This window comes from Streptococcus atopicus, from assembly GCF_049166725.1.
Lineage (GTDB): Bacteria > Bacillota > Bacilli > Lactobacillales > Streptococcaceae > Streptococcus > Streptococcus hominis.
In genome coordinates, this window is record NZ_JBMHFC010000013.1 from 1 (window position 1) to 57671 (window position 57671).

Sequence of the window (57671 nt, forward strand, 5' to 3'; positions counted from 1 at the left end):
TTGTAAATGATGGGATTTAGCGGTATACTGTAAGTGGCTCATTGGGACAACCTCCTGTTTGTTTCGTCACTTACAGTATAGTCCAAATGGGCTTTTTATGGTGTTTTGAGTTTAACTAGCACCACGGATTTATATACTTATTTTTTACACAACTACAAAATATAATTATCAAATTTAGGAAACTCTTGTTTAAAAATACTATATATTGTAGTTAGTATAAACTGCTATATAATTCCTTAGTGTTATAGAGATGATAGGAGGAAAACTTATGCAAGATAATCATCTTCATACTTACTTTTCTTATGATTCAGATGCTGATTTCAGAGATTATTTGGAACATTACGATGGTGAAATCGTGACGACTGAACATCTGGATTTATCTAATCCCTATCCGTATGATGCAGGCTCTCCTCACGATGATATTCCTGATTATGAGTCTTATTCTAGAAAAATAGCTGCTCTCAATCGGAAATATGGAAATCGAATCAAAAAAGGAATTGAGATTGGCTATTACAGACCACGAAAGAAAGATATTTTAGCTTTTTTGGAGAATAAAGATTATGATTTGAAACTTTTATCTGTTCATCATAATGGGAAATTCGATTATTTAGAAAAGCCTGTTTTGCAATTTGATAAAATGAAGTTTATTCCAACGTATCTAAAAGAAATGGAAGAAGCTATTGAGAGTATTTCAGCTCATGTTTTGGCTCATTTTGACTATGGTTTTCGCAAGTTTAATGTGACAGTTGAAGAACTAAAAAACTTTGAAGCTCAACTTCGTGCCCTCTTTCAAAAAATGATAGATTACAGCTTAGCTTTTGAACTGAATTGCAAGTCAATGTATCTCTATGACCATGAAGATATTTATATTTATGCCCTGTCTTTGGTGAAAGAATTGGGCGGAACAAAGTATTCTGTTGGCTCTGATGCCCATACGTTAGAACATTTTCGCTTGAATTTTGACCGCATTAAGCAAATCCTAACAGAATTTGACATAGACGAAGGGATGTTGCTATAAAAAAGGGGTTAGAACAAAAAGTTCTTAACCTCCGATTATATTTGTTTTAGATTACAAGGTGTAGTAGTTCTCAGACATGGAAATATCATAACAAATATTCATATTCTCTGATAATTAAACCATTTTCGAACTCAAAAATATCACAGGATAGTTGACCAAAATCATTTTGGAGAATGGTGACAATCCGATTTTCGTTAGTTGAAAAAGTATGCAAGCAGGAAAATTGAACGTTGCTATGATGATAGGCTTGCTGAATCTTCAGAAGATAATCGTCTATTCCATGAATGGTTGAAACTTCTTGCCCATGCAATTCCCAGGTAATATCAGAATGTAAAAAACTTTGGTACGTTTCCCAGTCTCTTTGATTTTCTGCTTGAAAGAATAAGGTTAGTTTTTCTAAATTTGGCATCAATCGCCCCTTTAATGAAACAACTTTTCCCAAAAAGAAGGCCTCTTTTCTACTTTTTGAGATGAATCTGCTTGGAAAAATTCAGAAAATTGGTTAGCAATTTCTTTTTCATCTATTTCTACTGGATGATCACTATGAATGACTAAACCAAATGGAGAATTCTTCCAGTTACTAGACACGATTGTTGCTTTGCAACCCAAATCTTTTGCTATTTTTAAGTAAAAAATTTGATATTGACTATTAACCTCAGGTGATATTTTCACAATTACAGGCTGATAGTCCAAGATAATCTTTTGTAAAATTTCTTTAAAGTGGTCGTGGATGGGAGCGCTGTTAGCTTCATCAATACTACATTCTGCAATGACCCGTTCTTCAAATGTTTCTAAAAATTTTCTTTGCTCATCGGGATTTAATTTTAATCCCCCTTGAGATTTTTCCATTATTGCTTTATTTATATCTGTCATAAAGTTAGTATAACATACTTTTTTTGAAATTTATCCAAGAAATATTCGGAAATATAAAACGCTTACACAGAAAATTATCGTAAATTTCATAGAAAGACACGATTTTTCCTTGAAAAAAACCGATTTTTAAGGTATGATAGGAATGTAAATAAAATAACTCAAAGGAGAGTAAAAAATGTCAATTATTACTGATGTTTACGCTCGCGAAGTCCTAGACTCACGCGGTAACCCAACACTTGAAGTAGAAGTTTATACTGAATCAGGTGCTTTCGGACGTGGTATGGTTCCATCTGGAGCTTCTACTGGTGAACACGAAGCAGTTGAACTTCGTGATGGTGACAAATCTCGTTACGGCGGTCTTGGTACACAAAAAGCTGTTGACAACGTAAACAATATCATTGCTGAAGCAGTTATTGGTTATGACGTTCGCGATCAACAAGCTATTGACCGTGCAATGATTGCACTTGACGGTACTCCAAATAAAGGTAAATTGGGTGCAAACGCAATTCTTGGTGTATCTATTGCTGTAGCACGTGCTGCTGCTGATTACCTTGAAATCCCACTTTACAGCTACCTTGGTGGATTCAATACTAAAGTTCTTCCAACTCCAATGATGAACATCGTCAACGGTGGTTCTCACTCAGATGCTCCAATCGCTTTCCAAGAATTTATGATTGTTCCTGCTGGTGCACCTACATTCAAAGAAGCTCTTCGTTGGGGCGCTGAAATTTTCCATGCTCTTAAGAAAATCCTTAAATCTCGTGGTCTTGAAACAGCTGTTGGTGACGAAGGTGGATTTGCTCCTCGTTTTGACGGAACTGAAGATGGTGTAGAAACTATCCTTGCTGCTATCGAAGCTGCTGGTTATGTTCCTGGTAAAGATGTATTCCTTGGATTTGACTGTGCATCATCAGAATTCTACGACAAAGAACGTAAAGTTTATGATTACACTAAATTCGAAGGTGAAGGAGCTGCAGTTCGTACAGCTGACGAACAAATCGAATACCTTGAACAATTAGTTGATAAATACCCAATCATCACTATCGAAGATGGTATGGATGAAAATGACTGGGAAGGTTGGAAGAAACTTACTGAACGCCTTGGTAAGAAAGTACAACTTGTTGGTGATGACTTCTTCGTAACAAACACTTCTTATCTTGAAAGAGGTATTAACGAAGGATGTGCTAACTCAATCCTTATTAAAGTTAACCAAATCGGTACTCTTACTGAAACATTTGATGCTATCGAAATGGCAAAAGAAGCTGGTTACACTGCCGTTGTATCACACCGTTCAGGTGAAACTGAAGATTCAACAATTGCTGACATCGCAGTTGCAACTAACGCTGGACAAATTAAGACTGGTTCATTGTCACGTACTGACCGTATTGCTAAATACAACCAATTACTTCGTATCGAAGACCAACTTAGTGAAGTTGCTGAATACCGTGGTTTGAAATCTTTCTATAACTTGTCAAAATAATTCAGTTATAATATGAATCGGCTAGTTCTGCTAGCCGATTTTTTCTTTAATAATATTGGTAACTTTTAGGAGGGCGATATGGACAAGATTGAAGAACTGGCTCAGATCATTCAAAGTAGCCAAAATATTGTATTTTTTGGTGGTGCGGGTGTTTCAACTGAATCTGGTATTCCGGATTTTCGAAGTTCTAATGGGATTTACAATATTGAGTTAAACCAGCATTTTACAGCAGAGCAATTAGTTTCACATACGATGTTTGAACGTTATCCAGAACAGTTTTTTGAGTTTTACAAGAAATATCTTATTTATCCTAATGCTAAGCCAAATGTAGCCCATAAATATTTAGTTTATCTAGAAAAGCTAGGGAAATTAAAAGCAATTGTTACACAGAATATTGATAGTTTACACGAGAGGGCAGGAAGCAAGAACGTATTAAAAATTCATGGTAGTGTGGACCGAAATTTTTGTACCAATTGTCATCGTTTTTATGACTTAGAGGATTTTTTGAAATTGCCTGGAATCATTCCTTATTGCGAGACTTGTGGTTGTGTAGTTAAGCCAGATGTGACTCTTTATGAGGAACCGTTAAATATGGAAGTTTTTTCTCAAGCTATTCAGGCTATCAGTCAAGCTGACCTACTTATCATTGGCGGAACATCGCTAGTTGTTTATCCAGCTGCTAATTTGGTTCATTATTTTCAAGGACGGCACTTAGTTGTAATCAATAAAAACAATATAATACAAGATAGTCAAGCTGACTTAGTTATCAAGGGCAAGATTGGAGAAGTGCTGGGTAAGGTATGGAAAGTAAAAGGATAGTCATTATCAGATCAAATGATGGTTTCAATCATGTGCTTAGTTGTATTTTTTAGAGATGGTAGATTAGAAAATGTCCTTCGTGACGGAAATTTTGGAAAATGTCCTTTATAATGGAAATTTTTAAAAATTTCCATTATAATAGACAAAAAGAGGTGAAAAGATGATGTACATTGCTCTTATTGGAGACATTATTAAATCAAAAAAAATACAAGATCGAGCGCAGGCACAACAGCAATTGTTGCAATTGATGAAAGAGTTGAATCAGCAATATCAGAAATATTTAATTTCTCCCTTTACGGTCACAACTGGCGATGAATTTCAAGCTTTGTTTTTACCAAATTCGGATATGTTTCAAATCATGGATCAGCTTTCTATGGCATTTGCTCCTTATGAAATTCGATTTGGGATTGGTGCTGGAGACATGATTACAGAAATTAACAAAGAACAAAGCATTGGTTCTGACGGTCCGGCGTATTGGCTGGCAAGAGAAGCGATTAACTATGTTCATGACAAAAATGACTATGGCATCAATCACATTTCAGTTTCTTTGGCAGATGAGAAAGCCACCCAGACAATCAATGCTATTTTAGCTGCGTGCTCTTTTATTCAGTCCAAGTGGACAGATATCCAATATGAAGTCCTCAAACAATTACTAGCTGAAAATATATACGATGAAACATTTTCGCATAAAGAAATGGCAAAACTACTTGGTATCACTCCGAGTGCTTTCAACAAACGTATCAAGGCGAGTGGGTTAAAAATTTATCTCAGAAATAAACGAGTTGCGATGAACTTGATGTTAAATGCGATAGCGAAGGAGGCGAAACATGTCTAATTTGTGGGGATTTTCGGACTATTTTGTCCAACATCCAATCTTGTTGTTAGTCTTATTGGCGCATGTTTTAGCTGATTTCCAATGGCAAAGTCAAAAAATGGCAGATTTAAAATGTCGAAAGTTGCCTTATTTATTGTTGCATTTAGCCATTGTTTTTCTTCCGTTGCTGATTTTGAGTATCTTTTTCCCGAAAAATATTATTTACTTTATTGCTGTTTGGCTTAGTCATGTAGTTATTGATTTCCTGAAATACAGGCTCAACACGTTTATAGAAATAAAGAAACTCACAAAGCAAGTTTTCATCATTGACCAACTCCTTCATTTGATTTGTATTTTTCTATTTTATGCTTTATTGGCCAGCAAAATCAATCCACAATGGCTGAAAAATGGAGCGTCAGTTGCTCAAACCCTTCTTTTCTTAGCAATCGTTGGCAAGCCTGTTAATATTTTATTTAAGCTTTTCTTCAGTAGGTATCAGTCAAAGGGAGATAACCAAGACACTATAGCAGGTGCAGGGGCGATGATTGGGATTTTAGAGCGTTTTATTATGGCTTTGTCTCTTATATTTGGGCAGTTTGCTTCCGTTGGCTTAGTCTTTACTGCTAAGTCAATCGCACGGTATAACAAAATTTCTGAAAGTCAGTCCTTTGCAGAATACTATCTCATTGGCTCACTTTTTAGCATGATTAGTGTGTTAATTGTTTTTGGTTTGCTTTATTTGTAATATAAAAACTGTAGTTTAGTGATTGACTACAGTTTCGTTATATTATTGAATTTCATAGCCCATGAGGAGACCATTTTCTTCAGCATAAAAGCTACAAAGTCCAGAAGTCGGGATGACTTCAATAACAGCTTGTGGGAATCTTTCACGAACCATTTCGGAAAATTGCTGGCAAAACTTGGGATTATTTCGATGAGCAATAATGATTTGTCCACCGGCATAGCCTGCTTTGATGAGTTCATCAAAAGCTGCTATTAGTGATTTTTTAGCACCACGCGCCTTTTGAAGCAACTCCAACTTGCCGTCTTGACTGGCTTCGCCGACCATACGAATATTCAATAATCCTACAACAGCTCCAAGCAATTTGCTTAGTCGTCCATTTTTAACTAGGTTATCAACCTTGGAGAGAACGAAAAGTAACTTCGTCTTTGCTTGATAGGCTGTAATTTCTGTTACAACCTCTTCATAACTTAGCCCTTGACCGATGAGAAGATTAAGCTTTTTGATAATCAAATCATTTTCGCCGCCAGCAGAAAGAGTATCAATAATATGGATATTCACGTTAGGATGTTCTTCAAGATAGAGTTTTTTAGCCACTTGTGCGCTATTATGGCTTCCTGATAAGGTTCCTGTAATAGTGACCACAAAAATGTTTGAAGCTCCATCAAAAGCTTTCATATAATCATCTGGACTAGGACAGGCAGACTTTGAAGCCGAAGAAGTGGCATACATTTTTTCCATCATATCATCAATATTGAGCTGAGCATTATCTATAAAGATTTCATCACCTACTTGAATGGTCAAAGGAACACTTTCAAACAAGGTGTCAACAGCAAGGTTTTCGATAGTTCTATAATCACAGCCTGAATCAGCTACAATTTTCCAAGTCATTGCATTCTCCTTTAGTTGAGTAGTAAACTAGTTAGACATTGACAAAAGTTTTGTCTTTTTTTACAATTATATCATGAAACTTCTGCTTTAGAAAGCCATTACAGTCGGTTGTTACACGTAGAAAGAAAATGTTATGTCGGAACGTAAAATATCGAAAAAATCTTTAGAAAATCTAAAAATATCAAATCAGGAATCCAATCGCATTACAAAAGAATCCTTAGAAATTTCGCTATTGCAATTATTGGAAAAGAAAGAGTTGACCAAAATTACTATTTCTGAATTAGTAGAGAGGGCAGGCGTTTCACGTGCAGCTTTTTATCGAAATTATGATTCAAAAGAAGAAATTTTACAAGAGATTTTCCAACGAACAGTACAAAAGATTACCGATAAATTGGAACAATTCAATATGAGAACTGAGCTTTATCAAGTGTGGCTGTTCTTGTTTAAAGAAGTCAAAAAAGAGGCACGAATCCTTAGTTTAGCAGTGGATTATAATTTAGAAAAACTGTTGACAAGTGCTGTGTTTGATTTCTTGGAAAAACAAAATAGCTCTAGAAAAGAGGCTTCGACTTACATGAATTCCTTTTGGAGTTCGGCGGTGGTTTCTGTCTTAATCAAATGGACAAAAGACGGCATGAGGGTTCCGGCAGAAAAGATCGCATCGCTCGGACTTCCGCTTTTTCCACATCGAAAAAATGATAAAATGAGTGATAAATAAAAAAGAAGGTGACAACATGGTTACAAAAAGATTGGCTTGGGACGAATATTTTGCAGCACAAGCGCTCTTGATTGCAAATCGCTCAACCTGCAAACGAGCAAGCGTTGGTGCGGTTATTGTAAAGGATAATAAAGTTATTTCAACAGGATATAATGGATCCGTTTCAGGAACGGAGCACTGCATCGATCACGAATGCCTGATAGTCGATGGGCATTGTGTGAGGACTTTACATGCAGAAGTAAATGCGATTTTGCAAGGTGCAGAGCGCGGGATCCCGAAAGGATTTACTGTTTATGTCACGCATTTTCCTTGTCTCAATTGTACGAAACAGCTTTTACAAGTTGGTTGCAAGCGAGTGGTTTATATCAATCAATATCGTATAGATGATTATGCGCGTTATTTATATAGCGAAAAGAAAGTTGAGCTAGTACATCTGCCAATCGAAAAAGTGAAAGAGGCAATCTCGGAGACTGATTTAATATAACTTTTAAAGTGTGACTTTTGTTTTCTATGAATAAAAGGAAAGAAATTATGATAGAAGAACAACTTCAAAAAGCCTGGCAAGCATTGTTTGACGGGCAATATCAGCTTGCCAAGCAATTTGTTTATCAAATAGACCAAGATAGTTATAGTACGCTGAATTTAAAAGCTTATATTGCTTTAGAAGAAAAGGATTTTCAGTTGGCTCGTCAGTTTTTAAAAGACTACTATGCTCAGGCTATGTCTGAAAAGAATCTAGAAGAACAACATATAGGCTTGCATCAATTAGCTATGGTCGAACGAGAAGAAGAACATTTTCAAAAAGCTTATGACTTGATAATGACAGAAGTTGCAATTATTGCAAAGCATTTCCCCAATGATGTCCTAAAGAAATCAGTCAATTTGTACGAACAGGGGTATTTACAATTCAAACTAGGAAATATTCACCTTGCAGAAGAACTTTTGCAAGAAACATTAAATTTAGCATTGCAGACAGATGATTTAGTCAATCATGCTTGTGCTTATCGTGGCTTGGCTGAGGTAAGATTAGCTAAGGGAGATATAAAAATGGCTAAATCTGATGCTCAAAAAGCACTGGTGTGTTTTGAAAAAGCAGGTGATACCGTTGGAGCAGCAGGACTGAAGGACTTAATGACACAGATAAACTCACAAGATAGAAGGTTGTAGATAATGTTTGTGAAATAAGATATTCTAATGTAAAAGTTAGAATATTTTTCTTTTTATGATAATTTTAGCGAACGATGAGATAAAGCTTGCTAAATAAGGTTTTATTTTACCAGACAATCTTGTATAATAGAATCAAAAAATAATAAAAGATGATTGATTATGAAGAAGAACAAATTCATTATCCCAATTTTGTCAACATTGCTAATTGCTCCAGCAATTTTAGCACATCAGGTTTCTGCTGATGCTGTAGATCCAGCTACTTCAACAGCACCTGTAGAGCAAGTAGAAGCTCCTAAAGAAAATCAGTCGGTTGCACCTACGACCGCTCAAGGAGATTCAGCAGTTTCGTCTGCTACTGAAGTTTCCACAGAGAAAGTAACAGAAAAGAGCGAGAACAAACAAGTTGAAACTTCTGTAACTCCAGCAGATTCTACAACTCCGGCAAATCAAGCTGTTGTTTCGCCCACAGCTCAATCCGAAAAGGATACAGTTATTCTTCATACAAATGATGTACACGGTCGTATTGTAGAGGAAAAAGGTGTCATTGGCGATGCTAAATTAGCAGCTGTCATTGAGCAAGAACGTGCAAAGATCAATCAAACAACACTTGTTGTGGATGCAGGCGACGCTTTTCAAGGGCTTCCGATTTCCAATAGCTCAAAAGGAGAAGAGCGCGCGAATATTTTAAATAAGATTGGCTATGACGCAATGGCGGTCGGAAATCATGAATTTGACTTTGGTTTGGATGAGGTGAAAAAATACAAAGAAATTTTGAAATTTCCTCTTCTTAGTGCCAATACTTATGTCAATGGAGCACGTCTCTTTGAGGCTTCTACGATTGTTGATAAAGACAAGAATGTTGTGGGAGATGAATTTGTGGTTATTGGGGTGACAACGCCAGAAACTGCAACAAAAACACACCCACGCAATGTTCAGGGGGTTACGTTTACAGATCCAATTTCAGAAGTCAATAAAGTCATTGAAGAAGTGGAATCTCGTGCGAAAGCGGAAGGTAAAACTTACAAACATTATGTTGTTTTGGCACATTTGGGTGTGGATACGACGACACCAGTTGAATGGCGTGGTTCTACCTTGGCAGAAGCATTATCAAAAAATCCTTTGCTAAAAGGAAAACGTGTGACAGTGATTGACGGGCATTCACATACTGTAGAATCAGTAACCTATGGCGACAATGTTACTTATAATCAAACAGGTAGTTACTTGCATAATATCGGAAAAGTAACGTATAAATCTGGTCAAATTCTAGGAAATCCTCAACAAATCTCAGCTGATTCAGTAAAAGGCGTTACTCCAGATCCAGCTATTCAGCAATTAGTAAACAAAATCAAAGAGAAATACGACCGAGAAAACGCAAAAGTGGTCGTTGCTAATAGCCCAGTTGAGTTAAATGGTAATCGAGAAAATGTCCGTGTGCGGGAAACCAATCTTGGAAATGTCGTAGCAGATGCGCTCTATGAGTACGGGCAAACAGGATTCAGTCATAAGACAGACCTTGCTGTAACTAACGGCAGCGGACTTCGTGAAACAATTGCGAAAGGAAAACCAATCACCAAAGGAGATATTATTGCTGTTTTACCATTTGGTAATACCATTACTCAAATAAAAGTAACTGGGCAAAACATCGCAGATATGTTTGCTAAGTCTTTAGGTTCTATTTTACAAGAAAAAGACGGCAAACCAGTCCTAGATGAAAATGGCCAACCGTTACTTGAACCAAGCAGCGGTTTCCTGCAAGTTTCTGGAGCAAAAGTTTATTATGACACAACCTTGCCAGGTGATAAGCGTATTCTTGGCATTGAAATCAAAAATCCTGAAACAGGAAAATATGAAAAATTAAACCTTAAGAAAATCTACTATCTGACAACCAATGATTTCTTGGCTGCAGGTGGTGATGGTTATAGTATGTTGGGCGGAGCTCGCGAAGAAGGTCCTTCAATGGACGTTGCTTTTGCAGACTATTTGGCAAAAACAGACTTAACAGCTTATGCGGTTGTCAATCCTAATTTACGGACTATTTCAATCTCGACTGCACAATACAAGAAACTTCAAAATCAAGCTGCTAATCAAGTGAAGCCAAATGAAACTGGACAAAAAGAACTTGTGCCAGCGGTTCAAACAAATACACATCAAAGAACGGCAACGATTCCAGTCAATGTACACAAACAATTTGTACCTTCAGGTCAAAAGAGCTTGCCAGAAACAGGTACAACAGATACTACCTTTATCAGTTTACTTGGCTTTGTCGTTGGACTTTTAGGATTATCTAGATTTAAAAAAGCTCACAAAGAATAAAATAAAAGGAAGCTAAGATTTTTTATCCTAGCTTCTTTTATTTCTGTTTAGGTTGTTGTTTTGTGATATTCAATCCGAAGGGAATGAGATTTTCTTGCTTCGTCCGAATCCGCTGAATATTATCTTTGTGTCGAACGATAATGATGAGCGCTAATGCCAGCACAATCACGGTAAAAAGCACATCGTAACGTGGCAAAAGAAAACTAAATAACGGGAAAATTAAGACTCCCAGAATAGCAGAGGCAGCAGCTGTCACACTTGAAAAAGAAATCATACTAGTCAAATACAAGCAGCTGAAAAAGATGACAGCTAAATAAGTGAAGAAAGTCGGTGAAAAGCCCAGAATGACACCTGCACTGGTTGCCACGGCTTTACCGCCCTTAAATTCTGCGAAAATGGGGAAGGTATGCCCGAGTACGGCTAAAAGTCCAAAAACGAGAGGAGAAATACCGTTGATATGAAGGAAAAATGGCAATAGTGTCGCAAACGTTCCTTTAAAAAAGTCGAAAATAAAGGTGATGATGCCTGCTTTTTTCCCAAGGACACGAAAGGTATTGGTCGTCCCTGTATTTCCGCTGCCGTATTCGCGGAGATTTTTCTTGTAAAATACTTGTCCAATCCAAAGCCCGGCAGGGATTGAACCAATCAAATAAGCTACTATCAATGTAAAAACTATCTTTATCATGTTTTTATTATACCATGAATTTTGATTTTGATAGTTGAACGACCAGAAATATTTTACAAAATTTGTCTAGGCTGAAAAAATGGTGGTGAGAAGCAGAAAGAATACACTATTTTCTAAAAATCTTTGCAAAATTTACTAAAAACTTGTAAGATAGAAAGGATGAATGATTCAGGAGGCTCCTTGTGGCAAAAAAGGAAATCAATATTAACAATTACAATGATGATGCCATTCAAGTATTAGAAGGGTTGGACGCGGTTCGGAAGCGTCCTGGTATGTATATCGGATCAACCGATGCAACTGGGCTTCACCATTTGGTCTGGGAAATTGTTGACAATGCAGTCGATGAGGCTCTGTCTGGCTTTGGCGACAAGATTGATGTGACGATTAACAAGGATGGGAGTTTGACAGTAGCAGACCACGGTCGGGGAATGCCTGTCGGTATGCACGCTATGGGAATCCCGACAGTGGAAGTCATCTTTACGGTGCTTCATGCTGGAGGTAAGTTCGGTCAGGGCGGTTACAAGACCTCTGGGGGTCTCCACGGTGTTGGTTCTTCTGTGGTCAATGCGCTGTCTAGCTGGCTGGAAGTTGAAATCACACGTGACGGAACGATTTATCGGCAACGATTTGAGCAAGGTGGGAAACCTGTTACCAGTCTGGAAAAGATTGGCAAAGCTCCCAAATCAAAAACGGGCACAAAAGTGACCTTTATGCCTGACGACACGATTTTCTCAACGACAGATTTCAAATACAATACCATTTCGGAGCGGCTCAATGAATCAGCCTTTCTCTTGAAAAATGTTCACCTTTCTCTGACAGATGAGCGAACGGGTGAGTTTGTTGATTTTCACTATGAAAATGGGGTGCAGGACTTTGTCAGCTACTTGAACGAAGACAAGGAAACCTTGACGCCGGTCCTTTATTTTGAAGGAGAAGAGGGCGGTTTTCAAGTGGAAGTGGCTCTCCAGTACAATGATGGTTACTCAGACAATATTCTTTCTTTTGTCAATAACGTCCGCACCAAGGACGGCGGAACGCACGAGACGGGGCTTAAGTCTGCTATTACCAAGGTCATGAATGACTATGCGAGAAAGACTGGATTGCTGAAAGAAAAGGATAAAAATCTGGAAGGTTCTGACTACCGTGAGGGCTTAGCGGCTGTTCTTTCTATCTTAGTGCCAGAAGAGCATTTGCAGTTTGAAGGACAGACCAAGGACAAGCTGGGCAGCCCTTTGGCTCGTCCGGCCGTGGACTCCATCGTCTCTGACAAGCTGACTTTCTTCCTTTTGGAAAATGGGGAATTGGCATCTAATCTCATCCGCAAGGCAATTAAGGCGAGAGATGCGCGCGAGGCAGCCCGCAAGGCGAGAGATGAAAGCCGAAGTGGCAAGAAGAACAAGAAAGACAAGGGGCTTTTATCTGGAAAGCTAACGCCAGCTCAATCCAAAAACCCAGCTAAAAACGAACTCTATCTGGTCGAGGGAGATTCTGCCGGTGGCTCTGCCAAGCAAGGGCGTGACCGCAAGTTCCAAGCTATCCTGCCCCTGCGCGGTAAGGTTATCAATACTGCCAAGGCTAAGATGGCCGACATTCTCAAGAACGAAGAAATCAACACCATGATCTACACGATTGGTGCTGGTGTTGGGACAGACTTTACCCTTGAGGACGCCAACTATGACAAGATCATCATCATGACCGATGCGGACACCGACGGTGCCCATATCCAGACCTTGCTGCTGACCTTTTTCTATCGCTATATGCGCCCGTTGGTCGAGGCTGGCCGCGTCTATATCGCCCTGCCGCCTCTCTACAAGATATCCAAGGGCAAAGGCAAAAGCGAAGTCGTCGAGTATGCCTGGACCGATGGCGAGCTGGATGACCTGCGCCGCAAGTTTGGCAAGGGAGCCATGCTTCAGCGCTACAAGGGGCTCGGTGAAATGAACGCTGACCAACTCTGGGAAACAACTATGAACCCAGAAACCCGCACCCTCATCCGTGTCACCATCGAAGACTTGGCCCGCGCCGAACGCCGTGTCAATGTCCTCATGGGCGACAAGGTCGAACCACGCCGCAAGTGGATCGAGGATAATGTGAAGTTTACACTGGAAGAGAGTGGGGTGTTTTAGGAGGAGAAGTTATGTTTGAATATGTAAGTGAAAAATTTTTAGACAATATTCTAGAAAAAGTAAAAGATAAATACGAAGTTCGTGAAGTAAAAAAAGATATTTCGCAATTCGAAGAAAGTATTATTAAACAACACAAAGAAAATCCTGATTTTGAACCAGTTTCAGATTTCCTGAAAAGTCGAAGAGTTTTTGAAACAATTTTAGAAAACTTACTGTTAAATAGTGAAGAAAACTATAATGATGTTCTAAAAGAGTTCGAAAAAGATTTTATTCAAGAAAATAGCGACAAATCAATAAATCTAGATTTGTATATTAGAATAGTTGAGCAATTCGACCACTATATCGGACAAGAATTAAATTCTCATTCATCATTAAGTAAAGTTGACTTAGCTAGAGAAAAAAAGAATAAGGATGATATTATAAGTAATAACTCGAGAGAAATTGAAAACATGAAAAAAACGCTCGAGGAACTAGTTGATCTAGTTAAGGAGATGAAACAAAATAAGTTTATACTTTATAAAAAAGAGAGTATAGTTAAAAACTTTCGATTTACCTTTCCAGTGTTCAATGAGTTAGAATATGTTGTATCAAGTAATTATCAGTATAGTTTCCATCTATTTAATAGCTTTGAATTTGAAGGTGATTTTGGTGAAAATCCTACAGTATATTTGATATACTCTAATGACGATAATCCGATTAAATTTAAAACTCAGGAACATGGACTACAAGCAGAAAATTTATCGATTATGAAACTAGATAATATTTCTGATAATGGAGATAGCTATAAATACATTATTTCCATGCAATCTCATTATTTTTCAAATAATAATTCTGAATTTGATATCAGACCATTTGTTGTTGTTATTCTGGGGGAAAATAATATAGGATTTATTACATTGACAATAGTTAATAAGACATTTGGCGGCACTACGGGAAATGGAGCTGTGGTGGCAAGGCTTTTTGGGCAAGCTGAATTTTCACCTCAAGCGCGTATACTGCTTTGGCCTAAAAAGAACGATCTTCTAAAAAATATTAAAGAACCACAAACAGGAAAAGTTTTTTATCTAGAGAAAAAAGACATTGAAGGAATACTAGAACTTGAACAATATTTTCGAGAGTAATCGAAAATATTGTTATTAAAAATTTAGCTGAATGGACAGTTTAATAAATCCCCCGACCAAAAACCTACCAGCGGTTTATTTTCAAAAAACAGACTGGCAGAAAAAGTCAGCTTGCCTGTCTCATGTAAACAACGAAGACTAATTATCCCTCGCCCCCTAATCGAGAAATCCGACAAGTTAGTTTAAGTGGCAGGGAGCTCGTCGGAATTTCCGACGAGCTCCCTGTGGATTGAGAGGTCTTGTCGGAAATTCCGATGAGCCGCCTGGCTGACAGGGAGAACAGCGGAAAATCCGACATCCATTCTGCCAAGTAAGAGACTTCCACCGAAATAAAAATAAACAATTTAATGAAATTTTAGGAGAAAAAAATGAAATATAAGATTATAAATCTAGATATAACTCGATTGGAAGGACAAAGTTTCTTTCAACTGCTGAGCGATAGCCTTGAGGCTGTCAATGCTTTTACAAAAGCGAATAAAACGGAATTAGTCTATATCAGCAAGGCTTCCCGAATGGAGCCTTTGTTGGAAAAATTCCAAGCAAGTCTGCATAACGTTCGGGCAGGAAAATTCACAGAAAACATGGAGAAAACAGACCGTGAGCGTGATGATGCTCTAGTGACTTTGTTATCCTTTATCAAGGCCTTTTCGCGTGTGAAAGTTCCAGCTATTCAGACTGCCTATGAACAGCTAAATCCGCTTTTCAAACAATACAAAGGCATTACGACGACCAGTTATGAAAAAGAAACGGAAAGTATTAACCACCTCTTGAAACAGTTGGCACAGAGCGACTACCAGTCCTCCATACAAGCACTAAATTTGACGGAACACATCCAAAACTTAAAAGCTGCCCAAGCAAAATTTGAGAAGGTTTACAAGGAGCGCTTGGCTGAGCAAGCTGGGAAAACACCTAGCCAAGCAAAGGCTTTGCGTGTTGAATTGACAGAGTTGTATGAGTTTCTGGTTGATTTCACGGCAATCAATGCTTATGCCTACCCAGACAAAGCCTACTTTGCCAACCTCCGCGACCACCTCAACACTATCCGCAGCCGCTACAAAAAACGCAAACCATCTAAGAAGGTGAAAGAAGAAGTGGCGGAGGCGAACTAGCAACTTCTGACGAAAGGAGACAGCCAATGACGCTTGACAATAAACTGGGTCTGACGGATTCGCTTGAACTAGCCAAGATGGTTATGCGACAGAGGCTGCCCAAGCCTGTCTAGACTTCGCTTTCCAGCTAGCTAGCTTGTCAGAAGTTTACTCTTTTACATCCTTACTCAATCTCCCTTCGCAAAAAGTCATGCAAAAACTAGGCATGGAATTTGTCAAAGAATTTGATAATGAAAAAGTTCCAGCAGACAGTCCGCTATACAGACATGTCCTCTACAGAATCAAGAGTTTTCACTAAAAAGGTAGGTGTTTCCATGAGAACTGAACCCGAAATACTAGATTTGATTTTGCAAACTGCAAAAGTGATACAAGTCGAAGCTGTCGCCATGTCCGGCTCACGGACAAACCCAAATGCTCCCAAGGACGAGTTTCAAGACTATGATGTGGTCTACATCGTGGAGGATTTGGACGCTCTGGTGGCTGACCTTGTATGGTTGGAAAGGTTTGGTAAGCGCATGATTGAGCAGCATAACGTACTTGACCATCGCCGCCTCTATCTTATGCTCTTTGAAGATGGCAATCGGATCGATTTGACCCTTTGTCCTAAGGAGCACATTAAAGAGTGGGTGGATAGCGAAGCGGATTTCACAGTGCTGGATGACCCGCAGGGGCTGTTTGCTCCTTATGCACCGACACCCAAGCGCTATTGGACGAGCCCAGCTCGTGCGACTGACTTTGACAAATCCTGCAATGAATTCTGGTGGGTGTCAGCCTATGTGGTCAAGGGCATTTGTCGAAATCACCTGATCTATGCGACGGATCATCTCTATGGCATCTGCCAGCAAGAATTGCTTAAGCTTTTAGCTTGGCAAGTAGCAGCAGAAAAGGGGACAGTTGATGTCGGTAAGAACTACAAATACCTCTTTCAGTATTTGCCTGCCGAGAAAGAGAAAAATTTCTCAAAACTGCTTGCCTTTTCTGATCAGAAAAACCTCATCAAATCTTTCTTGGATACCATGGACTTTTTCCACAAAGAAGCTCAAGATTTCTCTCTCAAAACCGGCTTCCACTATGACAAAGAAACCGCAGAGGCGATGATTGAGTATGCTGAGGAGAGACTCGAAACAAATGAAACATTTACAAAATAATAAGATAACAAAATTTTTACTGATTAGTTTTCTCATTTCTTGGGGATTTGGTTGGGGATTGCTCGCTTTTCTGACGCAAATGAGCCTCTTAAGTCTAACGAGTCCACTGGGAGTTTTTCTCCATCTACTAGGAGGTTTCGGTCCAACTATTGCAGCCATTTCTTGTTTGCCTCAAAAATCAATTAAAAGCATAGTCTCTTTTATCTTAGGGGACTCAAAGAAATATATTTTATTATTTCTTTTACTAATTTTCGTGCAGACGGGTGTTATTGCTTTCTCGTCTAAGGAGATTAATCCAGCTTTTCCGCTAGGAAATTTGTTTGTTGTTTTTTTGAGTGCAGTCTGTTTTTATGGTGGAGAAGAAGAATTGGGATGGCGAGGCATCTTGCAGCCAACTTTGGAAACTAGATTCTCCTATTGGATTTCCAGTTTGATAACAGGTTGTATTTGGGCAGTATGGCATGTACCTTTATGGTTTGTGATTGGAAGTTCCCAAAGTGGGATGCCTTTTATATTATTCAGTCTATTTGCAATTTATCTCAGTATTCTTCTAGCTGCTGTTTTCAAAAAGACTAAGTCGGTCCTCTTTTGCGCCATTTTTCACGGTCTAATTAATACCCTACTTAGCTTATTTGTTATTAAAATTAATCTTTTATTCATTATAGGATTAGTAGGATTGCTCTTCTTTTCTCACTACCTACAACGAAACAGTTAAATTTATAAAATATAGATTTACTTTGCAACAAAACATTAAAAAGAGAATTATTATGTCCAATATTCAAAACATGTCCCTTGAGGACATCATGGGAGAGCGCTTTGGTCGCTACTCCAAATACATCATTCAAGAGCGGGCCTTGCCGGACATTCGCGATGGCTTGAAGCCTGTTCAGCGTCGTATTCTTTATTCCATGAACAAGGACGGCAACACTTTTGACAAGGGTTACCGCAAGTCTGCCAAGTCTGTCGGAAACATCATGGGGAATTTCCACCCTCACGGTGACAGTTCCATCTACGATGCCATGGTCCGCATGTCTCAGGATTGGAAAAATCGTGAGATTCTCGTTGAGATGCACGGAAACAATGGTTCCATGGACGGTGATCCGCCAGCCGCTATGCGGTACACCGAGGCTCGTTTGTCTGAGATTGCAGGCTACTTACTGCAAGACATCGAAAAAGACACCGTGCCTTTTGCTTGGAACTTTGATGATACCGAGAAGGAGCCGACTGTTCTGCCTGCTGCCTTTCCAAATCTTTTGGTGAATGGGGCGACGGGGATTTCTGCTGGGTATGCGACAGACATTCCGCCTCACAATCTGGCTGAAGTTATCGATGCGGTGGTGTATATGATTGACCACCCCAAAGCCAAGGTGGACAAACTCATGGAGTTTCTGCCTGGTCCAGACTTCCCGACAGGAGCTATTGTCCAAGGGCGAGATGAGATTAAGAAAGCCTATGAGACTGGAAAGGGTCGCGTTGTCGTGCGTTCTCGGACGGAGATTGAAAAGCTCAAGGGTGGCAAAGAGCAGATTGTTGTCACTGAGATTCCTTACGAGATTAACAAGGCTGTTCTGGTCAAGAAGATTGATGACGTTCGGGTCAATAATAAGGTAGCTGGTATTGCAGAAGTACGGGATGAGTCTGACCGTGATGGGCTTCGTATTGCCATTGAGCTGAAAAAGGATGCCAATACCGAGCTGATTCTGAATTATCTCTTTAAATATACGGATTTGCAGGTCAATTACAATTTTAACATGGTGGCGATTGATCATTTTACACCGCGTTTGGTAGGGATTGTGCCGATTCTGACTAGTTACATCGCCCACCGAAAAGAGATTATTCTGGCGCGTAGTCGTTTTGACAAAGCGAAAGCAGAGAAGCGCCTGCATATCGTAGAAGGCTTGATTCGAGTGATTTCTATCTTGGATGAAGTGATTGCGCTCATTCGTGCGTCGGAAAATAAAGCTGACGCCAAGGAAAATCTCAAAGTCAGCTATGATTTCACCGAGGAGCAGGCAGAGGCTATCGTCACTCTCCAACTTTATCGTTTGACCAATACAGACGTGGTGATTCTGGAGGAAGAGCAGGCGGAATTGCGCGAGAAAGTTGCCATGCTTTCTGCCGTTATCGGCGATGAGCGGACCATGTACAATCTGATGAAGCGCGAACTCCGCGAGGTCAAAAAGAAATTTGGCAATCCTCGTCTTAGTGAATTGCAAGATACGGCTAATGCCATTGAAATTGATACGGCTAGTCTGATTGTGGAAGAAGAAACCTTCGTCAGCGTCACTTGTGGTGGCTACCTCAAACGCACCAGTCCACGTTCTTTCAATTCATCAACGGTTGACGAGGTCGGCAAGCGAGATGACGACCGTCTGATTTTTGTCAGCTCGGCGAAAACCACTCAGCACCTTTTGATTTTTACCAATCTTGGAAATGTCATCTATCGACCGGTCCACGAGCTGGCAGACATTCGCTGGAAAGAAATCGGGGAACACCTCAGCCAGACCATTACCAATTTTGAGACGAATGAAGAAGTCATCTACACTGAGTTAGTAGATAATTTTGACGAAGGCACTTATTTTGCGGTAACAAAACTAGGGCAAATCAAGCGTGTAGAGCGAAAACAATTCAGTCCTTGGCGCACCTATAAGTCCAAGTCTGTTAAATTTGCTAAATTAAAAAATGAAGACGACCAAATTATCACACTTTCTCCAATCAAGCTAGACGATGTTATGCTAGTGACCCAGAACGGCTATGCCTTGCGGTTCAATATCGAAGAAGTACCAGTTGTGGGCGCTAAGGCAGCAGGTGTCAAAGCTATCAATCTCAAAAAAGATGATGTCTTAGCAGCAGCTTTTATTGTCAATACTGATTCATTTTATATCTTGACCCAGCGCGGAGCACTCAAGCGAATGGCAGTTGCAGATATTCCTGTGACGAGCCGAGCAAATCGTGGCTTGCAAGTGTTGCGCGATCTGAAGTCCAAGCCACATCGTGTTTTCCAAGCAGGTCCTGTTTTTGGAGAGCAGCCTGCGGAACTAGATCTCTTTAGTTTGGACAATCCAACGGCAGAAGAAGAGCAGATTCTCTCAATTATTTCTAACAAAGGAACTACTTACCAAGTGAATCTAGCTGACCTCGGTTTGTCTGAAAGAACCAGCAACGGAAGTTTCATCTCAGATACTATTTCAGATGAAGAAGTGTTCTCTGCGAATCTTAAATAATTGAAAATCAGTCCAAGCGGCTGATTTTTTGTTCGGTTATAAACTGAAATTAAAAAATTTTCAGAATTTTGCAAAAAACTATTGAAAATATCTAAAAATAGTGTAAAATAAAAATCATAAAATTAAAAAGGAGAATGTTATGTCAGTAAATCTTGATTGGGAAAATCTTGGTTTTTCCTATATGAAATTGCCTTATCGTTATCTTGCTTATTATAAAAATGGTCAGTGGGAAAAAGGAGGATTGACTGAAGATGCAACTCTGCACATGTCTGAATCATCTCCTTGCCTTCATTACGGTCAACAAGCCTTTGAGGGAATGAAAGCTTATCGCACGAAAGACGGCGGCGTACAGCTATTTCGTCCAGATCAAAATGCAAAACGTCTGCAACGCACCTCAGACCGTCTCTTGATGCCACAAGTTCCGACTGATATGTTTGTAGATGCTGTGAAGCAAGTGGTTCGTGCCAATGAAGAATACGTTCCACCGTATGGAACAGGAGGAACCCTTTATATTCGTCCGCTATTGTTAGGTGTTGGTGACATCATCGGTGTTAAACCAGCAGATGAATACATTTTCACCGTGTTTGCTATGCCGGTTGGAAATTACTTTAAAGGGGGCTTGACTCCGACAAACTTTATCGTTTCTGACAAGTATGACCGTGCTGCTCCTTATGGAACAGGTGCTGCTAAAGTCGGCGGTAACTACGCAGCAAGCTTGCTTCCAGGGCAAATGGCTCACGAAAAGAAATTTTCTGATGTCATTTATCTAGACCCTGCCACTCATACGAAGATTGAAGAAGTGGGGTCTGCAAACTTCTTTGGAATTACCAAAGACAACGAATTTGTAACACCATATAGCCCATCTATCCTGCCTTCTATCACAAAATATTCTCTTCTATATTTAGCAGAACATCGTTTGGGCTTGAAAGCTATCGAAGGAGATGTACCAATTGATGATTTGGATCGTTTTGCTGAAGCAGGGGCTTGCGGTACAGCAGCGGTCATCTCTCCAATTGGTGGTATTCAGCACGGTGACGATTTCCATGTCTTTTACAGTGAAACAGAAGTTGGACCTGTCACTCGAAAACTTTATGATGAATTAACCGGTATTCAATTTGGTGATGTTGAAGCACCAGAAGGCTGGATTGTCAAAGTTTAGAAATTTTTGAAGCTATCTCACCGTTGAGGTAGCTTTAGTTTCGCATATTGCTTGCTAGTTTTTCTATTTTTTTGTAAAATAGAGACTTGAAAGAGGTATATGATGAGTAAAAAAGACAAAAAGATTGAAATCCAATTAGCAGATAGCCAAGTAAAAGTAGGGTCTGAACAATACGAAGGTTATGCTTTATCTATTGGTAAAAAAGTCATTGGTCAAATTGCTGAGTTAGACGGGCAATTTGCTATCATAAAAAATGAAAATGTTGATAGTTTTTATAAAAAACTTGAAAATGCCGTGGAAAAATTGATTGAAACCTATAATTTGGGGAAATAAATGCTTGTGTTTTCTTTTCATCAATGGTATAATAAATACTGTTGATTATACAGGAGAGGTAGCGAAGAGGCTAAACGCGGCGGACTGTAAATCCGCTCCTTCGGGTTCGGGGGTTCGAATCCCTCCCTCTCCATGAGCGCACTCAGCGTTTAAAGGATTTTGTCCGCGTTCTTTTTGGGGTATAGCCAAGCGGTAAGGCAAGGGACTTTGACTCCCTCATGCGTTGGTTCGAATCCAGCTACCCCAGTTCTTAGGTAATATATCAGATAAATGGTAAAATATCTTAGGGTATTTTATTTCTTTATAGGGTGGGAAACGTTAAAGATAGTTCATGTCATTGCGGTGCTTAGGAAAAATATTATAAGTATGTCAAGCAAGAAATGCTTGATTGTTGGAGGATTTTTTTAGATGAATGAATTTGAAGATTTGCTAAATAGTGTTAGCCAAGTTGAGCCAGGCGATGTCGTTACTGCTGAAGTATTGACTGTTGATGCGAACCAAGCTAATGTTGCAATCGCTGGAACTGGTGTAGAAGGTGTGTTAACCCTTCGTGAATTGACAAACGATCGTGAAGCTGACATTAACGACCTTGTAAAACCAGGTGAAACACTTGAATTGCTTGTTCTTCGTCAAGTAGTTGGTAAAGATACTGATACAGTTACTTACCTTGTATCTAAAAAACGTTTAGAAGCTCGCAAGGCATGGGACAAGTTGGTTGGACGTGAAGAAGAAGTTGTTACTGTAAAAGGTACTCGTGCAGTTAAAGGTGGTCTTTCAGTAGAATTTGAAGGACTTCGTGGATTTATTCCTGCTTCAATGCTAGATACTCGTTTCGTTCGTAATACTGAACGTTTTGTAGGTCAAGAATTTGAAGCAAAAATTAAAGAAGTGGATCCAAAAGAAAATCGTTTCATTCTTTCACGCCGTGAAGTAGTAGAAGAAAAAGCTGCAGCAGCACGTGCTGAAGTGTTTGGTAAATTGGCTGTTGGTGACATCGTGACTGGTAAAGTTGCACGTATCACAAGCTTTGGTGCCTTTATTGACCTTGGTGGTGTTGACGGACTTGTTCACTTAACTGAATTGTCACACGAACGCAACGTTTCACCAAAATCTGTTGTATCAGTTGGCGATGAAATTGAAGTAAAAGTTCTTGATTTGAACGAAGAAGAAGGACGCGTATCACTTTCTCTTAAAGCTACAACACCTGGACCATGGGACGGTGTTGAACAAAAATTAGCTGCTGGTGATGTGATTGAAGGCACAGTTAAACGTTTAACAGATTTCGGTGCTTTTGTAGAAGTATTACCAGGTATTGACGGGCTTGTCCATATTTCACAAATTTCACATAAACGTGTTGAAAATCCAAAAGATGTGCTTAAAGTCGGTCAGGAAGTAACTGTGAAAGTTCTTGATGTAAATGCTGATGCAGAACGTGTATCACTTTCTATCAAGGCTCTTGAAGAACGTCCAGCACAAGAAGATGACCAAAAAGAAAAACGTCAATCACGTCCTCGTCGTCAAAAACGTCAAGAAAAACGTGACTTTGAACTTCCAGAAACTCAAACTGGATTTTCAATGGCTGACTTGTTTGGTGATATTGAATTATAATCAAATAAAAGGATTGGAATTTATCATTTCAGTCCTTTTTTACTTGTTATTTTTATAAAATTTTTATATAATAAAATAGTTGCCACCCTTAGTGTAATGGATATCACGTAAGATTCCGGTTCTTGAGATGGGAGTTCGATTCTCTCAGGGTGGATTGTGTTTATTACTTGAAAGTCTTGTTTTATGCAAGATTTTTTATTTTTGATAAATTGTAAAATATAGTGCAACAAAAAAACTCATAGTGTTTCATTGGTGTAAACTGTAAGTAACCACACAAACAGAACCCGAGGAAAAACTATGAGCTACTACCATCTTACCATAACTGACCGAATAAAGATAGAAACCTACTTGGAATTAGGTTTGAAACCTTGCCAAATTGCAAGTAAACTTGGCGTCCATAAGTCTACCATTTCAAGAGAGTTAAGACGATGCCAAAATGGTTATTCCGCAACCTCAGCACAGGAACAGTACGATCACAGGGCTAAGCAAAAAGGTCGGAAGTCTTGTTTGACACCAAAGTTGAAAAAGGAAATTGAGAACGGTTTAAAATCCTCCTGGTCGCCTGAACAGATTTGTGGTCGCTATCAGCTTGAACAAAAGCCAATGGTAGCTTTTAAAACCATCTATAACTGGCTTTATGCTGGTTTGATTGATCTGGATTTGAGCGTCCTTCGTCGTAAAGGAAAAACTCGACAACCTAAAGAAACACGTGGGACATTTAGGATTGGCACGTCGATTGCCAAACGTCCTAAAGAGGTCAGGAATCGTAAAACTTTTGGTCACTGGGAGCTTGATACTGTGGTGTCTTCCAGAGGCAAAAGCAAGGGCTGTTTAGCTACTTTTCTAGAGCGAAAAACGCGCTTTTACTTAGCTTTCAAGATACCAGATAGAACAGCCAAAGCCATGTTTTCAGCCATCGAAAAACTTTGTAGGCTATTTCCAAAAGAGGCTCTTAAAACCTTCACTTCAGACAGGGGAAAAGAGTTTGCCTGCTATCCTCTGGTAGAGAATTTAGGAATTTCCTTTTTCTTTGCGGATGCCTATTCATCCTGGCAGAGAGGAAGCAATGAAAACGCAAATGGCTTACTAAGAGAATATTTCCCAAAGAAAACAGATTTAGCCGCTATCTCTGATGAGGCTTTGAACAAGGCCTTATATGATATCAATCACCGACCACGAAAATGTTTAGGTTACAGAACGGCTTGTGAAGCTCTAGAGGATGAGTTCGAATAAATGTTGCACTTATTCTTGCAATTTATCTTTTACAAAGGAGATTGCGAATGCCTGTGAAATTGATTGCTCATGCTTTAATTGAAAAAGATGGAAAATATTTGCTTATTAAACGAAGTAAAATAAAACGTGGTTCTCCAAACATGTATCCCGAATATTGGGATATTCCAGGAGGTAGTGTGGAAGAAGACGAATTGCCACGAGAAGGTACTGTACGAGAAGTGATGGAAGAAGTCAACCAAAAAGTACAATTAAGTTCGATTCTTCATGAGGATAGCTGTTATGATGATACAAAGGGCATCGTTTTTACGCGTCTAGTGTATAAGGCAAAATTGCTGGAATATAGAGATATTAAACTTGATCCAGAAGAGCATACAGCATTTCGCTGGATTCGGGTGCTGTCAGATATGAAGGGTGAGAAGACTGTTCCTTATTTAAAAGATATATTGAAATAAATTGATAAGGTGAGATTATATAAAATAAATGGATACGATAAAGTCATGATGCCGTGCAAATCAACTTTATCGTATCCATTTTAGATATGAAAAAACTCCTTGATAAAACAAGGAGTAAGAAAGGAAATTCTTTAGTTTTTAGCTGCTGAAGCAAATTCTTCTTTGGAGAAGGCATCATTGATGATGTCTTTTAATTGTTTAGCAGAAGCTTGCATTTTTTGTTTTTCAGCATCATTCAACGGGATATTTACTGGACGTACGATACCATGTGCGCCGACAATAGCTGGTTGTCCAATGTAGCAGTCTGTAACGCCAGGATATTGGCCTTCTTGGAATACTGAAAGTGGAAGAACTGAATTTTCGTCATCAAGGATAGCTTTTGTGATACGAGCTAAGGCAACTGCGATACCATAGAAAGTCGCACCTTTTTTATTGATGATTGAGTATGCAGCATCACGGACACCTTCAAACAGGTCAACTAATTCAGCAGCATTGAAGTTTTCTACGTCTTGAAGATAATTTTCAAGGTTGACACCTGCAACGTTGGCATGTGACCAAACAGCGAATTCTGAATCACCATGTTCTCCCATGATGTAAGCATGGACAGAGCGAGCATCTACATCTAATTTTTCAGCAAGTGCTTGACGGAAACGTGCTGAGTCAAGAGAAGTACCTGAACCAATGACACGTTCTTTAGGGAATCCAGAGAATTTCCAAGTTGAGTAAGTCAAAATGTCAACAGGGTTAGCAGCTACGAGGAAGATACCGTTGAATCCTGAAGCAACAATTTTAGTAACAACATCTTTGTTGATACGAAGGTTTTTTTCAACCAATTGAAGACGAGTTTCACCTGGTTTTTGTGGTGCACCAGCAGTCAAAACGACAAGATCTGCATCGTGCGCATCAGCATATTCTGCTGAATAAATTTTCTTAGGTGAAGTGAAAGCCAAGGCATGGCTGAGGTCTTCAGCATCCCCTTCTGTTTTTTCTTTGAAAATATCAACAATACCAAGTTCTTGGGCGATTCCTTGGTTGACAAGAGCAAATGCGTAAGAAGAACCTACAGCACCGTCACCGACAAGGATGACTTTTTTATGTTGTTTAGTAAGAGTCATTTTGCTAAACATCTCCTTTATTTTATTGGGGAACGTTTTCCCTTTACAAATCCATTCTATCACTTTTGTAACATTTTGTCACGAATATAATACATATCATCTTATGTAAACGTTTTTACAAAAAAGGGTGTTTACTGAAAAAAATCCCAATTTATGTTATAATGATATGGTCATATAAATTGAAGAGAGGCATTTTTTAATGCAGGATAATAATTTAGTAAATGTGAATTTAACGAGCGAAATGAAGACGAGTTTCATCGATTATGCCATGAGTGTCATTGTTGCTCGTGCTCTTCCAGATGTTCGAGACGGTTTAAAGCCTGTTCATCGTAGAATATTGTATGGGATGAATGAGCTGGGGGTGACTCCTGACAAACCACATAAGAAATCTGCTCGTATCACGGGTGATGTTATGGGTAAATATCACCCGCACGGAGATTCCTCTATCTATGAAGCTATGGTGCGGATGGCGCAATGGTGGTCTTACCGTCACATGTTAGTAGATGGTCACGGAAACTTTGGTTCTATGGACGGAGACGGTCCTGCGGCACAACGGTATACAGAAGCTCGGATGAGCAAAATATCGCTTGAAATGTTACGTGATATTAACAAAAATACAGTTGATTTTGCAGATAACTATGATAGCAGTGAGCGTGAGCCATTAGTTTTACCGTCACGTTTTCCTAATTTGCTGGTCAATGGGGCGACAGGTATTGCTGTGGGAATGGCAACAAACATTCCTCCTCACAATCTTGGTGAGACCATTGATGCTGTAAAATTAGTCATGGATAATCCAGATGTGACCACACGTGACCTTATGGAAGTGTTGCCTGGTCCAGACTTCCCGACAGGCGCTTTGGTTATGGGGAAATCGGGCATTCATCGCGCTTATGAAACTGGGAAGGGTTCCATTGTTTTACGTGCTCGGACAGAAATCGAAGAAACTAAATCTGGTCGTGAACGAATTGTCGTCACTGAATTTCCGTATATGGTCAATAAAACCAAAATTCATGAGCATATTGTGCGACTGGTTCAAGAAAAACGTATTGACGGAATTACAGCGGTTCGTGACGAATCTAACCGTGAAGGGGTTCGTTTTATCATTGATGTGAAGCGGGATGCAAGTGCGCATGTTATTTTGAACAATTTATTTAAATTAACGCAAATGCAGACGAATTTTAGTTTCAATATGCTAGCGATCCAAAATGGAGTGCCAAAGATTCTGTCTTTACGCGAGATTTTGCTTGCTTATATTGAACACCAAAAAGAAGTGGTGACACGTCGGACGGTTTTTGATAAGGAAAAGGCGGAAGCTCGTGCACATATTTTAGCTGGTTTGCTGATTGCACTTGATCACATTGATGAAGTGATTCGCATCATCCGAAACAGTGAGACAGATGCAGAAGCGCAAGCAGAGTTGATGGCACGCTATGAATTATCCGAACGTCAAAGTCAGGCGATTCTGGATATGCGTCTTCGCCGTTTAACGGGATTGGAACGGGATAAGATTCAATCTGAATATGACGACTTGATGAAATTGATAGCAGATTTAGCAGATATTTTAGCTAAACCAGAACGAGTTGTTGCGATTATCAAGGAAGAATTAGAAGAGATTAAACGTAAGTTTTCTGACGAACGTCGTACAGAACTAATGGTTGGTGAAGTACTGTCTTTGGAAGATGAAGATCTCATCGAAGAAGCAGATGTTTTGATTACACTTTCCAATAAAGGCTATATCAAACGGTTGAACCAAGATGAATTCACTGCGCAAAGACGTGGTGGTCGTGGTATTCAAGGAACAGGTGTAAAGGATGACGATTTTGTCCGTGAATTAGTTTCTACCAGCACACATGATCGCTTACTCTTCTTTACCAATAAAGGTCGCGTTTATCGCTTGAAAGGTTATGAAATTCCCGAATACGGCCGTACAGCGAAAGGTTTGCCAATTGTTAATTTGTTGAAATTAGACGAAGGTGAAACAATTCAGACGATTATCAATGTTCAAGCCGAGCATGATGATCATTCCTACCTTTTCTTCACAACGCGCTATGGTGTTGTGAAGCGGACAAGCGTAACAGAGTTTGCTAATATTCGTCAAAATGGTCTGAAAGCTTTGAATTTAAAAGATGAGGATGAACTCATCAACGTCTTTTTGACAAATGGTCACGCAGATATCATTATCGGAACCAAAATGGGATATGCTGTACGATTTAACGAAAAACAAGTTCGAAATATGGGACGAGCTGCGACTGGTGTGCGTGGAGTGAATTTGCGTGCGGATGACCATGTTGTAGGAGCAAGTGTCATTTCGAATGATCAAGAAGTGTTAGTTATCACTGAAAAAGGATATGGCAAGCGTACTTTAGCTAGTGAATACGCTACGAAAGGTCGTGGCGGAAAAGGAATGAAAACAGCTAATATTACTGAGAAAAATGGTCCATTAGCGGGGCTTATGGCTGTGAATGGTGATGAAGATTTGATGATTATCACAAATACAGGGGTTATTATTCGGACAAATGTTGCTAATATTTCTCAAACAGGACGTGCAACTTTGGGTGTTAAAGTAATGCGACTAGATAAGGGAGCGCAGATTGTTACTTTTACAAGCGTTGCAGCAGAGAATGAAAAAGAAGTGGATGAAGAATAAACTAAATAAAAGGAAATGTTATGTCATCAACAAGAAAAAAACATAATAAAAGAAAAAATATTCTGATTAATATTATTGCGACATTGTTAATCATTGTTGCACTTGCACTTATTTTCAACTCTTCTATTCGGAATATGATCATGGTTTGGCATACCAATCGATATCAAGTGAGCAATGTTTCAAAAGATAAAATCACTCAAAATAAAAAAGCCAAAACTAGCTTTAATTTCGATAAAGTTAAATCGCTGTCTACCGAAGATGTGATTAATGCGCAATGGAAAGCACAGCAATTACCAGTTATTGGTGGAATTGCTATTCCTGAACTTTCGATGAATTTGCCAATTTTTAAAGGCTTGGGCAATGTGGGTCTTTATTATGGCGCAGGTACGATGAAAGAAACACAGCAAATGGGGAAAGGGAATTATGCATTGGCTAGTCACCATGTATTTGGGATTACAGGTGCAAGCAATATGCTCTTTTCTCCTTTAGATCGTGCTAAAGCCGGAATGAAAATTTATCTGACAGATAAGGAAAAAATTTATACTTATTCCATTACTTCAGTTGAGAATGTGGCACCTGATAGAGTAGATGTGATTAATGACCGCGAAGGTGTCAATGAAGTGACTTTGGTGACTTGTGAAGATGCTGCGGCTACGTCACGAACGATTGTTAAAGGAACGCTAGAAGGAGAAACTTCTTATAAAGACGCGCCAAAAGAAATTTTAAATGCATTTAGTAAAACGTATAATCAAATGCAGCTATAATAAAAACGAGGTTGAGACGATAATATCTCAGCCTCGTTTTTATGATGGAAATAAATAGTCACGCGATACTTGAGCAAGCTTTGTAAGAGTGAGAGAACGGGCTAAAAATTTTTAGTTCTCAGCCTTATCCCACTTTTGCTTTTTTGTCGAATGAAATCAAAGTGGTTTATGACAACATGTTTGTCGAAGTGCAGAAGTCGTGACTAAATCGCAAATAAATCATTAAGATTTTCAGCCAAAGTTGGATGAGTAAAGATTTGTTTTGTGAAATAAGTATAAGGAATCTTATTGTCCATAGCTACAGTTAGAATGTTAATGATTTCTTGAGCACCTTGCGAGAAGACAGTAGCCCCTAAAATTTCCTTAGTTTCTGTATTAACAACAGCTTTAAACGCTCCCCTAAGATCTGCATTAACATGTCCACGTGGCATGGCTGCAACTGGAATTTCTTTGGTAGCATAGGGCAGGCCTTGTTCTTTAGCTTGGGCTTCTGCCAAACCAATTTGTGCAAGTGGGGGAGTGATAAACATGGTAGTCGGTACATATTTGCGATTTTCAAGTGTGTAGGAGCCATCACCGGCTAAGTAATTGAAAACGACACGAAAATCATCTAGTGAAACATAAGTAAATTGTAGTCCACCGTTGACATCACCAACAGCAAAGACACCAGAAACAGTTGTTTGGCAATGCTTATCCACTTGGATAGCACCGCGGTCTGTAACTTGGATGTCTGTATTTTCAAGTTTTAATGGTTCGATATTTGGTTTACGACCGGTAGCATAAAGCAAAGCGTCAAAGCGAAATATTTCGTTTTTAGCAATGACAAGCACCTCTTCACCGTCATTTTTCACTTCTTGAGTGTAAATATTTTGAAGAATTTCAATGCCATCTTCCGTCATATATTGTTTAGCCAAAGTGGCAATTGAAGGCTCTACACGTGGCAAAAAAGTATCAGCAGCATCAAGGACAGTAACCTTGCTTCCTAGCTTATTGAAAAGTCCTGCAAATTCAAGACCGATATTTCCACCACCAAGGATGCCAAGACGTTTAGGTAATGTAGAAAGATTTTGAATGCCTGTTGAATCATAAACATTTTTTGTTGTAGTAAGTCCTGGAATTGGTAAAACATTTGAGATAGCGCCCGTATTGATGACGATATTTTCGGCTGTTAGCTCTTGCTTTTCGTCGCCTGCTACAATTTCAATTATTTTGTTAGACAGAAAATGAGCTTCTGCATCAATAATATCTACTCCAGCACTACTAATGGCTGCGTAATTTTTCCCATTAAGTCTGCTAGTAACCTCATTTTTCTCAGCCATTACTTCTTCAAATGATAGTTCTTTTTCTGCGGCGACTAATAAAGTTTTGGTTGGAATACAAGCAATATTGATACAAGTTCCACCATACATAGCTTTGCTACGTTCAATTAAGGCAACCTTTTTGCCTTGGGTTGCTATTTTTGCTGCCAATGTTTTACCAGCTTTACCAAAACCAATAACAATTAAATCGTATGTTAACATGATTTTTCCTCCGTTTTTATAAGCATTGTAACATATTCATTTTTCAAATGCTCGCATTTTGCTCTGGAGGATTGGTAAAGGATTGGGGAAAAGAATTTCTTTGGAATTAGAGAAAATATTTTTAGAAATTCAATTATTTTTACAAATAAATTTTTAGATTTTGCAAAAATTTTATTTGTAAAATCTTGCCTTTATCCTTTGGAAAGTAAGTAAAATCAATATGTATAATAGAAACTTATGGGACGATTAATTTTTCTTAAGTAGACACAAGACCATATCTGATATAAAATGTAAGCGTCAACAAATACTGAGCCTTGAAATGAAAGCGCTCTTATAACATTATTATAAAGGAGTCCATATTATGGCAACCAAAGAAGAAATTTTACGTGAATTATATCCTGAAGATCTCTTTCACTATGCAGACGATCTGACACTGGGAGAAGCAGAAGTTTTGCAAGAAACTCGTCGTTTGATTGAAAAACATCTTCGTCCTGTGATCAATGAACATTGGGAAAAACCTGATTTTCCATTTGAACAATTTTACGCAGTTGCCAAAGGCGCTCAAATTATGAACAATCCTAAATTGTTCGAAGGACGTGAAGGCAGTTATAAACCGTCAGAACTTTATATCGCATTCCTTTATTTGGAATTGGCTCGTTTTGATACATCAATGGCTACATTCTATACTGTGCATGGTGGACTTTGCTATAACACAATTTTACTCGGTGGAGACGAACGCCAACAAAAAGAATTTCTTCCTAAATTAGCAGCGTTTGATTGGCAGGGATGTTTTGCTTTGACAGAACCACTTTCTGGTTCAGACATCGCAGGTGGGCTTGCAACAACTGCTGAACGTGTAGGAGACAAGTGGATTATTAACGGTGAAAAACGTTGGATTGGTGGTTCAGATACAGCTGATGTTATTCCAGTATTTGCTCGTGACATTGCAGATGGCAAAATTAAATGCTTTATCGTTCGCAAAGGAGCTCCTGGTTACGATGTAGAAGTTATTCAACATAAAATTGCACTTCGTTGTGTTCGAAATGGTCATATCACAATGACAAATGTTGAAGTTCCAGACTCAGACCGTTTGGTAAACATCAATGGTTTTGAAGATGTAGCTCGCATTCTTACATTTACTCGTGCTGATGTGGCTCATATTGCTATGGGAATAACTTGTGGTTCATTTGTTGCAGCATTAAAATATACTACAAACCGTCAACAATTTAAACGTCCAGTTGCTAAATTCCAAATCATTCAAGAAAAATTGGCTAGAATGCAAGCGAATGCTGTGGCAACTATTGCTTACTCAGTTCGTCTTGCTGAAATGCAAGAAGCTGGCAATGAATTAATGTTAAATTCTGCCCTTGCTAAAATGCATAATTCACTCGTTATGCGAGAAACTGTTGCCCTTGCTCGTGAAGTAGGCGGAGGGGATGGAATCACTCTTGAAACAGATGTTGCCCGTTTCTTTGCAGACGCTGAGGCTGTTTATACTTATGAAGGTTCTCATGAAGTCAACGCTTTGATTGTTGGTCGTGAAATTACTGGCTTAGGTGCATTTGTATAATGACAAAGCAGGAACGGTTGAAGAGTATTCATCATTCAATCGTTCCTATTCTTTCATTTTAAACTTTATAATGTTAATATTAGATAGGAGAGAAAATTGAATATTTCAAAAGTGATGATCATTGGGTCAGGTCAGATGGGAAGCGGTATTGCACAAGTCTTTGCCCAATCAGGCTTTACGGTGTATTTGAATGACATTAAAGACGAATTTGTCGAAAGAGGAATTGGAAATATCACCAAGCAATTGACACGTTCTGTAGAGAAAGGTCGTCTGTCAGAAACTGATAAAAATAGTATTTTGAGTAAGTTGATTCCCTCAACCTCATACGAAGATGCAAAAAATGTTCAGTTAGTTATTGAAGCTGCTACTGAAAACCGAGACATTAAGTTGAGTATTTTTAAACAATTAGATGAATTAACAACACCAGAAACAATTTTAGCGTCCAATACATCATCTTTGTCAATTACTGACATTGCAGCAGCAACAGTGCATCAAGAACGAGTTATTGGTATGCATTTCTTTAATCCTGCTCCTGTTATGAAATTGGTCGAAGTGATCAAAGCACTTCAAACATCAGAAGAAGTAGTCAAAACTGTTCGTGAATTGACTGACAAAATCGGTAAAACAGCAGTTGATGTTAGAGATTCTTATGGTTTTGTTGTAAATCGAGTGTTGATTCCGATGATTAATGAAGCAATTTTCATTCTTGGAGAAGGAGTAGCATCAGCTGAAGAAATTGATGAAGCGATGAAGCTAGGAGCTAATCATCCAATTGGTCCTTTGGCTTTAGCAGATTTAATTGGTTTGGATGTTTGCTTGGCTATTATGGGCGTATTGAATAATGGGTTTGGTGATCCAAAATATCGTCCTGCTCCATTGTTGAAAAAAATGGTTGAAGCTAATAAACTTGGTCGTAAGACCAAGGAAGGTTTCTTTAAATACTAAGGTAAGGAGCAAGAAATGAAAGAAGCAGTTATTGTATCAGCAGTTCGTACACCATTAGGTTCTTTTGGTGGAAGTTTGAAAAATATTTCAGCTGTTGATTTGGGAAGTTTGGTTATCAAAAGCGCGCTGGAACGAGCAAATTTGAAAGCTGAACAAGTTGATGAAGTGATTATGGGAAATGTTTTAGGGGCAGGACTTGGTCAAAACGTGGCACGTCAAATGAGTGTCAATGCAGGTATTCCAGCCTCTTCTCCAGCATTCACAGTCAATAAAGTATGTGGTTCAGGGCTTAAAACTGTTCAGTTGGCTGCACAAGCTATCCTTTGTGGAGATGCTGATATCATTGTAGCGGGTGGTGCTGAGAATATGAGCCAAGCACCATATGTGCTACAAAATCAACGTTGGGGCTCTCGTATGGGAGACTCTAAAGTTGTTGATACTATGTTGTGCGACGGTCTGACTGACGCCTTTAATGATTTCCACATGGGAATCACAGCTGAAAATGTTGCTGCACAGTATGATATTTCTCGTGAAGTTCAAGATGCTTTTGCTGTGCAATCTCAACAACGTGCTGTGGCAGCTATTGAAGCTGGACGTTTCAAAGAAGAAATTGTTCCAGTGGTTATTCCACAAAGAAAAGGTGAGCCAATTATTTTTGATACGGATGAATTTCCAAGAAAAGATGCCTCATTAGAAGGTTTGGCTAAATTGCGTCCTGTCTTTAAAGAAGGTGGAACTGTCACGGCTGGTAATGCTTCTGGTATCAATGACGGAGCAGCAGCAGTTGTTGTCATGAGTTCAGAAAAAGCAAAAGAATTAGGCATCCCCGTTTTAGCAACTATTAAATCATATGCTAGTGCGGGCTTAGATCCAAAAATCATGGGTTGCGGACCAATTTATGCCTCTCGTAAAGCACTTGAAAAAGGTGGTTTTACAGTTGAAGACCTTGATTTGATTGAATCCAATGAAGCATTTGCAGCTCAAGCATGTGCTGTTGGAAAAGAGTTAAATCTTGATCCAGAAAAAGTAAACGTAAATGGTGGTGCCATTGCACTTGGTCATCCAATCGGGGCATCAGGCTGCCGTATTCTGGTTACGTTGCTGCATGAAATGGAAAAACGCGATGCTAAACGTGGTCTTGCAACTCTTTGTATCGGAGGAGGAATGGGCACAGCAGTCATTGTAGAACGTTAAAAATAATTACCTACTAAATTTAATTTACCATTTGATTTTTTTACTCTGTAAAACAAATTCTATCTAAGACGTTTATCTTAAATGATTCTTAGTAGAATTTGTTTTTTATTTTGAAAATCAAAAAGTCTTAGTATTTTTTATAACTCTATAAGTTTAACTTATAGAGTTATAAATTAGGATTAAGTAGACGAGAGTGGAAAAATGAGATATCATAGCATTGTAAGCTCTTACATTTTTGGTTCAAGTATTTGTTGACACTATATACTTTATAACTCAAATTTTATAAGTAGGAGCAGTAAAATGAGTAAAACTGTTTTATTAGAAGTTAAAAACAGAATCGGCTACATCACGATCAACCGTCCTGAAGCTTTAAATGCTTTGAGTTCTCAGGTTTTGGCTGATTTGAATGAAGTTCTTGATCAAGTTGAAAACAGTGAAGACATTCGTGTTGTCATTGTGACAGGATCAGGAGAAAAAGCATTTGTAGCTGGGGCTGATATTAAGGAAATGGACTTAATGTCACCAATTCAAGCTTTTGAATACATGACATTTGCAAACAATACCTTTACTCGCCTTTCAGATTTACGTCAGCCAACGATTGCGGTACTCAATGGCTATGCACTCGGAGGTGGAATGGAACTGGCACTTTCAACGGATATTCGTATTGGATATGAAAAAACAGTTGTAGGCTTTCCAGAAGTCGGCTTGGGCATTATCCCAGGATTCGCTGGTACTCAACGTATGTCTCGTTTAATTGGAACAAGCCGTACGAAAGAATTGATTTTCACTGCTCGTACGGTGAAAGGTCAAGAAGCCTATGAACTAGGCATTCTTAACAAGCTGGTTTCCGTCGAAGAACTATTAAGCTCAGCTGAAGAATTGGCTGCAGCCATGATAAAGAATGCACCATTAGCTGTGGAAAAAGCTAAGCATGTCATTCAAGTTGGTTCGGAACTCCCACTAAAAAATGCTATCAGACTTGAAACGGAAGCTGAAGCATTGTTGTTCTCTACAGAGGACAAAGTAGAAGGGATGCGTGCTTTTGTAGAAAAACGTAAGGCGGTTTTTAATCGTAAGTAATAAGTGGAGATATTGGCATGCAAATTGTAACATTATCAGAAGCAATTTCTAACATTAAATCTGAAGATATTGTAGGTATCTCAGGTTTTCTTGGAGTGGGTGAGCCATTTGAACTCATTGAAGAATTGGTTCGACAAAATCAACAGAACTTAACAATAGTATCTGTTGTTACCTCACAACCGGGTAAAGAGATTGGCGTTGGTCGCTTGTGTGAAAATCACCAAGTTAAAAAATATATTGCAGCTCACGTGGGTACTTCCGCTGCCGTACAACATGAATATTTTAGCGGTGATATGGAAGTTGAATTCACACCAATGGGAACCGTGGTTGAACGACTTCATGCTGCGGGTGCTGGTTTGGGAGCTGTTTTGACTCCGACTGGCGTTGGGACTATTTTGGAAAAAGATTATGAAAAAGTAGCTCGCAACGGCAGAGAATATCTTGTTTATGACCCTTTGAAAATTGATGTTGCTTTGATTAAGGCTACCAAGTCAGATAAATATGGCAATTTATACATTGATGGGACAACTAAAAATATTTCATTGCAGCTGGCTCTTGCAGCTGATACAGTGATTGTTGAAGCCAATGAAATTGTTGAAGTTGGTGAAATTGATCCTAACGATGTATATATTCCCGGAATTCTTGTAGACTATGTTGTTGAAAGCTTGACTTCTAAAGAACATCATAAAATGATGGGCGACCTCTGGATAGAGACTAAAAAATTGGCAGGGGTAAATTAATATGAAATCAAAAGAAATTATTGCAAGACGTGTGGCTCTTGAATTTAAAGATGGAGATGTCATCAACCTTGGATTTGGTATTCCGAATGCCTCTGCTGATTATATTCCTGAAGGCGTAAATGTGATCCTTCAAGCAGAAAATGGTGCTCTTCGTTTTGGTGAGACACCAACAAAAGAAAATTATGATGCAAATCTGGCAAATTCTGGAGGAGCACCCATTACTCTTTTACCGGGAGCATCGTTGTTTGACCTACAAACTTCGTTTGCCATTATTCGTGGAGGTCACGTTGATGCTACGGTTTTAGGAGCGTTAGAAGTTAGTCAAGATGGCAGTATTGCGAATTGGATTATCCCAGACAAGTTTGCTCCAGGGATGGGAGGAGCTATGGACCTTCTGGTTGGTGCCAAAAGGGTTATCGCTGCTATCCAACATACTACTGTTGATGGAAAATCAAAATTGCTGAAAGAATGCACATTGCCATTGTCAGCTAAAGGAGTTTTGGATTTGGTCATCACAGAGCTAGCGGTATTTGACTTTCAAGATGGGAAATTCCTTTTGAAAGAATTAGCTCCCGGTGTCTCTTTGGAAGAAGTTCTTGAAAAGACAGAGGGAGAAGTAATCGTGTCAGATGACTTAAAAACAATGTCTATCTAGTTAAATTATCAAGCAAATATAGCTACTGTTTGCCATAAAGTGTGTTACTATATGCTTATAACGAACTTTATCGATGATAAGTTTTTAATCAACCTATTAGCAACTGATCATCTATATTAAAAAGATCAGTTGCTATTTTATTCCTGACAAATTATATTACAAATATTGAAAGATAGGAGACGATGAACATGGATATTATTCAAATGACTTACTTTATCAATATCGTCGAATGCGGATGTAATCTTTCGATTGCTGCTAAAAAAATTCATATTAGTCAATCTGCTTTGAGTCAATTTGTCACAAATTTTGAAGCGACTGAAGGACTGCAGCTTTTTAATCGTAGAAATGGAAGATTAGAAAGTCTGACAGAAGCTGGTGGGAAAATTTATCGTTTTGCTACGGAAATTGTCAATCGCCATGAAGAAATGCAATCCATGATTCATATGGAAGCGCAAAAACAAAAAGGAACCATTAATTTAGGCATTCCTTCTCTGATTTTGCGTGTTTATTTTGCCAGTGCTCTTCCTAAATTTTTAAAGGATAATCCGCACATTAATATTCAAGTTGTGGAGGGAGGAAGCAAGGATTTACATCAAAAATTTCTTGAAGGTGATTTAAATTTTGTTTTATTGATTGAGCCGACTAATTTAGATGCTAAAAAGTACGAGCAATATATTATACAAGCCGATGAATATGCAGCTTATATGGATAAAAATCATCCTTTAGCAGATAAAGAACTTCTTGAATGGAAAGACATCGCCGCTTATGATTTAGCAACATTTAATAAATCATTTACCACTTATGAATTAGTAGCTGAAAAATTAAAAAATAAGAAGATAGAGACAAATTTTACATATTTATCATCAGCATGGGATTTTTTAACAGAGTCTACGTATAAGAATGATATGATTGCTATTTTACCTCGTCCAGTAGAATATTTTGTGGATAAAAATAAGTTTAAAGCTGTTCGTTTTAAAGATCCGGTTCCATTTAATATCTGGTTCTGCAGACCATATAAAGCAAATTATAATGAAGTTGAAGCATACGTTTATGAAGAACTTTTGAAAGGTTACTATCAGCCTATTTCGAGCCTTGATACCTAATAAAGGAGCAAATTGATGTCAAAAATTAGCACTACAGCAGCTATGATTGATTCATATACGAATACAGCAATCAAAAACTATGTAAAATCACATGATGAATCAACTTATTTTCCAAAGGAAATGTGGGATGAATTGACGAACGAAATGGATATATTTTTGCCCATTTTATCTGAAGAGAATCACACCTTAAGTTCTGATTTCATCACATTTATCCGAAAAATTGCTAATGAATTTGCTGCTCTTTCAGCTATTTTATTAACACAAGGTTGCTATGGAATTTATTCTATTTTGAATTTTGGGACAGCAGAGCAAAAGGAATTATATCTTGAAAAGTTACTAAAAGGTCAGTACATAGGAGGATTAGGATTTTGCGAGTATAAACATCTAAAGGGGCTAGAAGATCTTGAAACGTATGCAACAAAGACTGAGCAGGGATGGTGTCTCTCAGGGAAAAAGGCGATGATTTCCAATAGCAGCGTTGCAGATATACTACTGGTTTTGGCAAAAGTAAAAGAACAAGGTAAGGTGGAGAAGTACGGACTCTTTATTGTTGATCCAAAAGATTCAGATGTGCTAATTGGTGAACAGATTGAAAAACCGGGCTTGATAGGTCTTCCTTTGAGTTCAGTCACGCTGAAAAATGTCTTGCTCCCGGAAAACGCCTTATTGGGAGACGAATTAGCTGGGGATGTCCAATTTGCTAACATCATTAAAAATATGCAACTTGGCTTAAGTGCTATTGCGTTAGGTGTTGCTGAGGGGGCTTTCAATAAAGGTATTGAATTTGCAAAAGTGAGGAGAGGATTTGGAAAGCGTTTGATTGATGTGGAAATTCATCAAAATAAATTTGCTGATTTATATAATAAATTATGCTCTGCAGAAGCTTATTTTGCATCTTATCCTAGTCAAATTGAAGAAGATGCAAAATTTGTTTCTCGAATAAAACTGTACACGACGAAAGTTGCCATTGAGATATCCGATGAAATCCTTCGACTAATTGGTCCTTTACAAAAATTCGACAAGGTTAATATCAAACGTTATTTAAAGGATGCAGAAACTATTGAAAATTATGGAAGATCTGGAAATTCTATCAGAAGAGAAATTGCCGAAAGGTGGATAAAGGAGTAAGAAATGACAGAACTCACTCTACAAGAGTATCAATTTAGAGACATGAAATTAACTTGGTTACGTGGAGTTGATAAAATGACAGATGCAGGCACTTTATTTGGTCCTGTACCAAAAGTTGTTTGGTCACGCTATTATCCAACAACTGAAGAAAATATGATGGTTGAATTAACCGATCCAATATTGATTCAATACAAAAATAAAAATTATTTAATTGATGCAAGTTTTAACACTGCGAAACTATCTGATAAACAAAGACGAAATTTAGGGATTTTATCTGAAAGCAGAATTGAAGAGAGCTTGGAACTTTTAGGTTTGACTCCTGAAGATATTTCTTATGTGTTAATGACTCACATGCATCACGATCACTCTGGTGGATTGACAAAATTAAATGAAAATCATCAGTTGGTTTCAACTTTTCCCAATGCTAAGATTTTTGTAAATGATATTGAATGGTACGAGATGATGAACCCAAATAATCGGACTAAAGGGACTTATCTCAGAGAAAATTGGGAACCTATTCAACATCAAGTTGAGACATTTACGGAATACTTAAATGTCATACCAGAAATTCAAATGGTTCATACTGGTGGTCATAGCAATGGTCATAGTATCATTTTGCTGAAACAAGGAAATGAAACCATGATTCATATGGCAGACTTGCTCTTAACTCACGCGCATCGCAAGCCTGTATGGGTCGCTGCTGTAGATGATTACCCCATGCGTTCCATTATTGCAAAAGAAAAATGGCTCAAGGAAGCATTTGAAAATCATTATAAATTTTTCTTTTACCACGATCAATTTTTTGCTGTTGTGGAATTTGACCATGAAGGAAAGGAAATTGTTGATTATGTGAAACGGATTCGCGAACCAAGACTTCCGTTTACCGATAAGCAGGATAGAAAGCCTGTTTTGTATCATTAAGATTCAAAAATTGCCTTTTGTTTTGGAAAGGTGATTTTTTGTTGCATGATTTATCAATGCGGATTAGCTAAAATTCTGGTATAATGAAGATGTTAAACTAGTGTAAGAAAGAGGTTTTCATGGCTACTATTCAATGGTTTCCGGGACACATGTCCAAGGCTCGGAGACAAGTACAAGAAAATATCAAATTTGTGGATTTTGTGACAATTTTAGTAGACGCGCGTTTACCATTGTCCAGTCAAAATCCCATGCTGACTAAAATCGTGGGAGAGAAGCCTAAGCTCCTCATTTTGAATAAAGCAGATTTGGCTGACCCGACTTTGACGAAGGAGTGGAGAAATTATTTTGAAAAGCAAGGCGTCAAGGCTTTGCCAATCAATTCTAAGGAGCAATCAACTGTAAAAAAAGTCACGGAAGCAGCTCAGTCTTTGATGAAAGAGAAAATCGCTCGGCAAAAAGAGCGCGGAATCCAAATTGAAACATTGCGAACCATGATTATCGGGATTCCTAATGCCGGAAAATCCACACTGATGAATCGTTTAGCCGGAAAAAAAATTGCTGTGACTGGAAATAAACCAGGTGTTACCAAAGGGCAGCAGTGGCTCAAGTCGAATAAGGACTTGGAAATTTTAGATACTCCAGGGATTCTCTGGCCTAAGTTTGAAGATGAGAAAGTTGCTTTGAAACTCGCTTTAACAGGAGCGATTAAAGACGATTTGCTTCCAATGGATGAGGTTACTATTTTTGGAATCAATTATTTCAAAGAACATTATCCAAAGGAGCTTCAAGAACGGTTCAAGCAAATGAACTTGGAAGAAGAAGCACCTGAAATCATTATGGATATGACACAAAAATTAGGATTTCGAGATGACTATGACCGCTTTTATCGTCTTTTCATAAAAGATATTCGCGATGGCAAGTTAGGACGTTATACTTTGGATACTTTAGGTGAGATACATGGCGACAATTAAAGAGATTCAAGAAATCTTATCTGAAATAACAGACATAGAGAGTCCTGTTTTTGAGCAATTTCGAGATGATAGTCGGGCTGGTGTCCACAAGCTCATTATGAAGCGTAAAAAACAAATCCAAGCTGAATTGGACGAAGACTGTCGTTTGGAGCAAATGCTACGATATGAAAAGGAGCTTTATGCTACTGGTTGCCAATATATCGCTGGGATTGATGAGGTTGGTCGTGGTCCCTTAGCAGGTCCTGTTGTGGCAGCAGCAGTTATTTTACCTAAAAACTGTAAAATCAAAGGTCTCAACGATAGCAAGAAAATTCCCAAGAAAAAGCACGAAGAAATCTATCAAGAAGTGCTAAAACAAGCCGTTGCAGTTGGTATTGGTGTCAAGGATAATCAAGTGATTGATAAGGTGAATATCTATGAAGCGACGAAATTAGCCATGTTAGAAGCTGTGGGAAATCTTGAAATCTCTCCGCAACATCTCTTGATTGATGCCATGCAGTTAGATGTTCAAGTTTCGCAAACGTCTATCATCAAAGGAGATGCTAATTCACTGTCTATTGCGGCCGCTTCGATCGTAGCCAAGGTGACGAGAGATCGCATGATGACTGATTATGAGCTAACTTATCCAGGCTATGACTTTGCACACAATGTTGGTTATGGAACCCAGCATCATTTAGATGGATTGAAACGAAAAGGAATCACTCCTATTCATCGGACAACCTTTGAACCAATTAAATCCATGCTTGAAGAAGTCGAGGACAAGGGATGATTATTTCTAAAGTTTTAAATAATAATGTGGTCATTTCTGAAGAAAATCACCAAGAAGTAGTGTTGATGGGATGCGGACTGGCTTTTGGATGTAAAGCAGGAGAGGATGTTCGGGATAATCTGATTGAGAAAAAGTATGTCTTGTCAGAAAACAAGCGTGAATTATTGTTAGAATTACCTGCTGACATCATAGAAATGGCTGATAAAATTATCACTTACGCACATGCAAAAATAAATAAAAAATTGCAAGATGGTGCCTTTTTAGCAATGGCTGACCACCTGTATGGTGTGGTTTTACGTGTCCAAGATCATTTCTTTATGAAAAATTTCCTCATGTGGGATATTAAGCGATTTTTCCCTGACGAATTTGAAGTTGGCAAGTATGCCAATCAATTGTTGGGTGACTATTTAGGACAAGATTTACCTTTGGATGAAGCAGGCTTTATGGCTTTGACCATTGTCAATGCTGAATTAGATAATGGCAATGTAGCCGCTCAAGATTTGACACAGCTAATGGAAGAAATCATGACAATCGTCAAATACAGCTTAGAGATCTCATTAGATGACGAGGATATTTATGTTCAGCGCTTTATTACGCATCTGAAATTTTTTTGCGAACGTGTTTTAACGGACACCGGACATCAGGAGTTAGACGACAACGATATGTTTGATTTACTGAAAATTAAGTATCCGTCAGCTTATGAAACGACAACAAAGATTACCCAATATCTTAAGCAAACGCGCAATTATCAGACGTCTGATGACGAACAAATGTATCTAACCATTCACTTATCAAGAATGAAAAGGAAAGTCAATGAAAACTGAATATGAAAAAATGATTGCGGGAGAATTATACAATCCGCAAGATTCCGAATTACGAAAATTGGTAACACGTTCTCGTCAATTTCAATACGCATTTAATGCAGAACAGGACGGTAAAAAAAGAAGTAAACTCGTAAAAGAATGGTTCGGTTCAACTGGTGAGAACATTTCGATGAAACCAAACTTTGTCTGCGATTATGGTATCAACATTCACTTAGGAGAAAATTTCTATTCTAATTGGAACATGACCATGCTTGATGTTTGTCCGATTACTATTGGAAAAAATGCATTGTTTGGGCCAAATTGTCAACTTTTGACCCCTCTCCACCCTTTAGATGCACAAGAACGCATATCAGGTATAGAATACGGTGCACCAATTACCATTGGCGATAATTTCTGGGCAGGTGGTGGTGTAACGATTTTACCAGGAGTAACATTAGGTAACAATGTTGTCGTTGGTGCGGGATCAGTTGTTACTAAATCTTATGGTGATAATGTTGTTTTAGCAGGAAACCCAGCTCGGATTATTAAAGAATTAGATAAAATGTAAAAAACGAGAATTTCTCGTTTTTTCATTTCTTTTACGAATAGTATCTTTGAAAGATATTAATGAAAGTAAAAGGAATGATAAAATGGATAATTTTGATATTTATAAACTAAAAACAGCTGGTTTGACCAACCAACAGGTCATCAATGTTCTTTCGTATGCTGAGATACAAGAAAAAGAATTATCAGTAAAAGATATGGCAGTTGTGTCGGAATGCCGTAATCCAGCTCTTTTCATTGAAAAATATCTGCAGCTAGATGATGATTTATTATGTCAAGAATTTAAAAAATTTCCGTCTTTTTCTATCTTGGATGATGTGTATCCTTGGGATTTGAGTGAAATTTACAATCCACCCGTTCTCCTTTTCTACAAAGGAAACTTGGATTTGTTAAAATTACCGAAAGTAGCTGTTGTGGGAAGTCGCAATAGTAGCCGTACAGGCAGTCAATCTGTTCAAAAAATTGTTAAAGAGCTAAACAATGAGCTAGTTATCGTAAGCGGCTTAGCGCGCGGAATTGATACATCAGCTCACATGTCAGCGTTGCAAAATGGTGGTCGAACGATTGCCGTTATTGGAACCGGTTTAGATGTTTTTTATCCAAGAGCAAATAAAAAACTTCAATCTTATTTGGGAGAACATCACCTTGTGCTTAGTGAATACGGTCCCGAATCAGAGCCATTGAAATTTCATTTTCCAGAGCGGAATCGCATTATTGCAGGTTTGTGTAGAGGCGTTATTGTAGCTGAAGCCAAAATGCGCTCAGGAAGTCTAATTACTTGTGAGCGCGCAATGGAAGAAGGGCGAGATGTGTTTGCTATTCCAGGGTCAATTTTAGATGGCAGAAGTGATGGCTGTCATCATTTGATTCAAGAGGGTGCAAAGTGCGTCACATCAGGCGCTGACGTACTTTCTGAATTTCAATTTTAAAACAAGTTCTCCTATAAGAGAATGCTACTAGTTGACATCTTAAAAAAAATAGTTTAAACTCTATGAGGTTTATTACTTTTAGAAGGTGTCTAGATTGGCAACAAAAACAAAGAAAAAAACAGCAATGAAAAAAAATCTGGTGATTGTAGAGTCGCCAGCTAAAGCAAAAACAATTGAAAAATATTTAGGGCGGAACTACAAAGTTTTAGCCAGCGTTGGACATATTCGCGATTTGAAAAAGTCTACCATGTCCATCGATTTTGAAAACAACTATGAGCCAGAATATATCAATATTCGCGGGAAAGGGCCTCTTATCAATGATTTGAAAAAAGAAGCTAAAAAAGCAAAACAAGTCTATCTTGCAAGTGACCCGGACCGTGAAGGAGAAGCTATTTCTTGGCATTTGGCTCATATCTTAAATCTGGACGAGACAGATAAAAATCGTGTTGTTTTCAACGAAATCACGAAAGAGGCAGTAAAAAATGCTTTTAAAGAACCGCGCCAGATTGACATGGATTTGGTAGATGCTCAACAAGCGCGTCGTGTCCTTGACCGTATTGTGGGGTACTCTATCTCTCCAATTCTCTGGAAAAAAGTCAAAAAGGGATTGTCAGCTGGACGTGTGCAATCTGTTGCCTTGAAACTCATCATTGACCGTGAAAATGAAATCAATGCTTTTAAACCAGAAGAGTATTGGACGATTGACGGAACTTTCAAAAAAGGACCTCGTCAATTTCAAGCAAGCTTTTACGGCATGAATGGCAAGAAAATGAAGCTTGCTACCAACGATGATGTAAAAAACGTTCTTTCTCATATCGAAGGTGATGAATTTACTGTCGAAAGCGTTGAGAAAAAGGAACGCAAGCGCAATGCTCCGCTACCTTATACCACATCATCTATGCAGCAGGACGCTGCCAATAAAATTAATTTCCGAACTCGTAAGACGATGATGGTTGCTCAGCAGCTCTACGAAGGAATTAATATCGGATCTGGTGTGCAAGGTTTGATTACCTATATGCGTACAGACTCCACTCGTATTAGTCCGGTAGCTCAAAACGAAGCTGCAACCTTCATTACAGATCGTTTTGGTGAGAAATATTCTAAACACGGCAGTAGAGTCCGAAATGCTTCTGGTGCACAAGACGCCCATGAAGCGATTCGTCCGTCAAGTGTGTTTAACACACCTGAAAATATCGCGAAATATCTAGATAAAGATCAATTAAAGCTATACACGCTGATTTGGAATCGTTTTGTAGCTAGTCAAATGACTGCAGCAGTATTTGACACTATGAGTGTGAAATTGGAGCAAAACGGTGTTCAATTTGCTGCAAATGGCAGTCAAGTTAAATTTGACGGTTATCTAGCTATTTACAACGATTCTGATAAGAATAAAATGTTGCCTGATATGAAAAAGGGTGATACAGTGAAACGGGTCAACACCAATCCTGAACAGCATTTCACACAACCACCTGCTCGTTATTCTGAAGCGACCTTGATTAAGACATTGGAAGAAAATGGTGTCGGTCGTCCGTCAACTTATGCACCAACAATTGAAACTATTCAAAAACGCTACTATGTCAAATTAGTTTCTAAGCGCTTTGAGCCAACTGAACTGGGAGAAATCGTGAACTCTCTGATTGTTGAATTTTTCCCAGATATTGTCAATGTGAAGTTTACCGCTGATATGGAAGCTAAGCTAGATGATGTCGAAGTAGGAAAAGAGCAATGGCAAAAGGTCATTGATGAATTTTATAAGCCGTTTGAAAAAGAAGTTGCAAAAGCAGAAACTGAAATGGAAAAAATTCAAATCAAAGATGAACCTGCTGGATTTGACTGTGAAGTCTGTGGAAGTCCTATGGTTATCAAATTGGGCCGCTATGGTAAATTCTATGCATGTAGCAATTTTCCTGACTGTCGTCATACTCAAGCGATTGTCAAAGAAATCGGTGTAGAGTGTCCTAAGTGTCACAAAGGGCAAATCATTGAGCGCAAAACCAAACGCAATCGCCTTTTCTATGGCTGCGATCGCTACCCAGATTGTGACTTTACTTCTTGGGATAAACCGATTGGTCGCTCTTGTCCGAAATGCGGTCAGTATCTTGTAGAAAAGAAAGTTCGTGGTGGAGGCAAGCAAGTTGTCTGCAGCAATGGGGATTACGAGGAAGAAAAAGTAAAATAAGTTAAAGATGTTTACGTAATTTATTTTATGTAAACTTTCTTTATATATAGCAAAGGAAACTGTATGAAAGAGAAATTTGATGAATTTTTAAAGATTGCAAAGGAATTGAACGGAATTGGAATCACTCCTTTGCTTATGGGTTCACTAGGGCTTGAACAGGTAACTGGCCACGACTGGCAAGCACGAGATATTGATATCCATATTCCAGGAGATCCTAGGGGATGGGACGCACCTGATGAGGTACGAATTTATGATTTTAAAAAGATTGAAACGATTATGAACCGGCTTGGCTACCAATTAGTAGATTTGCACGAGCACGAATTTCAAAAAGGAAATCTATCGGTTGAGTTTGGTAGCATGAATACTTTGGAAAACTTTGCTGGGATTCCTTTAGATGAATTGGTAAAACATGAAACAGCAGGGGTAATTTATTTTCTTCCTGATGCTGAACAATATCTTAAGATTTACACAGCATCTTCGCAAGATTCCTATCGAAATGACCAAAATAATGATAAGGATTTTGTTAAAATTGCTTATCTGGAAAAAATGTTAAAGAAATAGATACATGACCAATCATTATATTCTTTACACCAATGTTTTAGGATGGATACTAATAAGTTAGTGTATTTACGTTCTAAAAAGTCTCACTCGTCAGTAGGGGCTTTTTCTGTTATAATGGTTAAGAATAATTAGAAAGATTTGTGGGAGTCTCCTCCCAAAGAGGTATTTGTTTCATGTCTCAATCTTACATCAATGTCATAGGAGCTGGTCTGGCTGGCAGCGAAGCAGCTTATCAGATTGCTAAACGTGGTATTCCTGTTAAACTGTACGAAATGCGCGGAATGAAATCCACTCCTCAGCATAAGACTAGTGATTTTGCAGAGCTAGTCTGTTCTAACTCTCTACGGGGGGATTCGCTAACGAATGCGGTTGGTCTCTTAAAAGAAGAAATGCGCTGTTTGGATTCCATCATTATGAGAGCAGCAGAAGCTACGCGTGTTCCTGCTGGAGGAGCATTAGCAGTTGACCGTGACGGTTTTTCACAAATGGTGACTGATGAGGTGACAAACCACCCTTTAATCGAAGTTATTCGTGAGGAAATCACCAAAATTCCTGATGATACGATTACTGTTATTGCAACGGGACCCTTGACAAGTGATACACTCGCTGAAAAGATTCACGAGCTAAATGGTGGAGCTGGATTTTACTTTTATGATGCGGCGGCACCGATTGTAGATGTCAATACAATTGACATGGAGAAAGTTTACCTCAAATCTCGCTATGATAAGGGAGAGGCTGCTTATCTCAATGCTCCTATGACTAAGAGTGAGTTTATGGCTTTTCATGACGCTTTGGTAAATGCCGAGGAAGCACCGTTAAATAGCTTTGAAAAAGAAAAATACTTTGAAGGCTGTATGCCGATTGAGGTGATGGCAAAAAGAGGAATAAAAACCATGCTCTACGGTCCTATGAAGCCAGTTGGTTTGGAATACCCAGATGACTATAAAGGACCTCGTGACGGTGAATTTAAGACACCCTATGCAGTCGTTCAGCTTCGTCAAGACAATGCAGCTGGAAGCCTTTATAATATTGTTGGTTTCCAAACACACCTAAAATGGGGTGAACAGAAGCGCGTTTTTCGGATGATTCCGGGATTGGAAAATGCAGAATTTGTCCGCTATGGAGTTATGCACCGCAATTCTTACATGGATTCACCAAATCTCCTGACACAGACGTTCCAGTCTAAAAAACAAGAGAATATCTTTTTTGCAGGTCAGATGACCGGTGTAGAAGGGTATGTAGAATCTGCCGCGTCCGGGCTGGTAGCCGGTATCAATGCAGCCAGACTTTTCAATGGAGAAGAAACCCTGGTCTTTCCAGAAACAACTGCTATTGGAAGCTTACCTCATTATATCACGCATGCTGATAGCAAGCATTTCCAGCCAATGAATGTCAATTTTGGAATTATCAAGGAGTTGGATGGTCCACGCATTCGAGACAAAAAAGAACGATATGAAAAAATAGCAAAACGAGCGCTACAAGCTATCAAAAATTATCAAGATCTCTAGTTTTCTTTTGGAAAAGTTAGGAATTCCCTAACTTTTTTGCATATTTTATGATATAATAGATAAAAATTTTGAAAATAGAAAGTTTTCTGATAATGAATCAATCCTATTTTTACCTTGAAGTAAGAGAACATGCATTAGAAGTGCCTTATAGCAAGCAAAAGCGCCGTGTTCGAGTGCTACTCCCTAGAAATTATGAGCAAGATACTCAGAAATCCTATCCTGTAGTTTATTTTCATGACGGTCAAAATGTCCTTTATAGCAAAGAGTCTTTTAGTGGTCATTCTTGGAAAATCATTCCAACGATTAAGAGAAATCCCGACATTGAAAAAATGATTGTGGTGGCGATTGACAATGACGGTTTTAATCGCATGAATGAGTATTCTGCATGGAAATATCAAGAATCAACTATTCCAGGTATGCAATTTGGTGGCAAGGGGACAGAGTATGCGGAGTTTGTCATGGAAGTTGTTAAACCCTTTGTTGACGAGCATTATCGTACCAAATCAGACCGGGCGCACACGGCTATGGTTGGTTCTTCTTTAGGCGGAAACATTACACAGTTTATGGGAATTGAATACCAAGAGCAAATTGGCTGCTTGGGTGTTTTCTCATCTGCAAACTGGCTGCATCAGGAAGCGTTCAATCGTTATATAGAACGCCATAACTTATTAGCAGATCAGCGGATTTATATTTATGTTGGAACAGAAGAAGCAGATGACACCGATAAAACCTTAATGGCTGGCAATATCAAGCAAGCTTATATTGATTCGTCATTAACCTACTTCCGTCAGTTAATAGCGGGCGGTTTAGATTTGGAAAATCTATTGTTTTATATCCAAGCTGGGGCAGAACACAATGAAGTAGCCTGGGCTGAGCATTTACCTGATTGTCTTCGCTTCTTTAGCGAAAAATGGTAAATAAATTAATTAAGAATATGAGGAGAAAATTTATATGCATGTTGAGTTTTTAAGTCATTGGAGCGGTCATTTAAACCGTGAAATGTATGTGAATCGTTATGGGCACGCTGGAATACCTGTAGTCGTTTTTGCTTCGTCTGGTGGCAGTCACAATGAATATGCAGATTTTGGTATGATTGAGGCTTGTTCATGGTTTATCGAAACAGGAAAAATTCAATTCTTCACTTTGAGTAGTGTAGATAGTGAAAGCTGGCTGGCTGATTGGAAAGCTCCTCACGACCGCGCGGAAATGCACCGAGCTTATGAGCGCTATGTCATTGAGGAAGCCATTCCTTTTATCAAGCATAAAACAGGTTGGTTTGATCCAATGATGACGACAGGTTGTTCTATGGGAGCCTATCACGCTGTTAATTTCTTTCTCCAGCACCCCGATGTCTTTAACAAGGTCATCGCCCTCAGCGGAGTTTACGATGCCCGCTTCTTTGTCGGTGATTGTTTAGATGATGAAGCAATTTATCAAAATTCACCAGCAGATTACATTTGGAATCAAAACGATGGTTGGTTTATTGACCGCTATCGCAATGCTGATATCATTGTCTGTACAGGACTTGGTGCATGGGAACAGGACGGACTACCTTCTTTCTACACCTTAAAAGAAGCCTTTGAACATAAGAACATTCCAGCATGGTTTGCTGATTGGGGATATGATGTTTCGCATGACTGGATTTGGTGGCGCAAGCAAATGCCTTATTTTCTCAATCAATTAAACCTATGATTAGAAAGGAAACACTATTATGAACTATATCGTTATTTCACCTTATTATCCGCAAAATTTTCAACAATTTACTGTTGAACTTGCAAATAAAGGAATTACTGTTTTGGGCATCGGGCAAGAACCTTATGATCAACTAGATCAACCGTTGAAAAATGCTTTAACAGAATATTTTCGTGTGGAAAATTTAGAAAATCTTGATGAAGTGAAACGTGCTGTAGCCTTCCTTTTTTACAAGCACGGACCAATTGACCGCATTGAGTCACACAATGAATATTGGTTGGACCAAGACGCAAAATTGCGTGAACAATTTAATGTTGTAGGACCAAAGCCAAAAGACTTGAAAAAGACAAAATTTAAGTCTGAAATGAAGAAACTCTTTAAAAAGGCTGGAGTTCCTGTCGTTCCTGGTCAAATTGTAAAAACCTTGCAGGCAGTTGACATGGCTGTCAGTAAAATTGGACTTCCGATGATTGCGAAGCCAGACAATGGAGTTGGAGCAGCCGGAACTTATAAATTGGAAACCACTGAAGATGTTGAACAATTTAAACAAGAGTGGGATAAGCAAACCGTTTATTTCTTTGAAAAATTTGTTGATTCTGGACAAATTTGTACGTTTGACGGATTACTCGATTCAAAAGGAAATATTGTGTTTTCAACGACTTTTGACTATGCTTATACTCCTTTAGACTTAGTTTTGAATCATTATGAAAACTCATATTATATTATAAAAGACATGGATCCAAAATTACGTCAATATGGGGAAGCTATTATTAAAGCGTTTGCCATGAAAGAACGTTTCTTCCATATTGAATTTTTCCGTGACGGAGATGATTATATTGCCATAGAATACAATAATCGTCCAGCAGGTGCTTTTACGATTGATTTGTATAACTTTGCTCACTCCATTGACCTTTATCGTGGATATGCAGATATTGTGAATGGCGAACCTTTCCCACAACCTCAAGTCGAAGCACAATATGGCTTGGTTACTTCACGCCGTTCAACCTCAAATTATGTGTATTCAGAAGAAGAATTGCGTGTAAAGTACGGCGATAAATTAAAAGCAGTCAAAATCATGCCAAAAGCATTTGCAGACTTACAAGGAGATGTTCATTATATTTTGACAACACCAAGTCGTTCGGAAATCGATCAAATGATAGAGGATTTTGGGAAAAAGTAGAAAAATATATTTGTGAAATTTTTATTTAGTCAATTCAAATCAGCTTGCCAGCAAGGTTCGCTGATTTTTCTTTGTGAAATTGTTCAAGCATAAATTTTGACAGTATTTTTTAGTTTGGATAGAATGAAATTATAGAATTACACTCATAGAAAGGCTCGACTATGTCAACTTTAGATAAAAATCTTTTACTAGAGATGTTTCGTAAGATGGAAGAGATCCGTCGGATGGACTTAAAAATTGCCCAACTCGTAAAAAAGGGGAAAGTTCCAGGAATGACTCACTTTTCTGTTGGAGAAGAAGCAGCTAGCGTTGGAGCTATGCTGGCCCTCAATCCTGATGATTTGATTACTTCTAATCACCGTGGTCATGGTCAGGCGATTGCCAAAGGAATTGACTTGAACGGCATGATGGCAGAAATCATGGGCAAATACAACGGCACCTGCAAAGGAAAAGGTGGCTCCATGCACATTGCTGATTTGGATGCTGGAAACTTAGGAGCAAATGGTATCGTTGGCGGAGGCATGGGGATTGCGGTAGGTGCCGCCCTTACTCAGCAAATGCATCATACGGGAAAGATTGTTGTCTGTTTCTTTGGTGACGGAGCAACGAACGAAGGTGTTTTTCATGAAGCGGTTAATATGGCTTCTATTTGGAAGTTACCAGTGATTTTTTATTGTATCAATAATGGCTATGGTATTTCTGCGGATATTAAGAAAATGACCAATATAGAGCACATTCACGAGCGGAGTGCCGCTTATGGTATTCCTGGCATGTTTATCCCAGACGGGAATAACGTCATTGAGGTCTATGAGGGATTTCAAAAAGCTATTAAATATGTTCGAAGTGGTAAGGGGCCTGTTTTAATTGAAAGTGTTACTTATCGCTGGTTAGGACATTCTTCTTCTGACCCTGGTAAATATCGAACACGTGAAGAAGTTGAGGAGTGGAAGAAAAAAGATCCAATTGAAAATCTTCGTAAATATTTACTCGCAAATCAGATTGCAAGCGATGAAGAGTTAGAAGCTATCCAAGCAGAGGTTAAAGAAGCAGTGGAAGCATCTGTAAAATTTGCAGAGGAAAGTCCATTTCCACCGCTTGAATCAGCTTTTGAAGATATTTACGCGGACTAAAGAGAGGAGAAAAAGAAAATGGAAACTAAAACTATGTCTTTTCGTGACACTATTATCCTCGCTATGTCTGAGGAAATGCGTCTTGATGAAAATGTGTTGTTAATGGGAGAAGATGTCGGTATTTTCGGAGGAGATTTCGGAACATCCGTCGGAATGTTAGAAGAATTCGGCCCAGAACGAGTGCGTGATTGTCCAATTTCTGAAGCAGCTATTTCAGGAGCTGCAGCAGGAGCGGCCATGACTGGGCTACGCCCAATTGTAGACATGACTTTTATGGATTTTTCTGTCATTGCCATGGATGCAATTGTCAACCAAGCCGCTAAGACTCGTTATATGTTTGGTGGCAAAGGTCAAGTTCCGATGACAATTCGCTGCGCAGCTGGAAATGGTGTCGGATCAGCTGCTCAACACTCACAATCTTTGGAATCTTGGTTCACACACATTCCGGGTTTAAAGGTTGTTGCACCTGGAACTCCTGCAGATATGAAGGGGTTGCTAAAATCTTCTATCCGCGACAACAATCCTGTTATTATTCTTGAGTACAAGTCAGAATTCAACCAAAAAGGCGAAGTTCCGCTTGATCCTGATTATACAATCCCTCTCGGTGTTGGTGACATCAAAAAAGAGGGGACGGATGTGACAGTTGTGACCTATGGAAAAATGCTCCGCAGGGTTATGCAAGCAGCTGAAGAATTGACAGAAGAAGGCATTTCGGTAGAAGTGGTGGATCCACGTACTTTGGTGCCTCTGGACAAGGATATCATTATCAACTCAGTCAAGAAAACAGGAAAAGTCGTTCTGGTTAATGATGCCCACAAAACTAGTGGTTATATCGGTGAAATTTCTGCTATCATTTCCGAATCAGAAGCATTTGACTATTTGGATGCACCAATTCGCCGTTGTGCTGGCGAAGATGTTCCTATGCCCTATGCTCAGAATCTTGAAAATGCTATGATTCCGACAGTTGAAAGTATCAAAGAGGTTATCCGTAAGACTTACAATAAAGAATAAAACTGAAATTGATATTGGCTACAATGTTTTTTACATAACTAAAATTATGCAAAAAAATAGCTCAAGATTAAAGAACAATCAATAAAAAAAGAAATAGGAGAAGCTATGACTGATGATAAGTTAAGAGCGACCCCTGCTGCTAGAAAATTAGCAGATGACTTGGGTATCAATCTCTATGACGTATCTGGTACTGGCGCAAAGGGACGAGTTCATAAAGAAGATATCGAAAGTTATCGAGAATTCAATATTGTGAAAATTACGCCCCTTGCAAAACGTATTGCAGAAGAAAATAATATCGCTTGGCAGGAAATCCAAGGGACAGGTGTTCGCGGCAAGATTATGAAGAAGGACGTTCTGACTTTGCTTCCTGAAAATGTTAACTCAGACAGCATCAAGTCACCTGCTCAGATTGAGAAAGTGGAAGAAATACCTGACAACATCACTCCTTATGGAGAAATTGAACGCCTTCCAATGACGCCAATGCGGAAGGTCATTGCAAAACGAATGGTGGATTCTTATCTGACAGCGCCAACTTTTACTCTCAACTATGATGTAGATATGACAGAATTGTTGGCACTACGCAAAAAGGTTTTAGAGCCAATCATGGAAGCGACAGGAAAGAAAATCACGGTCACGGATTTACTTTCTATGGCTGTTGTCAAAACTTTGATGAAGCACCCTTATCTCAATTCGTCTCTGACAGAAGATGGGCAAAGCATTATCATGCACAATTATGTCAATCTGGCTATGGCTGTTGGTATGGACAACGGGCTTATGACACCGGTGGTTTACAATGCCGAAAAAATGAGTCTGTCTGAGTTAGTCGTTGCCTTCAAGGATGTGATTGGTCGGACTTTAGACGGGAAATTAGCGCCAAGCGAATTGCAAAACTCAACTTTTACGATTAGCAATCTAGGAATGTTTGGTGTTCAATCTTTCGGACCAATTATCAATCAGCCCAATTCTGCGATTTTGGGAGTTAGCTCAACCATTGAAAAACCAGTCGTAGTGAACGGAGAGATTGTTATTCGACCAATCATGAGTCTTGGATTAACTATTGACCACCGAGTTGTGGACGGTATGGCAGGTGCTAAATTCATGAAAGACCTAAAAGCACTGATTGAAGATCCGATTTCAATGTTGGTGTAAAAAAAGTTAAAATGAGAGGAAAATAAAAACATGGCCTTAGAAGTAATTATGCCAAAAGCCGGCGTTGATATGACAGAAGGACAGATTGTTCAATGGAATAAAAAAGTTGGCGAATTTGTAAAAGAAGGAGAGATCCTTCTGGAAATCATGACAGATAAAGTCAGCATGGAGTTAGAAGCAGAGGAAGATGGCTATCTGATTGCTATCTTGAAAGGAGACGGTGAGACTGTTCCTGTAACGGAAGTTATCGGTTATCTGGGCGAAGAAGGAGAAAATATTCCGACTGCTCTGGCTACTTCAGATGATAGTCCAACACCAACTGCAACCACAACTTCTAACGACGATAATAAGAGTAATGACGCTTATGATATTGTGGTTATTGGTGGCGGACCAGCTGGCTATGTGGCAGCGATTAAAGCAGCTCAATTAGGAGGTGAAATTGCCCTTGTTGAAAAATCTGAACTAGGTGGAACCTGCCTCAACCGTGGCTGTATCCCGACTAAGACCTATCTTCACAATGCAGAAATTATTGAAAGCCTAGCCCATGCAGCAAACCGTGGTATTATCATTGAAAATCCAAACTTTACTGTCAATATGGATAAAGTCCTGGAAACCAAAAACAAGGTTGTCAATACACTTGTCGGAGGCGTTGCAGGTCTGCTTCGCAGCTACGGTGTTGATGTTCACAAAGGAATTGGTACCATTACCAAAGATAAGAATGTCTTGGTGAATGGTGCTGAACTTCTTGAGACCAAGAAGATTATCTTAGCTGGTGGATCAAAAGTCAGCAAGATTAACGTTCCAGGTATGGAATCACCACTTGTTATGACTAGCGATGATATCCTGGATATGAAGGAAGTTCCAGAAAGTTTAGTAATCATTGGTGGTGGCGTTGTTGGTATTGAGCTAGGACAGGTTTTCATGACCTTTGGCTCCAAAGTAACGGTCATTGAGATGATGAATCGGATTGTTCCAGCTATGGATGCAGAAGTCTCTAAAAACCTTCGGCTCATTCTTGAGCGCAAGGGCATGACCATTTTGACAGAGACCAAGCTGGAAGAAATTGTCGAAGAAAATGGCAAGCTCTGCATCAAAGTTGCAGGAAAGGAAGATATCATAGCTGATAAAGCTTTGCTTTCTATCGGACGCGTGCCTGATTTGGAAGGCATTGGCGAGGTTGACTTTGAACTAGACCGCGGTCGTATCAAGGTCAATGAATATATGGAAACTTCTGTTTCAGGAATTTACGCGCCCGGAGACATTAACGGTACCAAGATGTTGGCGCATACAGCTTTTCGTATGGGGGAAGTAGCTGCAGAGAATGCTCTCAAAGGCAATCACGTAGTTGCTAAATTAAATCTAACTCCAGCAGCTATTTACACTTTGCCAGAAGTTGCGGCAGTCGGTCTGACAGAGGAACAAGCTCGCGAAAAATACGATGTAGCTATCGGCAAATTCAACTTCGCAGCAAACGGACGAGCAATTGCATCTGATGCTGCTCAAGGATTTGTCAAAGTGATTGCTGATAAGAAATACGGAGAAGTTCTCGGTGTTCACATCATTGGTCCCGCTGCAGCCGAGTTAATCAATGAAGCCTCTACTATCATCGAAATGGAAATCACGGTGGAAGAAATGCTCAAGACCATTCACGGTCATCCGACATTCTCAGAAGTTATGTACGAAGCATTTGCAGACGTACTCGGCATGGCTATTCATGCCCCTAAGAAAAGATAAGAGGCACTATGAAATACATTATCAATAATAGTAACGATACAGCTTTCAACATTGCTCTTGAGGAGTATGCCTTCAAGCATCTCCTTGATGAAGATATGATTTTCTTGCTTTGGATCAATAAACCGTCTATCATTGTCGGACGTCATCAGAATACCATTGAAGAAATCAATCGTGACTATGTCCGAGAGCATGGCATTGAGGTTGTTCGTCGTATCAGTGGAGGCGGAGCTGTCTATCATGACTATAACAATCTCAACTACACCATCATTTCCAAAGAAACTGAGAACAAAGCCTTTGATTTTAAGAGCTTCTCTATTCCGGTCATCAAGACTTTGGAAGAATTAGGTGTAAAAGCAGAATTTACAGGGCGCAACGATTTGGAAATTGACGGAAAAAAATTCTGTGGCAATGCTCAGGCTTATATCAATGGTCGAATCATGCACCACGGTTGCTTGCTGTTTGACGTAGAGTTATCTGTCTTAGCGAATGCCTTAAAAGTTTCCAAAGATAAGTTTGAGTCCAAAGGAGTCAAATCTGTTCGCGCTCGTGTAACCAATATCGTTGATGAATTGCCTAAAAAAATTACCGTCGAGCAATTTCGTGATTTCCTGCTAAACTACATGAAGAAAGAATATCCAGAAATGACAGAATATGTCTTCTCTGATGATGAACTAGATGAAATCAACCATATCAAGGCAACTAAATTTGCTACTTGGGATTGGAATTATGGCAAATCGCCAGAGTACAATGTTCATCGTGGTACCAAGTTTACTAGTGGTAAGGTCGAAATCTTTGCCAATGTTGTTGAGTCGAAGATTGAAAATATTAAAATTTACGGCGACTTCTTTGGTATCGAGGACGTAGTAGCAGTAGAAGAAGTTTTGAAAGGCATCAAGTATGAGCGCGAGGACGTTTTAAAAGCTCTTGAAAACCTGGATATTGCTCGCTATTTCGCTGGAATTAGCCAAGAAGAAATCGCAGAAGCGATTGTGGGATAAAAAAACAACTGACTCTCTTACATTATTAATTAGAGTCAGTTGTTTTTGGTTTATTTTCAAGGAGAATATTTTACATAA

The 57671-nt window shown here is 38.9% G+C and carries 53 protein-coding genes, 3 tRNA genes and 1 pseudogene; 51 read left to right on the forward strand and 6 right to left on the reverse strand.

Annotated elements, in window-relative coordinates; genetic code table 11:
• Positions 1-268: 268 nt before the first annotated feature.
• Entirely contained in the window at positions 269-1018 is a 750-nt protein-coding gene (locus tag ACOMA9_RS08480; RefSeq protein WP_330945423.1) for a PHP domain-containing protein, read from the forward strand.
• An 85-nt stretch (positions 1019-1103) separates the two neighbouring features.
• Here the strand turns inward: ACOMA9_RS08480 and ACOMA9_RS08485 are convergent, their stop codons facing one another.
• Positions 1104-1427 carry a nuclear transport factor 2 family protein gene (locus tag ACOMA9_RS08485; protein WP_049533383.1) on the reverse strand — a complete coding sequence of 108 codons (324 nt, stop codon included), beginning with the start codon at positions 1425-1427 and terminating at the stop codon, positions 1104-1106.
• Positions 1428-1438: 11 nt separating this feature from the next.
• A complete protein-coding gene (locus ACOMA9_RS08490; protein ID WP_330945424.1) occupies positions 1439-1891 on the reverse strand; it encodes a DUF1694 domain-containing protein in 453 nt (150 codons plus the stop codon).
• A gap of 175 nt (positions 1892-2066) precedes the next feature.
• Here ACOMA9_RS08490 and eno point away from each other — a divergent pair, with 175 nt between their 5' ends.
• From eno to ACOMA9_RS08510, 4 genes are all read left to right on the forward strand, one after another.
• Positions 2067-3371 carry a surface-displayed alpha-enolase gene (gene eno, locus ACOMA9_RS08495; RefSeq protein WP_106083524.1) on the forward strand — a complete coding sequence of 435 codons (1305 nt, stop codon included), beginning with the start codon at positions 2067-2069 and terminating at the stop codon, positions 3369-3371.
• 78 nt (positions 3372-3449) lie between these two features.
• Positions 3450-4190 (forward strand): NAD-dependent protein deacylase, encoded by a 741-nt coding sequence (locus tag ACOMA9_RS08500; protein ID WP_330945425.1) that lies wholly within the window; start codon positions 3450-3452, stop codon positions 4188-4190.
• Positions 4191-4350: 160 nt separating this feature from the next.
• On the forward strand, positions 4351-5025 hold the full coding sequence (locus tag ACOMA9_RS08505) for a SatD family protein (RefSeq protein ID WP_330945426.1): 675 nt from the start codon (positions 4351-4353) through the stop codon (positions 5023-5025).
• Positions 5018-5749 (forward strand): DUF3307 domain-containing protein, encoded by a 732-nt coding sequence (locus ACOMA9_RS08510; protein ID WP_421425219.1) that lies wholly within the window; start codon positions 5018-5020, stop codon positions 5747-5749. Before ACOMA9_RS08505 ends, ACOMA9_RS08510 begins: the two co-directional genes overlap by 8 nt.
• 42 nt (positions 5750-5791) lie before the next feature.
• On the opposite strand, the gene ACOMA9_RS08515 is transcribed toward ACOMA9_RS08510, so the two are convergent.
• Positions 5792-6637: a DegV family protein gene (locus tag ACOMA9_RS08515; RefSeq protein ID WP_330945428.1), complete on the reverse strand. Its 846-nt coding sequence runs from the start codon at positions 6635-6637 to the stop codon at positions 5792-5794.
• Positions 6638-6770: 133 nt separating this feature from the next.
• On the opposite strand from ACOMA9_RS08515, the gene ACOMA9_RS08520 reads away from it, so the two are divergent.
• The 4 genes from ACOMA9_RS08520 (at position 6771) to nt5e (ending at position 10835) form a co-directional block, all read left to right on the forward strand.
• Entirely contained in the window at positions 6771-7355 is a 585-nt protein-coding gene (locus tag ACOMA9_RS08520) for a TetR/AcrR family transcriptional regulator (protein ID WP_003042435.1), read from the forward strand.
• Between the two features lie 16 nt (positions 7356-7371).
• Entirely contained in the window at positions 7372-7839 is a 468-nt protein-coding gene (locus ACOMA9_RS08525; protein ID WP_003042919.1) for a deoxycytidylate deaminase, read from the forward strand.
• 47 nt (positions 7840-7886) lie between these two features.
• Complete coding sequence (locus ACOMA9_RS08530) at positions 7887-8522, forward strand: tetratricopeptide repeat protein (protein ID WP_151380444.1); 636 nt, start codon at positions 7887-7889, stop codon at positions 8520-8522.
• Positions 8523-8681: 159 nt separating this feature from the next.
• Positions 8682-10835: a cell surface ecto-5'-nucleotidase Nt5e gene (gene nt5e / locus ACOMA9_RS08535; protein ID WP_330945429.1), complete on the forward strand. Its 2154-nt coding sequence runs from the start codon at positions 8682-8684 to the stop codon at positions 10833-10835.
• A gap of 37 nt (positions 10836-10872) precedes the next feature.
• Here nt5e and plsY read toward each other — a convergent pair whose 3' ends face one another.
• A complete protein-coding gene (plsY, locus tag ACOMA9_RS08540) occupies positions 10873-11520 on the reverse strand; it encodes a glycerol-3-phosphate 1-O-acyltransferase PlsY (protein ID WP_126407136.1) in 648 nt (215 codons plus the stop codon).
• A gap of 182 nt (positions 11521-11702) precedes the next feature.
• Between plsY and parE the strand changes: the two genes are divergently transcribed.
• The 15 genes and pseudogenes from parE to ACOMA9_RS08615 all read left to right on the forward strand — a co-directional run bounded on the left by parE (position 11703) and on the right by ACOMA9_RS08615 (position 25033).
• The gene (gene parE / locus ACOMA9_RS08545; RefSeq protein ID WP_421425224.1) at positions 11703-13646 is read left to right on the forward strand and encodes a DNA topoisomerase IV subunit B; all 1944 of its coding nucleotides are present in this window, start codon (positions 11703-11705) and stop codon (positions 13644-13646) included.
• 11 nt (positions 13647-13657) lie between these two features.
• Positions 13658-14767, forward strand: coding sequence for a hypothetical protein (locus ACOMA9_RS08550; RefSeq protein WP_330945431.1), 1110 nt, complete (start codon positions 13658-13660; stop codon positions 14765-14767).
• Positions 14768-15135: 368 nt separating this feature from the next.
• Positions 15136-15876: a DUF6261 family protein gene (locus ACOMA9_RS08555; protein WP_330945432.1), complete on the forward strand. Its 741-nt coding sequence runs from the start codon at positions 15136-15138 to the stop codon at positions 15874-15876.
• A 79-nt stretch (positions 15877-15955) separates the two neighbouring features.
• A pseudogene (locus tag ACOMA9_RS08560) lies at positions 15956-16174 on the forward strand (GNAT family N-acetyltransferase); the annotation flags it as partial.
• A 16-nt stretch (positions 16175-16190) separates the two neighbouring features.
• Positions 16191-17024, forward strand: a complete 834-nt coding sequence (locus ACOMA9_RS08565) for an aminoglycoside 6-adenylyltransferase (protein WP_330945433.1) — start codon at positions 16191-16193, stop codon at positions 17022-17024.
• Positions 17005-17739, forward strand: coding sequence for a CPBP family intramembrane glutamic endopeptidase (locus ACOMA9_RS08570; protein WP_330945434.1), 735 nt, complete (start codon positions 17005-17007; stop codon positions 17737-17739). Before ACOMA9_RS08565 ends, ACOMA9_RS08570 begins: the two co-directional genes overlap by 20 nt.
• A 52-nt stretch (positions 17740-17791) precedes the next feature.
• Positions 17792-20248, forward strand: coding sequence for a DNA topoisomerase IV subunit A (gene parC / locus ACOMA9_RS08575; RefSeq protein WP_330945435.1), 2457 nt, complete (start codon positions 17792-17794; stop codon positions 20246-20248).
• Between the two features lie 121 nt (positions 20249-20369).
• The gene (locus ACOMA9_RS08580) at positions 20370-21407 is read left to right on the forward strand and encodes a branched-chain amino acid aminotransferase (protein WP_080977788.1); all 1038 of its coding nucleotides are present in this window, start codon (positions 20370-20372) and stop codon (positions 21405-21407) included.
• A 102-nt stretch (positions 21408-21509) separates the two neighbouring features.
• Entirely contained in the window at positions 21510-21740 is a 231-nt protein-coding gene (locus tag ACOMA9_RS08585; RefSeq protein ID WP_049533369.1) for a DUF2969 domain-containing protein, read from the forward strand.
• Positions 21741-21792: 52 nt separating this feature from the next.
• Positions 21793-21873, forward strand: a tRNA-Tyr gene (locus tag ACOMA9_RS08590).
• Between the two features lie 42 nt (positions 21874-21915).
• Positions 21916-21987: transfer RNA gene (locus tag ACOMA9_RS08595), tRNA-Gln, on the forward strand.
• A 161-nt stretch (positions 21988-22148) separates the two neighbouring features.
• Positions 22149-23348 (forward strand): 30S ribosomal protein S1, encoded by a 1200-nt coding sequence (gene rpsA, locus ACOMA9_RS08600; RefSeq protein WP_049508485.1) that lies wholly within the window; start codon positions 22149-22151, stop codon positions 23346-23348.
• Positions 23349-23430: 82 nt separating this feature from the next.
• Positions 23431-23502 (forward strand) — tRNA-Arg (locus tag ACOMA9_RS08605).
• Between the two features lie 143 nt (positions 23503-23645).
• Entirely contained in the window at positions 23646-24581 is a 936-nt protein-coding gene (locus tag ACOMA9_RS08610) for an IS30 family transposase (protein WP_421425228.1), read from the forward strand.
• A 47-nt stretch (positions 24582-24628) separates the two neighbouring features.
• The gene (locus tag ACOMA9_RS08615; protein ID WP_003042335.1) at positions 24629-25033 is read left to right on the forward strand and encodes an NUDIX hydrolase; all 405 of its coding nucleotides are present in this window, start codon (positions 24629-24631) and stop codon (positions 25031-25033) included.
• 131 nt (positions 25034-25164) lie between these two features.
• Here the strand turns inward: ACOMA9_RS08615 and ACOMA9_RS08620 are convergent, their stop codons facing one another.
• Positions 25165-26148 (reverse strand): L-lactate dehydrogenase, encoded by a 984-nt coding sequence (locus tag ACOMA9_RS08620; protein WP_003024429.1) that lies wholly within the window; start codon positions 26146-26148, stop codon positions 25165-25167.
• A gap of 199 nt (positions 26149-26347) precedes the next feature.
• On the opposite strand from ACOMA9_RS08620, the gene gyrA reads away from it, so the two are divergent.
• Positions 26348-28795 carry a DNA gyrase subunit A gene (gene gyrA / locus ACOMA9_RS08625; protein ID WP_421425231.1) on the forward strand — a complete coding sequence of 816 codons (2448 nt, stop codon included), beginning with the start codon at positions 26348-26350 and terminating at the stop codon, positions 28793-28795.
• A 20-nt stretch (positions 28796-28815) separates the two neighbouring features.
• Positions 28816-29559 (forward strand): class A sortase, encoded by a 744-nt coding sequence (locus ACOMA9_RS08630; protein ID WP_049534067.1) that lies wholly within the window; start codon positions 28816-28818, stop codon positions 29557-29559.
• A 203-nt stretch (positions 29560-29762) separates the two neighbouring features.
• Here the strand turns inward: ACOMA9_RS08630 and ACOMA9_RS08635 are convergent, their stop codons facing one another.
• Complete coding sequence (locus ACOMA9_RS08635) at positions 29763-31079, reverse strand: FAD-containing oxidoreductase (RefSeq protein WP_151380556.1); 1317 nt, start codon at positions 31077-31079, stop codon at positions 29763-29765.
• A 361-nt stretch (positions 31080-31440) separates the two neighbouring features.
• Here ACOMA9_RS08635 and fadE point away from each other — a divergent pair, with 361 nt between their 5' ends.
• From fadE to ACOMA9_RS08760, 25 genes are all read left to right on the forward strand, one after another.
• Entirely contained in the window at positions 31441-32649 is a 1209-nt protein-coding gene (gene fadE, locus ACOMA9_RS08640; protein ID WP_330945373.1) for an acyl-CoA dehydrogenase FadE, read from the forward strand.
• A gap of 96 nt (positions 32650-32745) precedes the next feature.
• A complete protein-coding gene (locus ACOMA9_RS08645) occupies positions 32746-33594 on the forward strand; it encodes a 3-hydroxybutyryl-CoA dehydrogenase (RefSeq protein WP_106083544.1) in 849 nt (282 codons plus the stop codon).
• A 15-nt stretch (positions 33595-33609) separates the two neighbouring features.
• The gene (locus ACOMA9_RS08650) at positions 33610-34788 is read left to right on the forward strand and encodes an acetyl-CoA C-acetyltransferase (RefSeq protein ID WP_151380577.1); all 1179 of its coding nucleotides are present in this window, start codon (positions 33610-33612) and stop codon (positions 34786-34788) included.
• A gap of 300 nt (positions 34789-35088) precedes the next feature.
• Positions 35089-35868: an enoyl-CoA hydratase/isomerase family protein gene (locus tag ACOMA9_RS08655; protein ID WP_003042664.1), complete on the forward strand. Its 780-nt coding sequence runs from the start codon at positions 35089-35091 to the stop codon at positions 35866-35868.
• A gap of 17 nt (positions 35869-35885) precedes the next feature.
• On the forward strand, positions 35886-36608 hold the full coding sequence (locus ACOMA9_RS08660) for a CoA transferase subunit A (RefSeq protein WP_106083547.1): 723 nt from the start codon (positions 35886-35888) through the stop codon (positions 36606-36608).
• A 1-nt stretch (position 36609) separates the two neighbouring features.
• Positions 36610-37263, forward strand: a complete 654-nt coding sequence (locus ACOMA9_RS08665) for a 3-oxoacid CoA-transferase subunit B (protein WP_151380491.1) — start codon at positions 36610-36612, stop codon at positions 37261-37263.
• Positions 37264-37451: 188 nt separating this feature from the next.
• Positions 37452-38366: a LysR family transcriptional regulator gene (locus tag ACOMA9_RS08670; protein ID WP_195323030.1), complete on the forward strand. Its 915-nt coding sequence runs from the start codon at positions 37452-37454 to the stop codon at positions 38364-38366.
• A 15-nt stretch (positions 38367-38381) separates the two neighbouring features.
• Complete coding sequence (locus tag ACOMA9_RS08675) at positions 38382-39494, forward strand: acyl-CoA dehydrogenase family protein (protein WP_151380492.1); 1113 nt, start codon at positions 38382-38384, stop codon at positions 39492-39494.
• A gap of 3 nt (positions 39495-39497) precedes the next feature.
• Positions 39498-40415 (forward strand): MBL fold metallo-hydrolase, encoded by a 918-nt coding sequence (locus ACOMA9_RS08680; RefSeq protein WP_003029674.1) that lies wholly within the window; start codon positions 39498-39500, stop codon positions 40413-40415.
• 119 nt (positions 40416-40534) lie between these two features.
• Entirely contained in the window at positions 40535-41386 is an 852-nt protein-coding gene (ylqF, locus tag ACOMA9_RS08685) for a ribosome biogenesis GTPase YlqF (RefSeq protein ID WP_003029675.1), read from the forward strand.
• Complete coding sequence (locus ACOMA9_RS08690; RefSeq protein WP_421425237.1) at positions 41373-42155, forward strand: ribonuclease HII; 783 nt, start codon at positions 41373-41375, stop codon at positions 42153-42155. The genes ylqF and ACOMA9_RS08690 overlap by 14 nt, the downstream gene beginning before the upstream one ends.
• On the forward strand, positions 42152-42979 hold the full coding sequence (locus ACOMA9_RS08695; protein ID WP_003029677.1) for a PRD domain-containing protein: 828 nt from the start codon (positions 42152-42154) through the stop codon (positions 42977-42979). The genes ACOMA9_RS08690 and ACOMA9_RS08695 overlap by 4 nt, the downstream gene beginning before the upstream one ends.
• Positions 42969-43526, forward strand: coding sequence for a sugar O-acetyltransferase (locus tag ACOMA9_RS08700; RefSeq protein WP_247936586.1), 558 nt, complete (start codon positions 42969-42971; stop codon positions 43524-43526). Before ACOMA9_RS08695 ends, ACOMA9_RS08700 begins: the two co-directional genes overlap by 11 nt.
• An 82-nt stretch (positions 43527-43608) precedes the next feature.
• Entirely contained in the window at positions 43609-44451 is an 843-nt protein-coding gene (dprA, locus tag ACOMA9_RS08705; RefSeq protein WP_330945370.1) for a DNA-processing protein DprA, read from the forward strand.
• A gap of 85 nt (positions 44452-44536) precedes the next feature.
• Complete coding sequence (gene topA, locus ACOMA9_RS08710) at positions 44537-46630, forward strand: type I DNA topoisomerase (RefSeq protein WP_151380496.1); 2094 nt, start codon at positions 44537-44539, stop codon at positions 46628-46630.
• A gap of 63 nt (positions 46631-46693) precedes the next feature.
• Positions 46694-47191, forward strand: a complete 498-nt coding sequence (locus ACOMA9_RS08715) for a phosphoribosylanthranilate isomerase (protein WP_247906118.1) — start codon at positions 46694-46696, stop codon at positions 47189-47191.
• A gap of 173 nt (positions 47192-47364) precedes the next feature.
• Positions 47365-48699 (forward strand): methylenetetrahydrofolate--tRNA-(uracil(54)-C(5))-methyltransferase (FADH(2)-oxidizing) TrmFO, encoded by a 1335-nt coding sequence (trmFO, locus tag ACOMA9_RS08720; RefSeq protein WP_330945369.1) that lies wholly within the window; start codon positions 47365-47367, stop codon positions 48697-48699.
• Between the two features lie 92 nt (positions 48700-48791).
• Complete coding sequence (locus tag ACOMA9_RS08725; protein WP_270774721.1) at positions 48792-49616, forward strand: alpha/beta hydrolase; 825 nt, start codon at positions 48792-48794, stop codon at positions 49614-49616.
• Positions 49617-49650: 34 nt separating this feature from the next.
• Positions 49651-50391: an esterase family protein gene (locus tag ACOMA9_RS08730; protein WP_330945368.1), complete on the forward strand. Its 741-nt coding sequence runs from the start codon at positions 49651-49653 to the stop codon at positions 50389-50391.
• A gap of 19 nt (positions 50392-50410) precedes the next feature.
• Positions 50411-51571 carry an ATP-grasp domain-containing protein gene (locus ACOMA9_RS08735; RefSeq protein WP_330945367.1) on the forward strand — a complete coding sequence of 387 codons (1161 nt, stop codon included), beginning with the start codon at positions 50411-50413 and terminating at the stop codon, positions 51569-51571.
• Between the two features lie 161 nt (positions 51572-51732).
• Positions 51733-52701, forward strand: a complete 969-nt coding sequence (locus ACOMA9_RS08740; protein ID WP_049534051.1) for a thiamine pyrophosphate-dependent dehydrogenase E1 component subunit alpha — start codon at positions 51733-51735, stop codon at positions 52699-52701.
• Positions 52702-52719: 18 nt separating this feature from the next.
• Positions 52720-53712 carry an alpha-ketoacid dehydrogenase subunit beta gene (locus ACOMA9_RS08745; protein WP_247936593.1) on the forward strand — a complete coding sequence of 331 codons (993 nt, stop codon included), beginning with the start codon at positions 52720-52722 and terminating at the stop codon, positions 53710-53712.
• Between the two features lie 105 nt (positions 53713-53817).
• A complete protein-coding gene (locus ACOMA9_RS08750; protein WP_330945366.1) occupies positions 53818-54861 on the forward strand; it encodes a dihydrolipoamide acetyltransferase in 1044 nt (347 codons plus the stop codon).
• Between the two features lie 30 nt (positions 54862-54891).
• Positions 54892-56595 carry a dihydrolipoyl dehydrogenase gene (lpdA, locus tag ACOMA9_RS08755; protein ID WP_421425241.1) on the forward strand — a complete coding sequence of 568 codons (1704 nt, stop codon included), beginning with the start codon at positions 54892-54894 and terminating at the stop codon, positions 56593-56595.
• A gap of 8 nt (positions 56596-56603) precedes the next feature.
• Positions 56604-57593 (forward strand): lipoate--protein ligase, encoded by a 990-nt coding sequence (locus ACOMA9_RS08760; protein WP_330945364.1) that lies wholly within the window; start codon positions 56604-56606, stop codon positions 57591-57593.
• Positions 57594-57671: the final 78 nt, after the last annotated feature.

Coding starts and splice junctions, on each gene's coding strand:
- gyrA (WP_421425231.1), top strand. CDS start 26,348: ATGCAGGATAATAATTTAGTAAATGTGAATTTAACGAGCGAAATGAAG.
- ACOMA9_RS08485 (WP_049533383.1), bottom strand. CDS start 1,427: ATGCCAAATTTAGAAAAACTAACCTTATTCTTTCAAGCAGAAAATCAA.
- dprA (WP_330945370.1), top strand. CDS start 43,609: ATGGATAATTTTGATATTTATAAACTAAAAACAGCTGGTTTGACCAAC.
- ACOMA9_RS08700 (WP_247936586.1), top strand. CDS start 42,969: ATGAAAACTGAATATGAAAAAATGATTGCGGGAGAATTATACAATCCG.
- rpsA (WP_049508485.1), top strand. CDS start 22,149: ATGAATGAATTTGAAGATTTGCTAAATAGTGTTAGCCAAGTTGAGCCA.
- ACOMA9_RS08695 (WP_003029677.1), top strand. CDS start 42,152: ATGATTATTTCTAAAGTTTTAAATAATAATGTGGTCATTTCTGAAGAA.
- ACOMA9_RS08510 (WP_421425219.1), top strand. CDS start 5,018: ATGTCTAATTTGTGGGGATTTTCGGACTATTTTGTCCAACATCCAATC.
- ACOMA9_RS08490 (WP_330945424.1), bottom strand. CDS start 1,891: ATGACAGATATAAATAAAGCAATAATGGAAAAATCTCAAGGGGGATTA.
- ACOMA9_RS08715 (WP_247906118.1), top strand. CDS start 46,694: ATGAAAGAGAAATTTGATGAATTTTTAAAGATTGCAAAGGAATTGAAC.
- fadE (WP_330945373.1), top strand. CDS start 31,441: ATGGCAACCAAAGAAGAAATTTTACGTGAATTATATCCTGAAGATCTC.
- lpdA (WP_421425241.1), top strand. CDS start 54,892: ATGGCCTTAGAAGTAATTATGCCAAAAGCCGGCGTTGATATGACAGAA.
- eno (WP_106083524.1), top strand. CDS start 2,067: ATGTCAATTATTACTGATGTTTACGCTCGCGAAGTCCTAGACTCACGC.
- ACOMA9_RS08585 (WP_049533369.1), top strand. CDS start 21,510: ATGAGTAAAAAAGACAAAAAGATTGAAATCCAATTAGCAGATAGCCAA.
- ACOMA9_RS08665 (WP_151380491.1), top strand. CDS start 36,610: ATGAAATCAAAAGAAATTATTGCAAGACGTGTGGCTCTTGAATTTAAA.
- ACOMA9_RS08680 (WP_003029674.1), top strand. CDS start 39,498: ATGACAGAACTCACTCTACAAGAGTATCAATTTAGAGACATGAAATTA.
- ACOMA9_RS08525 (WP_003042919.1), top strand. CDS start 7,372: ATGGTTACAAAAAGATTGGCTTGGGACGAATATTTTGCAGCACAAGCG.
- ACOMA9_RS08650 (WP_151380577.1), top strand. CDS start 33,610: ATGAAAGAAGCAGTTATTGTATCAGCAGTTCGTACACCATTAGGTTCT.
- ACOMA9_RS08655 (WP_003042664.1), top strand. CDS start 35,089: ATGAGTAAAACTGTTTTATTAGAAGTTAAAAACAGAATCGGCTACATC.
- ACOMA9_RS08740 (WP_049534051.1), top strand. CDS start 51,733: ATGTCAACTTTAGATAAAAATCTTTTACTAGAGATGTTTCGTAAGATG.
- nt5e (WP_330945429.1), top strand. CDS start 8,682: ATGAAGAAGAACAAATTCATTATCCCAATTTTGTCAACATTGCTAATT.
- ACOMA9_RS08725 (WP_270774721.1), top strand. CDS start 48,792: ATGAATCAATCCTATTTTTACCTTGAAGTAAGAGAACATGCATTAGAA.
- ACOMA9_RS08555 (WP_330945432.1), top strand. CDS start 15,136: ATGAAATATAAGATTATAAATCTAGATATAACTCGATTGGAAGGACAA.
- ACOMA9_RS08760 (WP_330945364.1), top strand. CDS start 56,604: ATGAAATACATTATCAATAATAGTAACGATACAGCTTTCAACATTGCT.
- ACOMA9_RS08660 (WP_106083547.1), top strand. CDS start 35,886: ATGCAAATTGTAACATTATCAGAAGCAATTTCTAACATTAAATCTGAA.
- ACOMA9_RS08480 (WP_330945423.1), top strand. CDS start 269: ATGCAAGATAATCATCTTCATACTTACTTTTCTTATGATTCAGATGCT.
- ACOMA9_RS08505 (WP_330945426.1), top strand. CDS start 4,351: ATGATGTACATTGCTCTTATTGGAGACATTATTAAATCAAAAAAAATA.
- ACOMA9_RS08515 (WP_330945428.1), bottom strand. CDS start 6,637: ATGACTTGGAAAATTGTAGCTGATTCAGGCTGTGATTATAGAACTATC.
- ACOMA9_RS08550 (WP_330945431.1), top strand. CDS start 13,658: ATGTTTGAATATGTAAGTGAAAAATTTTTAGACAATATTCTAGAAAAA.
- ACOMA9_RS08690 (WP_421425237.1), top strand. CDS start 41,373: ATGGCGACAATTAAAGAGATTCAAGAAATCTTATCTGAAATAACAGAC.
- ACOMA9_RS08500 (WP_330945425.1), top strand. CDS start 3,450: ATGGACAAGATTGAAGAACTGGCTCAGATCATTCAAAGTAGCCAAAAT.
- ACOMA9_RS08635 (WP_151380556.1), bottom strand. CDS start 31,079: ATGTTAACATACGATTTAATTGTTATTGGTTTTGGTAAAGCTGGTAAA.
- ACOMA9_RS08615 (WP_003042335.1), top strand. CDS start 24,629: ATGCCTGTGAAATTGATTGCTCATGCTTTAATTGAAAAAGATGGAAAA.
- ACOMA9_RS08745 (WP_247936593.1), top strand. CDS start 52,720: ATGGAAACTAAAACTATGTCTTTTCGTGACACTATTATCCTCGCTATG.
- parC (WP_330945435.1), top strand. CDS start 17,792: ATGTCCAATATTCAAAACATGTCCCTTGAGGACATCATGGGAGAGCGC.
- trmFO (WP_330945369.1), top strand. CDS start 47,365: ATGTCTCAATCTTACATCAATGTCATAGGAGCTGGTCTGGCTGGCAGC.
- ACOMA9_RS08530 (WP_151380444.1), top strand. CDS start 7,887: ATGATAGAAGAACAACTTCAAAAAGCCTGGCAAGCATTGTTTGACGGG.
- ACOMA9_RS08610 (WP_421425228.1), top strand. CDS start 23,646: ATGAGCTACTACCATCTTACCATAACTGACCGAATAAAGATAGAAACC.
- ACOMA9_RS08735 (WP_330945367.1), top strand. CDS start 50,411: ATGAACTATATCGTTATTTCACCTTATTATCCGCAAAATTTTCAACAA.
- ACOMA9_RS08620 (WP_003024429.1), bottom strand. CDS start 26,148: ATGACTCTTACTAAACAACATAAAAAAGTCATCCTTGTCGGTGACGGT.
- ylqF (WP_003029675.1), top strand. CDS start 40,535: ATGGCTACTATTCAATGGTTTCCGGGACACATGTCCAAGGCTCGGAGA.
- ACOMA9_RS08750 (WP_330945366.1), top strand. CDS start 53,818: ATGACTGATGATAAGTTAAGAGCGACCCCTGCTGCTAGAAAATTAGCA.
- ACOMA9_RS08565 (WP_330945433.1), top strand. CDS start 16,191: ATGAGAACTGAACCCGAAATACTAGATTTGATTTTGCAAACTGCAAAA.
- ACOMA9_RS08670 (WP_195323030.1), top strand. CDS start 37,452: ATGGATATTATTCAAATGACTTACTTTATCAATATCGTCGAATGCGGA.
- plsY (WP_126407136.1), bottom strand. CDS start 11,520: ATGATAAAGATAGTTTTTACATTGATAGTAGCTTATTTGATTGGTTCA.
- ACOMA9_RS08730 (WP_330945368.1), top strand. CDS start 49,651: ATGCATGTTGAGTTTTTAAGTCATTGGAGCGGTCATTTAAACCGTGAA.
- ACOMA9_RS08630 (WP_049534067.1), top strand. CDS start 28,816: ATGTCATCAACAAGAAAAAAACATAATAAAAGAAAAAATATTCTGATT.
- ACOMA9_RS08520 (WP_003042435.1), top strand. CDS start 6,771: ATGTCGGAACGTAAAATATCGAAAAAATCTTTAGAAAATCTAAAAATA.
- ACOMA9_RS08675 (WP_151380492.1), top strand. CDS start 38,382: ATGTCAAAAATTAGCACTACAGCAGCTATGATTGATTCATATACGAAT.
- ACOMA9_RS08570 (WP_330945434.1), top strand. CDS start 17,005: ATGAAACATTTACAAAATAATAAGATAACAAAATTTTTACTGATTAGT.